General features: G+C 47.5%; 56 protein-coding genes (2 of these 56 running past the window's edge). 14 read left to right on the top strand and 42 right to left on the bottom strand.

The features are described 5' to 3' along the window. From AB9P05_RS19000 to AB9P05_RS18960, 9 genes are all read right to left on the bottom strand, one after another. A protein-coding gene (locus AB9P05_RS19000; protein ID WP_371910419.1) for an ExbD/TolR family protein crosses the window boundary here: on the bottom strand, window positions 1–29 show its beginning. The gene continues 364 nt to the left of window position 1, outside the view; the window shows 29 of its 393 coding nt (coding positions 1–29); the start codon lies at window positions 27–29; its stop codon lies off the left edge, out of view. Window position 30: 1 nt separating this feature from the next. After that, window positions 31–714, bottom strand: coding sequence for a MotA/TolQ/ExbB proton channel family protein (locus tag AB9P05_RS18995; protein ID WP_371910418.1), 684 nt, complete (start codon window positions 712–714; stop codon window positions 31–33). 2 nt (window positions 715–716) lie between these two features. Further along, window positions 717–1394: an SPOR domain-containing protein gene (locus tag AB9P05_RS18990; RefSeq protein WP_371910417.1), complete on the bottom strand. Its 678-nt coding sequence runs from the start codon at window positions 1392–1394 to the stop codon at window positions 717–719. Window positions 1395–1588: 194 nt separating this feature from the next. Next, window positions 1589–3259: a TonB-dependent receptor gene (locus tag AB9P05_RS18985; protein ID WP_371910416.1), complete on the bottom strand. Its 1671-nt coding sequence runs from the start codon at window positions 3257–3259 to the stop codon at window positions 1589–1591. Window positions 3260–3266: 7 nt separating this feature from the next. After that, window positions 3267–6329: a tetratricopeptide repeat protein gene (locus tag AB9P05_RS18980; protein WP_371910415.1), complete on the bottom strand. Its 3063-nt coding sequence runs from the start codon at window positions 6327–6329 to the stop codon at window positions 3267–3269. A 214-nt stretch (window positions 6330–6543) separates the two neighbouring features. Beyond that, window positions 6544–6990 carry an IS200/IS605 family transposase gene (gene tnpA, locus AB9P05_RS18975; RefSeq protein ID WP_371906921.1) on the bottom strand — a complete coding sequence of 149 codons (447 nt, stop codon included), beginning with the start codon at window positions 6988–6990 and terminating at the stop codon, window positions 6544–6546. A 393-nt stretch (window positions 6991–7383) separates the two neighbouring features. After that, window positions 7384–10206 (bottom strand): PA14 domain-containing protein, encoded by a 2823-nt coding sequence (locus tag AB9P05_RS18970; protein ID WP_371910414.1) that lies wholly within the window; start codon window positions 10204–10206, stop codon window positions 7384–7386. Window positions 10207–11074: 868 nt separating this feature from the next. Next, window positions 11075–12097 (bottom strand): DNA polymerase III subunit delta, encoded by a 1023-nt coding sequence (holA, locus tag AB9P05_RS18965; protein ID WP_371910413.1) that lies wholly within the window; start codon window positions 12095–12097, stop codon window positions 11075–11077. Between the two features lie 161 nt (window positions 12098–12258). Continuing rightward, on the bottom strand, window positions 12259–13932 hold the full coding sequence (locus AB9P05_RS18960; protein ID WP_371910412.1) for an OmpA family protein: 1674 nt from the start codon (window positions 13930–13932) through the stop codon (window positions 12259–12261). A 332-nt stretch (window positions 13933–14264) separates the two neighbouring features. Between AB9P05_RS18960 and AB9P05_RS18955 the strand changes: the two genes are divergently transcribed. Both AB9P05_RS18955 and AB9P05_RS18950 read left to right on the top strand, forming a co-directional pair. Beyond that, window positions 14265–15110 (top strand): AAA family ATPase, encoded by an 846-nt coding sequence (locus AB9P05_RS18955; protein ID WP_371910411.1) that lies wholly within the window; start codon window positions 14265–14267, stop codon window positions 15108–15110. A gap of 48 nt (window positions 15111–15158) precedes the next feature. Then, on the top strand, window positions 15159–16355 hold the full coding sequence (locus AB9P05_RS18950; RefSeq protein ID WP_371910410.1) for a VWA domain-containing protein: 1197 nt from the start codon (window positions 15159–15161) through the stop codon (window positions 16353–16355). A gap of 170 nt (window positions 16356–16525) precedes the next feature. Here the strand turns inward: AB9P05_RS18950 and AB9P05_RS18945 are convergent, their stop codons facing one another. From AB9P05_RS18945 to AB9P05_RS18935, 3 genes are read right to left on the bottom strand one after another with little or no spacing between them, the layout of a single operon-like run. Then, window positions 16526–17368, bottom strand: a complete 843-nt coding sequence (locus AB9P05_RS18945; RefSeq protein ID WP_371910409.1) for a universal stress protein — start codon at window positions 17366–17368, stop codon at window positions 16526–16528. Between the two features lie 52 nt (window positions 17369–17420). Next, complete coding sequence (locus tag AB9P05_RS18940) at window positions 17421–18350, bottom strand: 2-hydroxyacid dehydrogenase (protein ID WP_371910408.1); 930 nt, start codon at window positions 18348–18350, stop codon at window positions 17421–17423. Continuing rightward, the gene (locus AB9P05_RS18935; RefSeq protein WP_371910407.1) at window positions 18347–18955 is read right to left on the bottom strand and encodes a DNA-3-methyladenine glycosylase; all 609 of its coding nucleotides are present in this window, start codon (window positions 18953–18955) and stop codon (window positions 18347–18349) included. Before AB9P05_RS18935 ends, AB9P05_RS18940 begins: the two co-directional genes overlap by 4 nt. A 212-nt stretch (window positions 18956–19167) precedes the next feature. Here AB9P05_RS18935 and AB9P05_RS18930 point away from each other — a divergent pair, with 212 nt between their 5' ends. Next, complete coding sequence (locus AB9P05_RS18930; RefSeq protein ID WP_371910406.1) at window positions 19168–20028, top strand: DUF2911 domain-containing protein; 861 nt, start codon at window positions 19168–19170, stop codon at window positions 20026–20028. 82 nt (window positions 20029–20110) lie between these two features. Here AB9P05_RS18930 and AB9P05_RS18925 read toward each other — a convergent pair whose 3' ends face one another. Beyond that, a complete protein-coding gene (locus AB9P05_RS18925) occupies window positions 20111–20644 on the bottom strand; it encodes a DUF2911 domain-containing protein (RefSeq protein ID WP_371910405.1) in 534 nt (177 codons plus the stop codon). 247 nt (window positions 20645–20891) lie between these two features. Here AB9P05_RS18925 and AB9P05_RS18920 point away from each other — a divergent pair, with 247 nt between their 5' ends. After that, window positions 20892–21317, top strand: a complete 426-nt coding sequence (locus AB9P05_RS18920) for a hypothetical protein (RefSeq protein WP_371910404.1) — start codon at window positions 20892–20894, stop codon at window positions 21315–21317. 79 nt (window positions 21318–21396) lie between these two features. On the opposite strand, the gene AB9P05_RS18915 is transcribed toward AB9P05_RS18920, so the two are convergent. The 3 genes from AB9P05_RS18915 to gndA form a co-directional block, all read right to left on the bottom strand. Then, on the bottom strand, window positions 21397–21858 hold the full coding sequence (locus AB9P05_RS18915) for a PA2169 family four-helix-bundle protein (protein ID WP_371910403.1): 462 nt from the start codon (window positions 21856–21858) through the stop codon (window positions 21397–21399). A 273-nt stretch (window positions 21859–22131) separates the two neighbouring features. Continuing rightward, entirely contained in the window at window positions 22132–23304 is a 1173-nt protein-coding gene (locus AB9P05_RS18910) for a hypothetical protein (RefSeq protein WP_371910402.1), read from the bottom strand. A 501-nt stretch (window positions 23305–23805) separates the two neighbouring features. Further along, window positions 23806–25224, bottom strand: a complete 1419-nt coding sequence (gndA, locus tag AB9P05_RS18905; RefSeq protein ID WP_371910401.1) for an NADP-dependent phosphogluconate dehydrogenase — start codon at window positions 25222–25224, stop codon at window positions 23806–23808. 220 nt (window positions 25225–25444) lie between these two features. Between gndA and zwf the strand changes: the two genes are divergently transcribed. Continuing rightward, entirely contained in the window at window positions 25445–26962 is a 1518-nt protein-coding gene (zwf, locus tag AB9P05_RS18900) for a glucose-6-phosphate dehydrogenase (protein ID WP_371910400.1), read from the top strand. A gap of 51 nt (window positions 26963–27013) precedes the next feature. Next, on the top strand, window positions 27014–27721 hold the full coding sequence (pgl, locus tag AB9P05_RS18895; RefSeq protein ID WP_371910399.1) for a 6-phosphogluconolactonase: 708 nt from the start codon (window positions 27014–27016) through the stop codon (window positions 27719–27721). Window positions 27722–27803: 82 nt separating this feature from the next. Here pgl and AB9P05_RS18890 read toward each other — a convergent pair whose 3' ends face one another. The 3 genes from AB9P05_RS18890 to AB9P05_RS18880 all read right to left on the bottom strand — a co-directional run bounded on the left by AB9P05_RS18890 (window position 27804) and on the right by AB9P05_RS18880 (window position 29943). Further along, on the bottom strand, window positions 27804–28031 hold the full coding sequence (locus tag AB9P05_RS18890) for a hypothetical protein (RefSeq protein WP_371910398.1): 228 nt from the start codon (window positions 28029–28031) through the stop codon (window positions 27804–27806). A 65-nt stretch (window positions 28032–28096) separates the two neighbouring features. Then, window positions 28097–29401, bottom strand: a complete 1305-nt coding sequence (locus AB9P05_RS18885; protein WP_371910397.1) for a TRAP transporter large permease subunit — start codon at window positions 29399–29401, stop codon at window positions 28097–28099. Beyond that, window positions 29401–29943: a TRAP transporter small permease subunit gene (locus tag AB9P05_RS18880; protein ID WP_371910396.1), complete on the bottom strand. Its 543-nt coding sequence runs from the start codon at window positions 29941–29943 to the stop codon at window positions 29401–29403. The genes AB9P05_RS18885 and AB9P05_RS18880 overlap by 1 nt, the downstream gene beginning before the upstream one ends. Window positions 29944–30104: 161 nt before the next feature. On the opposite strand from AB9P05_RS18880, the gene AB9P05_RS18875 reads away from it, so the two are divergent. Further along, on the top strand, window positions 30105–30914 hold the full coding sequence (locus AB9P05_RS18875) for a hypothetical protein (RefSeq protein ID WP_371910395.1): 810 nt from the start codon (window positions 30105–30107) through the stop codon (window positions 30912–30914). Between the two features lie 52 nt (window positions 30915–30966). Here AB9P05_RS18875 and AB9P05_RS18870 read toward each other — a convergent pair whose 3' ends face one another. The 3 genes from AB9P05_RS18870 to AB9P05_RS18860 form a co-directional block, all read right to left on the bottom strand. Further along, window positions 30967–32103 (bottom strand): TRAP transporter substrate-binding protein, encoded by a 1137-nt coding sequence (locus tag AB9P05_RS18870; RefSeq protein WP_371910394.1) that lies wholly within the window; start codon window positions 32101–32103, stop codon window positions 30967–30969. 76 nt (window positions 32104–32179) lie between these two features. Next, window positions 32180–32932 carry an MBL fold metallo-hydrolase gene (locus tag AB9P05_RS18865; protein ID WP_371910393.1) on the bottom strand — a complete coding sequence of 251 codons (753 nt, stop codon included), beginning with the start codon at window positions 32930–32932 and terminating at the stop codon, window positions 32180–32182. A 137-nt stretch (window positions 32933–33069) separates the two neighbouring features. Continuing rightward, complete coding sequence (locus AB9P05_RS18860) at window positions 33070–33267, bottom strand: hypothetical protein (RefSeq protein WP_371910392.1); 198 nt, start codon at window positions 33265–33267, stop codon at window positions 33070–33072. A 198-nt stretch (window positions 33268–33465) separates the two neighbouring features. Here AB9P05_RS18860 and AB9P05_RS18855 point away from each other — a divergent pair, with 198 nt between their 5' ends. Further along, complete coding sequence (locus AB9P05_RS18855) at window positions 33466–33669, top strand: hypothetical protein (protein ID WP_371910391.1); 204 nt, start codon at window positions 33466–33468, stop codon at window positions 33667–33669. 10 nt (window positions 33670–33679) lie between these two features. Here the strand turns inward: AB9P05_RS18855 and AB9P05_RS18850 are convergent, their stop codons facing one another. From AB9P05_RS18850 to AB9P05_RS18830, 5 genes are all read right to left on the bottom strand, one after another. Next, the gene (locus AB9P05_RS18850) at window positions 33680–34192 is read right to left on the bottom strand and encodes a GTP cyclohydrolase (protein WP_371910390.1); all 513 of its coding nucleotides are present in this window, start codon (window positions 34190–34192) and stop codon (window positions 33680–33682) included. 7 nt (window positions 34193–34199) lie between these two features. Further along, window positions 34200–34682, bottom strand: a complete 483-nt coding sequence (locus AB9P05_RS18845) for a GNAT family N-acetyltransferase (protein ID WP_371910389.1) — start codon at window positions 34680–34682, stop codon at window positions 34200–34202. Between the two features lie 4 nt (window positions 34683–34686). Continuing rightward, window positions 34687–36084 carry an amidohydrolase family protein gene (locus AB9P05_RS18840; protein ID WP_371910388.1) on the bottom strand — a complete coding sequence of 466 codons (1398 nt, stop codon included), beginning with the start codon at window positions 36082–36084 and terminating at the stop codon, window positions 34687–34689. A 105-nt stretch (window positions 36085–36189) separates the two neighbouring features. Beyond that, a complete protein-coding gene (locus AB9P05_RS18835; RefSeq protein ID WP_371910387.1) occupies window positions 36190–36633 on the bottom strand; it encodes a type II toxin-antitoxin system HigA family antitoxin in 444 nt (147 codons plus the stop codon). Between the two features lies 1 nt (window position 36634). Continuing rightward, the gene (locus tag AB9P05_RS18830; RefSeq protein WP_371910386.1) at window positions 36635–36931 is read right to left on the bottom strand and encodes a type II toxin-antitoxin system HigB family toxin; all 297 of its coding nucleotides are present in this window, start codon (window positions 36929–36931) and stop codon (window positions 36635–36637) included. 29 nt (window positions 36932–36960) lie between these two features. Here AB9P05_RS18830 and AB9P05_RS18825 point away from each other — a divergent pair, with 29 nt between their 5' ends. Next, window positions 36961–37107 (top strand): DUF2197 domain-containing protein, encoded by a 147-nt coding sequence (locus AB9P05_RS18825; RefSeq protein WP_371911368.1) that lies wholly within the window; start codon window positions 36961–36963, stop codon window positions 37105–37107. After that, entirely contained in the window at window positions 37104–38522 is a 1419-nt protein-coding gene (locus AB9P05_RS18820; protein WP_371910385.1) for an RtcB family protein, read from the top strand. The genes AB9P05_RS18825 and AB9P05_RS18820 overlap by 4 nt, the downstream gene beginning before the upstream one ends. A 207-nt stretch (window positions 38523–38729) precedes the next feature. Here AB9P05_RS18820 and AB9P05_RS18815 read toward each other — a convergent pair whose 3' ends face one another. Beyond that, entirely contained in the window at window positions 38730–38894 is a 165-nt protein-coding gene (locus AB9P05_RS18815; RefSeq protein WP_371910384.1) for a pinensin family lanthipeptide, read from the bottom strand. Window positions 38895–38993: 99 nt separating this feature from the next. On the opposite strand from AB9P05_RS18815, the gene AB9P05_RS18810 reads away from it, so the two are divergent. Genes AB9P05_RS18810 through AB9P05_RS18800 form a run of 3 tightly spaced genes read left to right on the top strand, consistent with a single transcriptional unit; the run spans window position 38994 to window position 41552 of the window. Then, window positions 38994–39380 (top strand): VOC family protein, encoded by a 387-nt coding sequence (locus AB9P05_RS18810; protein WP_371910383.1) that lies wholly within the window; start codon window positions 38994–38996, stop codon window positions 39378–39380. A 58-nt stretch (window positions 39381–39438) separates the two neighbouring features. Continuing rightward, a complete protein-coding gene (locus AB9P05_RS18805; protein ID WP_371910382.1) occupies window positions 39439–40089 on the top strand; it encodes a hypothetical protein in 651 nt (216 codons plus the stop codon). A 14-nt stretch (window positions 40090–40103) separates the two neighbouring features. Continuing rightward, window positions 40104–41552, top strand: coding sequence for a DASS family sodium-coupled anion symporter (locus AB9P05_RS18800; protein ID WP_371910381.1), 1449 nt, complete (start codon window positions 40104–40106; stop codon window positions 41550–41552). A gap of 29 nt (window positions 41553–41581) precedes the next feature. Here the strand turns inward: AB9P05_RS18800 and AB9P05_RS18795 are convergent, their stop codons facing one another. Then, window positions 41582–41749 carry a hypothetical protein gene (locus AB9P05_RS18795; protein WP_371910380.1) on the bottom strand — a complete coding sequence of 56 codons (168 nt, stop codon included), beginning with the start codon at window positions 41747–41749 and terminating at the stop codon, window positions 41582–41584. 187 nt (window positions 41750–41936) lie between these two features. On the opposite strand from AB9P05_RS18795, the gene AB9P05_RS18790 reads away from it, so the two are divergent. After that, window positions 41937–43088, top strand: coding sequence for an aminotransferase class V-fold PLP-dependent enzyme (locus tag AB9P05_RS18790; RefSeq protein WP_371910379.1), 1152 nt, complete (start codon window positions 41937–41939; stop codon window positions 43086–43088). A 115-nt stretch (window positions 43089–43203) separates the two neighbouring features. Here AB9P05_RS18790 and AB9P05_RS18785 read toward each other — a convergent pair whose 3' ends face one another. The 13 genes from AB9P05_RS18785 to AB9P05_RS18725 all read right to left on the bottom strand — a co-directional run. After that, window positions 43204–44439, bottom strand: coding sequence for a CHRD domain-containing protein (locus tag AB9P05_RS18785; RefSeq protein ID WP_371910378.1), 1236 nt, complete (start codon window positions 44437–44439; stop codon window positions 43204–43206). Window positions 44440–44553: 114 nt separating this feature from the next. Next, window positions 44554–45402: an anti-sigma factor domain-containing protein gene (locus tag AB9P05_RS18780; protein WP_371910377.1), complete on the bottom strand. Its 849-nt coding sequence runs from the start codon at window positions 45400–45402 to the stop codon at window positions 44554–44556. Then, window positions 45399–45929 carry an RNA polymerase sigma factor gene (locus tag AB9P05_RS18775; RefSeq protein ID WP_371910376.1) on the bottom strand — a complete coding sequence of 177 codons (531 nt, stop codon included), beginning with the start codon at window positions 45927–45929 and terminating at the stop codon, window positions 45399–45401. Before AB9P05_RS18775 ends, AB9P05_RS18780 begins: the two co-directional genes overlap by 4 nt. A 166-nt stretch (window positions 45930–46095) precedes the next feature. Next, complete coding sequence (locus AB9P05_RS18770; protein ID WP_371910375.1) at window positions 46096–47610, bottom strand: hypothetical protein; 1515 nt, start codon at window positions 47608–47610, stop codon at window positions 46096–46098. Window positions 47611–47796: 186 nt separating this feature from the next. After that, complete coding sequence (locus tag AB9P05_RS18765) at window positions 47797–49437, bottom strand: papain-like cysteine protease family protein (protein ID WP_371910374.1); 1641 nt, start codon at window positions 49435–49437, stop codon at window positions 47797–47799. Between the two features lie 12 nt (window positions 49438–49449). Further along, entirely contained in the window at window positions 49450–50937 is a 1488-nt protein-coding gene (locus AB9P05_RS18760; protein ID WP_371910373.1) for a hypothetical protein, read from the bottom strand. Then, the gene (locus AB9P05_RS18755; protein WP_371910372.1) at window positions 50934–51686 is read right to left on the bottom strand and encodes a hypothetical protein; all 753 of its coding nucleotides are present in this window, start codon (window positions 51684–51686) and stop codon (window positions 50934–50936) included. Before AB9P05_RS18755 ends, AB9P05_RS18760 begins: the two co-directional genes overlap by 4 nt. Further along, window positions 51673–51951, bottom strand: a complete 279-nt coding sequence (locus AB9P05_RS18750) for a hypothetical protein (protein ID WP_371910371.1) — start codon at window positions 51949–51951, stop codon at window positions 51673–51675. Before AB9P05_RS18750 ends, AB9P05_RS18755 begins: the two co-directional genes overlap by 14 nt. Further along, entirely contained in the window at window positions 51944–52129 is a 186-nt protein-coding gene (locus AB9P05_RS18745) for a hypothetical protein (protein WP_371910370.1), read from the bottom strand. Before AB9P05_RS18745 ends, AB9P05_RS18750 begins: the two co-directional genes overlap by 8 nt. Beyond that, the gene (locus tag AB9P05_RS18740) at window positions 52126–54126 is read right to left on the bottom strand and encodes a hypothetical protein (RefSeq protein WP_371910369.1); all 2001 of its coding nucleotides are present in this window, start codon (window positions 54124–54126) and stop codon (window positions 52126–52128) included. The genes AB9P05_RS18745 and AB9P05_RS18740 overlap by 4 nt, the downstream gene beginning before the upstream one ends. Window positions 54127–54135: 9 nt before the next feature. Then, window positions 54136–55164, bottom strand: coding sequence for a hypothetical protein (locus tag AB9P05_RS18735; protein WP_371910368.1), 1029 nt, complete (start codon window positions 55162–55164; stop codon window positions 54136–54138). Between the two features lie 11 nt (window positions 55165–55175). Next, window positions 55176–56717 (bottom strand): hypothetical protein, encoded by a 1542-nt coding sequence (locus tag AB9P05_RS18730; protein WP_371910367.1) that lies wholly within the window; start codon window positions 56715–56717, stop codon window positions 55176–55178. Then, a protein-coding gene (locus AB9P05_RS18725; protein ID WP_371910366.1) for a hypothetical protein crosses the window boundary here: on the bottom strand, window positions 56710–57439 show its 3' portion. The gene runs 134 nt beyond the window's last position; the window shows 730 of its 864 coding nt (coding positions 135–864); the start codon falls outside the window, past its right edge — the gene reads right to left on this strand; it ends in the stop codon at window positions 56710–56712. The genes AB9P05_RS18730 and AB9P05_RS18725 overlap by 8 nt, the downstream gene beginning before the upstream one ends.

Raw genomic sequence — 57439 nt, 5'->3', positions numbered from 1 at the left:
TCGACCTTATGTTTTGACTTTAAGGGCATATTACCTTGGTTCCTGTAATAGGTCTATAAACTCAATGGTATTGTACTCCATCTTGTGCACCACCTTGGACACCTGTGATACCAGGTAGTTGTAGCCAAGATAGGCGATAATCCCCACAAAAAGACCTGCAGCGGTGGTGATCATTGCTTCATAAATACCACCGGAAAGTAGCTTAGGGCTTACTGACCCTTCTTCCTGTGCAATGGCAATAAATGCCTGTATCATACCGGTTACGGTACCAAGGAAACCGATCATAGGCGCGGCACCGGAAATAGTAGCCAGAATGTTCAGGTTCTTCTCAAGCTTATACAGCTCGATGCGTCCGACATTTTCTATGGCTACCTCAATGGTTTTAAGTGGGCTACCTATGCGGTTGATTCCTTTTCCAATCATCTTGGCCACGGGGGTATCGGTTTCGTTACAGAGCATTTTTGCTCCCTGTACGTCTCCCTGCACGACAAGGGTACGGATCTTTTCCATAAAGGCCTCGGGATGTCTGCTGGCCTTACGCAGGGTCATAAGTCGCTCCACAAAAATGTAAACGGCTGCGATGGATAGCAGTATAAGGGGGATCATCCAGAATCCGCCCTTAAACAGAATATCGAGTACAGACATTGACTCTTGGGTACCTCCTGCCGCGGTGGAGTCAGCCACGGCAGAAGTAGAGATTTGCAATAAATTCATACTTAGTATCTTACCGCCCAGGTTTCATTTCCGTAGGTCGCTTTGAGTTCCTCTGCCCTATCAACAGCGGCAGCATAGGAATCAAAGTCTTCAACGGCTACCCGGTGGAATTTATTTTTACCGGAAGGAAGTATTATGCTAACATTTATGCCATCATTGGAAAGCTTTTGCGCATAATCCTTGGCCATGTCCCCGTCAAAGAAGCTATTAACGACAACATAATAGCGGCCGGTACGGCTGGAAAGGCTCTGTATCTGTCCTTGTGCAGGCTGGGCGGGCTCTTCTTCAAAAGTTTCTTCTTCCTCATACCCACTGCTAAAGTCTTCTTCGACAGGTTCGGGCTCTGTTGTAGTGGTTTCTTCAGCCACTTCTTTTACAGGTTCGGGTGTTTTCTCTCTGAGGAAAAACCACCATACCCCCCCTCCTACTGCAATGAGTAGCAGAATAAGGACTATAATAAGCGGCGCGGCGGAGCTACTCTTCTCTTCCCTGCGTTCACGGGTGATCTGAGGCCTTTTGGTAGCGGCCACGTAGTGCTCGTCTTCCGTTTGCTCATGGTACTCATCTTCATCCCTTACCTGATCGTACTCTACTTCAGGCAGACCGAAGTCATCGTCTTCGTGTTTGTGCTCACGGCCGTTGTCGAAATCCTCTTCGTTTTCGTGATCTCTGGTACTCATTTTTACCGATTTAGGATTAGGTAAATAGCAGTAATTCGCCTACATGCTCAATGCCTAAAGGTAAGGACAAAATAACATGTGACAAAACAGCGTTTTATGCAGTTGCTGTATGTTTTAGCTCAATAATCGCGCAAAATAGCATAAAATTATTTCACAATTCAAAGAATAATTTGCCAGGGCAATAATTTACCTTATCAGAAGGAATATGAGGCACCGAGCATAACCTGAAAACCTCTTACGGGGTAGTTACGATAGCGCTCATACTCACCGCCTATGATGTTATTGAGTCGGATAAAGGCTGTGGCCTGATCTGAAAAAATATACTCGGTACGAAACGAAAGATCGGCAATAGGGTCAAGCTCCTCCCGTGTTTCATTCGCAAGGTTAAGGGTGTTGATGCCACCAAGCAGATTAAGGTCTGCCTGGAATATGATTTTCTCAAAGAGGTTATACCGGCCAAGCCAGTTAAACCGGTAGGTTGGTCTGTGCCAGGCCTCGCCAAGGTTATCTACGCTGTAGGCATAATAATCACCGCGCAGGGTGGTACGGAAGGTTTCACCAGCACTGTAGGTCACTTCACCAAAGTAATTGAACCGCGTCATATTATCGGTTTCATATACGAGGTCGAAGCGCGTGGAGTCCTCTTCTGAATTTACGAAGAAGCCGGGATTTTTATAGGCTCCGAGTGAAAAGCCGGTATGAAAACCCACCCTGTTAAGGAGCTTGCCTCTTACCCCTGCACTGAGGTCAAAGGTATTGATGGTGTGAAACACAGGAAGGCCTTGCTTTACCCATGGGTTTTCATTGGTGAGGCTACGCAGGGTTCGTTTTTCCACATCTCCGCCAATGCCTGCATAGGCTATGAAATCGGGGGTGAGATAGTATGTGGCCTGCAGGTTTGGAAACAGGTGTAGCTGATCGGCATTTTCGATGGTATCGTTTTCATATACAGCTTTGAAACCGGCATGAACGAAGAGGGCGTCCTGTACTTTGAACTTTACGACGGGGCTTAACCGAAAAAGGTACCGGCTTATATCCCCTACATCTTCTTTATCGCTGAGCCAGAGGTCGCTATCGAGCATGGCATCCACTTCGTCATTTATCTCATATGCGGTGTGCAGGTTGAAGTTGAAGGAGTTCTCGCGTGCATCATACTGGTTATCGAGCATGGAGAAGCCTACACGGCCATTATAGGTAAAGCGACTGTCGGGCTGATTTCTGCCGATTCCGGCTGATACTTCATAGAAATTAAACACCTGCCTGATGCTGTCGCGGTCTTCAATCTCGAGGGCAGGATCATACCCGTAAAAGTAGTGGCGGTCGCGTGAGTAAGCAGCGGTACCATCAAAAACAGCCTCACGGGTAAAAAACTTCCCTTCCAGCCCTACGCCTGAAGAGGCGGTGGCGCTATTGTTCCGGTCTACAGGTCCTCTGCCGCTGGAGAGGTGCCTTACACGGGCTCCTAACTGATAATCCGGGTGGCGCTTGCTGTTAAAGAAGCCTTCAAAATAAGCTGTGGCGTAATTACCAAGCCCGCCCTTAACGTGGTTGCGGTAAGGCTCCACGGGGCTTTCTTCTTTTATCTTTAGTACCCTTACGCGGGGCTCGAGAATCTTGCCCTGGAAGGGGATGCGCTGGACTTCATACTGAAGGTCTTCCACGCCCTCCTGACTTACAGGCTGGGGGGGGATTTTATTAAAGGGCCTGTTTGCCAGGGGTAGCTCAAGCTCTTTCTCTTTTTCAATCACCACTTTGGTGTCTTCCAGCTCGAGGTTTTCTTCCTCCCAGCTTTCATTACCTTGTTTTTGGGCAAAAGTGATGCCGGTGCACAAGACCAGCAACCCGGTTATGGCTAATTTCTTCATGCGTATATTAGTTTTCGATGACCTCATAGCCACCTGTGGTGTCGGTCTGGTTTTGCTGCTGTCTTATGGTTTCTTCCTTTTCCTCTATCAAAGTCAGTTTGGCTTTGGCCTGTTTTACAACGTTTTGGTCAGGGCTGTTCTCTACTATGGAATTGAGGGTGGCCTTGGCCTGGAAGATATTATCGAGGGCCAAAAAGTTGTCGGCAATAAGGAGGAAGGCTTTACCGATCCACTCCTCATAGGCACCAAAGCGCTCACTGAGGTCATAAAGGGTCTGGATACTCTGCTCGTATTTGTTTTGCCGATACTGGATCTCCGCCAGCCTGTATTGTGCCTCTGCACTGTAGGCATCCACAGCGGTATTCATGGTATTGAGGAAATGGTCAGTGGCCTGGTCGTACTTATTTTGTGCCATTGCTGCCTTACCAAGGTAAAGGTATCCGAGGTTCTGGGCATTGGCATCCACATTTCCTTTATCGATGATAAGGCGGGCATAGTAGGAGACGGAATCGTACTTCTGTACAGAATAGTAGGCCCTGACAAGGCCGGACCATGCCGTGTATTTTTCTTTTATATTACGGGCATTATTCGCCAGGCTACGCAGGGCTGGTATGGCCTCTGCATACTGGCCCTCAGCGGAACCGATATCGGCTATGCGGCGTAAGCTGCGGTTTGCAAATGTGCCGCTGGTACGGCTAACCTGCTGGTAATATTTGATGGCTTCACCAGGCCGGCCGGTCTGATAATATGATTCGGCCAGGTAGAACTTTGCCTCAGCGGTATAGGGGCTGGAAGGATATGAGCGCAGATACTCTTTGAGGCTGTTGATGGCCTGATCGTAATTTTTAGAAAAGTAGGTGGTCCTTGCTGCCTCGAACTCGATGGTTTCAAGGGCCTGGTCACCGGGGTTAGCCTTCTTATACATAGCTACATAGCGGTCAGCCTCTCCTCCCCTGCTCTGCCGGTTGAGCACTTCCTGCAAGCCAAGCAGGGCGCTTTGTGCTACCTCATGGCTGGTATAGCTTTCCAGTATTCGCTTATAATCTTCCTCTGTACGCTGGGTGTTACCGAGGTTATTATTACTGAGGCCTCTTCTCAATAAAGCAAAGGGAACATATTCACTCTGGGGAAAGCGACTGATAAGGGTGCTGAAGCCATTAACGGCTGCAGAGTAGTTGCTTTCCTCAAACTGTATCCGTGCTTTCTCGAACATGGCATCATCCGCATAGGGGCTGTTGGGGTATTCTTCAACAGCTCTTGAAAGTGTGGCTACGGCCTGATCGGCCTTTCCCTGCAGGCCGTAAACAACTCCCTGCTGATAGAGTACGTAGCCCCCTTCCTGGCTGCCTGACTTAAGGCTTCTGTTGTAGGCGTCCTGGGCCTGTCCATATTGCTTGGCGATATAATAGGTATCACCAAGGCGCATCAGTGCATCCGCATAGTAGGGACTTCCAGGGTCTGCTTCGGCTACGAACTGCCTGAAATGGGGCATGGCGCGGTCATACTGCTTGGTATTGTAATATGCGTAGCCTATGCCGTACCGGCTTCTTAGAAAGGCTTCGGTATTCGGATCCGCATTGCGGAACACGGCACCATATGCGTTTATGGCCTCGGGGTATTTACGTCCTATGGAGAAGGCTTCACCCTGCCAGAACCGGGCTCTTCCTAGGAGGTTCTTATCTTCCGGGTAATTGGCTGACTTATCCCACATGGCCACGGCATTGGCAAACTTACCTGCATTAAAAAGCTCGGAGGCTTTGAGGTATGTTACTTTCTGATAGGCTTTTCGAAGCCTGGGTGAATTAAGATCGAGGGACTCAAGGTAGGCTATGGCCTGATCATAATTATTAGTATAAAGATAAGCCTCGCCTAATAATTCTGCCGCCTCTGTTCTATGTCTGCCCTGAGGGTAACGGCTGGTATAGGCTTGCAGTCTGTCAATAGCTGTACTATAGCGGGCTAGGTCAAGCAGGACCTTAGCTTCCTGAAAGAGGGCCTCCTGGGAGATACGGGCATCGTGAGCAGCGGCATGAGCCTTTTGAAAAGCGGTAACGGCATACTCTTTATTGCCTTGCTCAAGGTATAGGTCGCCGAGGTAGTAGCTTGCATACTGACCAAGGGAATCGTCTTTGAGGGCAACTACTTCAAAGTTTTTAATGGCTTTATCATTCTGGCCGGTGGCATACTGAGTAAAGGCCATTCTGTAAAGGACATTATCGGCCGGTCTGCCACTTATGCCGGAGCGGTACTCATCAAAATAGGTAGAGGCTTTTTCATACTGCTCTTTCATAAAGTATGCCTCTGCTGTAAGCAGAAGAATATCCGAACGGTTCTTGAGGTTCTGTGACTGCAGCATGGGCTCAGTGTAGGCAATGAGTTCGTCATACCTGCGCTGACTGTAGTAGACATTGGCAATCATGTAGGGTACGACGGTCTGGTAGGCTGGGTCCTGTCCGGCCCGGGTGAGGTCTGCCAGTGCTTTATCGTAATTTCCGTTGCGGTAATGAATATAGCCTGCATAGTAGCTTGCAGCACTTTTATATGCCCCATCCTGGGTCTTAAGACGATCAAATTGCTGTAAGGCAGTATCGAAGTCGCGACGGGCGAAACTGGCATAGCCCAGCATAAACCTGGCTTCGTATCGCTTATCTCTGGGTAGGGCATCTACATCGGTTTTTGACAAAGCCTCTGCAGCCTTAACGAATTCATTGTTTTTATAATAGTAGTTACCCAGATCGTAATAGGCTGTTATAACACGGGGATGGTCAGGATACTCGTCCAGAAAACGCTCCAGCAGAACTTCACCATCATTGTGCCCAAGGACGATACTGGTGTAGGCAATATAGTACTGGGCTTCTGCTTTTTTAAGCCGGTTATCGGCGTTTTGAATGTATTTTTCGAATGCCTGCCTGGCGGCGCCAAACTGATCTTTGTCGAGGAGGTCGAGCCCCATCTCATAGTACCTGTCTTCCTCGGTCTGGCTTACCGGGTTTTGGGCTAGGGCCCCATGCATGGTACTACACAGAAAAAGGGCTGTAGACACCATGCAAACTAAAAAATATCGGGTCATAGGCTTGATACCTTCATTTTGAGGATTAACTGATGCAGAGGCCGGATTATTGCCCGTTTTACAGGATTATCCTGCACGGCCACTACCTGTACATAAAATTCAAAATTATAAAAGGAAAGGCAGCTTGCAAGTATCTAGCGGAGATGGATGATAAATAAATTACCCCCACCAAAGGAGGGGGTTTTCAATGGTTATTACCCCCAAAGGGGGATAGTCAGTTATCGAATAGCGGGATATCTATATCCCCATCCTCTTTCTTATCTTCCTTCTCCTGATACTTAACATACCGCTTTATCTTTTCTTCATCTATGCCTACCGTACTTACAAAATAGCCTCGTGACCAAAAATGATTGCCCCAATAGGGTTTTCTGCGAAGACTCTTGAAGTTCTTAAACATCATGATCGCTGTCTTACCCTTGAGAATACCCATGAAGTCTGATACACTAAGTTTCGGAGGTATACTACATACCAAATGAACGTGATCTGGCTGAATGTTCAACTCTTCTACCTTGACCTCCTTCCATTCACATATCGTCTTTATCTTATTCTCCAACGTATCTGCAACAATATCACGAAGTATACGGTGGCGGTACTTCGGGGTCCATACTACATGATAGACACAATAGTAAAAGCTATGCGATAGCTTACGATACTTGCTCATTCCACAATATACCCCTACTGGCATAGCCCTCAAACATGACCACCGTCTAAGACGGTGGTTTTAATTCGATTAATAAAGTTTGCAAGCTGTCTATTGCATCGCACTTACCTAAGTGCTGCCGTATATTACTGACGGAAAAGCCCTGAATAGTGCAATAATGGTAAGCAGAGGATATCCACAGTCTGACTATAGGATGACTATGGGATCACTATAGGATCTCTATAGGATATATATCAGCAGGATTAGGGGAAAAATACAATAAGCAGGAGGTGCATTATGAGGTAGAAACAGGTTGGTCTTACAGGTATAGTAGCTGATTTAACCTGAGGGTAAGCCATAAAAAAAGCCCGGTAGCTTGGTGCTCCCGGGCTTTACGTTTATCAGTGCCTGAGATTATTCTTTAATAATTCTCATGGTTTCTTTGTATCCGGCCTGATCGCTTACGGTAAGCAGATAGGTACCGGCAGCAAATGTATTTCCGCTAAGATCGAGCCTGGCAGTGGAACCGTCAAATATGCGGCTCATAACCTGGCGACCGTTAAGGTCTGTCACAGTGGCAGTTACTGAACCACTTGCCTGGGAAACCTCTACCGTAACATATTCTGTGAAAGGGTTAGGGTAGGCAGTAAGTTCGGCGCCGAAGGCCTTGGAGTAAGCTCCTTCGCTCTCCAGGTCTGAAGCGATCTCGTAAGCGCTGCTTATAGTAGAGCTAAGCTCTTCAATGATCATGGCGTTAAGGTAGCCATAGCTGGCTCCGCTTTGTTTGGTCACGGTAACCTTTACATTGCCATACTGATCGGGCTTCACAGATGAGATGTTTACTGTCTCGCTGCTATTGTAAGAGGCATCCAGTGAAACTGTGGTTCCGCTTATGGCGTAATCTGTCGTTCTGTTGCCTGATCCGTTGCGGCTTCCGAAGAAGGTGAAGTCATATACTTTATCAGGATCAAGTCCTTTTACCGTTACTATGTGAGCATTATTATCGCTCACCCAGAATGAGGTCTTCATTACATCATCAGGAAGCACGCCGCTATCATCACCGGTTACCATACCGAATTCGTTAGCACCACCCCACGCATCGGCAAGGGTTACAGAAACGTTGCTGGAGGCACCGTCATTCCAATCGAATCCACTGTAATTGGTGGTAGAACGAGGATCACCAGAAAGGCTGTTCCAACCTTCACCTGAAGCAGGCTGATAGTGATTGAAATTGAGCATCAGCTTTTTACCTGATGAGGTGTATCCGGGATCAGGATCTGAAGGAGCAGGTGCGGAAGAACCTGAACCATCACCGAGAACACTGTTAGGTATAACCTGCTTGCTGATACCGGGGCCTGCCCATTTTACTTTCAGCACTTCGCCACCATACTGCTCGAAGTAACTTACACGTATGGTGTGTGTTCCCTTGGCAAGGTAAACGGACCCGTTCTTTTCCTGCTCAGCATGAAGGCCATCGTTGTTTACAACCTGTGAGCCATTGATGTAGAGCTTAGAGCCATCATCAGAAGCAGTATAGAAGGTGTAGGTTCCTGCTGCGGGTACTGTAATGCTACCTGTGAAATCTATTCCGAAGTTCGTATCCAGTCCTGCAACGCTGATGTTGAAGTTGGACGTGTTTCCGGTTTTAGTAGGGCTAAGGGCTCCGAAGTTGGGCATCCACTCCCAGTTACCTTTATATACTTTATAGTCAACACCGGTTCCGGTAGGAGCTGGAGCTGGAGTTGGATCGGAAGGCTCAGGATCTGATGAGCTGCTGCCACCGAAGGCAGAGTCCGGGATCAGTTGTTTGCTGATACCAGGCCCTTTCCAGCGAGCCTCAAGGATTTCGCTGCCATAGTGCTCATAGTAGTGCAGTGAAAAGTCATGTGCTCCGGCAGAAAGGTAAACCTGTCCGCTTCTTTCCTGTGGTGAATGCAGCCCGTCATTGTCCACCACTCTTTTGCCATCAATGTAAAGGTTAGAGGCATCATCAGAATTCACAAAGAAGGTATAAGTGCCTGCTGTAGGAATGTTAATGGCCCCGTCGAAGGTAAGCAGGAATGCATTATCCCGGTTACGCATAGCCATGGTGATGTTAGCGACTTCACCTGTCTTCTTAGGGGTAAGCCCTGAGGTGTTGGGGATGAAATCCCATAGACCTTCATAATATTTATAGGCCAGCCCGCTTCCTGAAGAAGGAGGAGTATATGTAGGCTCGTCGGCTACATTGACATTAACTTTATCTGATGCTTTGGCACCGTCATCATCTGTAGCAGTAAGCTGGAAAGTGTAGGTACCTGCCTGCAGGTTAGAGAGGGAAAGGTTCTTAGAACCGGCACCTGACATTGTTGCCGATGGGCCGCTTACTTTTGTCCACTGATAAGAAGCTACATACCCATCATTATCATTGCCGTTACCATATAGTGTAACACTGTTACTGGGAAGGGTCATAGACTTATCTGCTCCTGCATTCACAGTTGGCGGATAGTTCACAGGCTGTGTAGTAGCTCCTCTGGAATGCTGCATGAGCCAGCTATACACATCGTGTCCCGCACTCTTATCATAAGTTCTGGTCCAGGAATTGTGCCCTACACCGGGGTAGATGGTGAATTTGGCATTACCACCACAGTTGTTGATGGCGTTGACCATGGCCTGGCCTCTGTCTATATTAATCGTCCAGTCCTTATCTCCATGAAAGGCCCAGGTAGGGATGTCTTTCATATTACAGGCATTGTGAGTGGGGCCCCACGCAGCCACTGGAACTGCAGCAGCCACCTTTTCAGGAAAACTGGAAGCATATATATAGGTACCATTACCACCCAGGCTAAGGCCGGTTACGTATAGGCGTGAGCGATCGACGGGGTAGTGAGCATATACATAGTTCACAACCTCGTCGGTAATGCCGCCCCACCATCCACCTTGTGAACCGGGTAACTGAGGTGAAATAATGATAAAAGGGAAATCCCAACCTTTTTGTGCAAGGTTCGGAGGTCCGTTATAGGTTACTTTACTTAGTTCTGTGGTACCGTTACCTCTTTCACCAAGTCCGTGAAGGAAGATCATTACCGGGTACTTCTTACCACTATTAGGGTCGTAATCAGCTGGAAGGTATTCGTAGAACCCGTAGTTCAACGAGGTGGTCCCTTTGGGTACTGCGCGCTGTCCGCCTGCCGTCTGCGCAAAGGCCATCCCATATCCCAGGAACAACAACGCAACTACACAAATCAACTTTTTCATATCCCGTTATTCGTTATTAACTCTTAACTCAACTGGAAACCATTCGAACACACCTGGTTTCCTTTCTGATATCAACAAAATTGAACTGAAATAATTTATCGTAAAAGGGCAGAAACAGGGTTTTACTTACTCCCACCATAAAAAAATCAAAGCTTGACATCTTCTGGATAGGTTTTCGCTATTCCTCATTTTGAAAGTATTGGAAATATACCTTTAGATTTTTTTTGCACTATTTCAACATTCACTTTAAGTCAAAATACGCTTTCGCCAGTAAGCAGGGAGTAACATCCAAGCTCAAACAGAATAATATTTCAATAACTAACAGATGAAAATTTCATCATTCGTTTGCAACCTTCATATATCGAAATATTATTTCGGTTTTAGGCATGTGAATTTATTAAGTTACGCTTTGGCCTGTCTGTCTGGCAGTTGACCTTCTCAAAACAGGAAAATCGGGGTGGATTTTTGATAATTTTTATCGTTGTAACAGGGATTTTGGCATGGGGTAAATTCTCATGTAATGTTTTTGCCTTTTTTTAAATAAAAAAATAAAGAACGAAATATGAGAATTGAATAAAAACGTTATTGAAAGGCCAAAATTAGGGCAAACAGACCATATAAATATAACTTTATCTATGACTAGTTTGACTCAACTAATGTTACACCATGTGATGGATTGGTAATAAATGTGGAAATGGGATCGAGTTTCCTGAAAAAAGTCTCTCAATTTGAGTGAATCGTTTTCAAAATGAGTAAATAACACATCCTCAGAAGTTTAAAGTAGAGGGATGAATTGATAAAAAAATTACCCGCCCGGAACAAATCCTACATGAAAGACTGAAAAAAAGATAAAAAAGAAAACGAACTCTCAGTGGGTCAGGCGGAAAACGAGCTCCTTCAAAAGCTCGCCGTCAGAGTAGGCACCTCCCTCCACGCCCTTGGCCCGCAAGTCTGCCTGTCTGATATGGCCTACGTTCTCTATGACCTTCCCTACAGGGTAGTTGCGGCTGGCTGCAAGGTATTCTTTTACGAAATAGGGGTTTATCTTTAGTATACTGGCAAGATTACGGTCGCTTTTGTCTTTTGCATGATGGACCAGAAGCAGCTTGCTGAAAAATGCGAAAAGAAGTGCTATGACAGGGATAGCGGGATTGTCTTTTGGATTAGCCGAAAAGTAGTTCACTATGCGGTTGGCCTTAAGCGTATCTCTGACGGCAATGGCCTTTTGGAGCTCGAAAGCATTGTAGTCCTTACTGATGCCTACATACTTCTGCACCAGTTCATCAGTGATCTCTGATTTTTCCTTAAAGTTCAGCAGAATCTTTTCTATCTCTCCGCTGAGGCGCTCCAGGTTATTGCCGATAAACTCGCTAAGCATATGTGCGGCCTTTTCGGTTATGGTATGGCCTTTTTCCTTCACAAACTTTTTTACCCAGTCGGGCACCTGGTTGTCATACATTTTTTTGGTGGAGACCACCACCGCAAATTTTTCCAGTGCTTTGGACAGGGACTTTCGCTTGTCCAGGCTTTTGTACTTGTAGCTTAGTACGAGAATGGTGGATGGCAAGGGGTTTTTTACGTAGGCTTCGAGAAGTTTCTGGCCGCCTTCTCTATTAATGTCAGTGATATTCTGAGCTTCTTTGACGATCACTACCTGGCGTTCGGCCATCATGGGAAACCGCCGGGCGTGTGTGAGAATGGTATTTACGTCAGCGTCTTTACCATATACTACTACCTGGTTAAAGCCTTTTTCGTGTTCTGCCAGTGCATTTTTCTCAATGTACTGGGCTATCTGATCAATGTAGAAGGGCTCATCACCCTGCAAAAAGTAGATAGGGGCGTATTTCCCGGCTTTCAGATCTTTTAAAACACTCTCAGGGGTAGCGGCCATTGTGGGACAGGTTTATTTATCGCTTCAAAGTTATAAATCTGAATGAAATAGCCATCCTCAGTCCTATGTAATTCGCCGGGCATATAGATGATGTCAAAAAAGGAAAAGGGCCGGATGCTTAGCACCCGGCCCTTTGGCGTTATTATCAAATGAGGTCTTTTCTACTTTCCAGTGATGGTAAACTCTACCCTGCGGTTAAGCCGGCGTGTCTCTTCTGTTGCGTTAGAGGCGATGGGGCGCGTGCCGCCATAGCCTACGCCTTCAATACGTTTTTTATCTATCCCTTGCTCCACCAGATAAGCTTTTACGGCTTCTACTCTTGCCTGGCTCAGCTTAATATTCAGGCGACCGCTACCGCGGTTGTCTGTATGGCCGGCGAGTTCTATGTGTAGACCCGGGTTTTCATTCAGTACCTCCAGTACCTGCTTCAGGTCTTTTTCACTACCTGCCAGCATTTCAGATGTACCCTGGCGAAAGAGTATATTATCGAGTTGTACGGTAGTTCCTATTTCCAGGGGCACGAGTTCTATTACGATGGGGCCTTCTTCACCTGTGCCGGTGGCTTCTATCTCTATCTCATTAGGAAGATAGCCCTTGGCGGAAGCTTTAATAGTATAGGTCTCACCGGGGGTAAGGCTAAACCGGAAAGCACCTTCTGTGCCAGAACTAACGGTAAGGGTATCGTTACTCATCGAATTGACAGCCCTGATAGAAGCTACCACTCCCTGGCCTGACCGCTGATCATTAACCCGGCCACTAAAGGTATACTCTGCTGGCATTGCGGGCTCATCTTCCACAAGCACAGGTTCATCCTGCCGGGGTTGGGAGATGCTGTCAATAATGGAGGTATTTACTTCCACTTCTTCGACTGCAAGCACGGGCTCTGTTGCTACTGTATCCACCTCTACTACGGGTTCGGAGGCTACTTCCGGCCTTGTTGACTCGGGGCTAAGTCTGATACGGCGCAGATCACCGTACCCATCACTGTTTTGTGTGGTGGTAAAATATGCGTACTCGCTGTTAGCAGGAACGAAGTAGGACAATTCAACTCCGGGGCTATTGATAGAGGAGCCCAGGTTTTTCGGTTCAGACCAGTTCTTCCAGGTATCATCCAGACGGGTACTTACAAATATGTCGCGGCTGCCGAGTCCTCCGTGGCCATTACTCGCGAAGTAGAGGGTTTTATTGTCGGCAGCGAGGTGGGGGGTCATCTCCTGATACCGGGTATTGATGGTACGTCCCAGGTTAATAGGTTCGCTCCACTTACCTCCCGGCCTTTGCAGACTAACATATATATCCTCGGCGCCATAACTAAACCGGGCCTCCACTGCCATGAGCATAACGGTACCATCAGGCGAGAGGCTCATACTTTGGTGGGGGGCTCTGTTATAGAAATAAGGGATATCTACGGGGCGTGGGTCACTCCATCCGTTTCCGCTGCGGGTGGCTATAGATACACCCTGACGCCCGCCACGACCGTTTTCATAAAGGTTTTGAAGAAAAAGTGTATTGCCATTGCGGCCGAAGCCCACTACGGCATTGTATCCGCTGGTGTTCAGTTGTTTGCCAGCATGTACAGGAGTGGACCAGATGCCGTCTGCCTGAAGCTGGCTATACCAGATATCTCCCTTATCTTTTACGCCTCCTATATTTTGGGGATGATTACTGCGGGTGAAATAAACAGACTTTCCATCTGGTGTAAATACGGGTGCCTGCTCGTCATACACGCTATTAATGCTATCCCCGTAGGCAGTAGCCAGACCTTCGTACTGACGGGCCATAGCGGAAAAAGCCAATGACGTAAACACCACAAAAAATCCAATCAGTTTTCTCATAATGATCTCAATACAATTTTTACCCCTCAATAGTTTAATTTAGAGGTAGTTGCTCTTCCGTGAGCTTAAAAGCGGGCAAATTAGAAAAAATTATGTGTGTTGTCTCAATAAATAGAAATAATACAAATTTTCATCTTTAGCATCTGATTTGGATTATTGACTGATAATCACTATCTTAATATGACTCTAAAGACAATATTTTTTTGGCTCCTTTATTCTAGCATCTAAATTTTTTGCAGGCCCCGCCATCCGGGGCCTTTGCGTTTTCGATAGTTTTCAAACGATTACCTTTCATATTTCGCATGTCCGGCACCTTTCCTTAATTTCGCATTATGAAATTTCAGGGAACAGACAGATATATAGCTTCAGAAGATCTGAAAGTAGCGGTAAATGCTGCCATAACTCTCAAAAAACCTTTATTGATTAAAGGAGAGCCTGGTACAGGTAAGACGTTACTTGCTTTTGAAATAGCCCGTGCATTGGAAATGCCGCTCTTTACGTGGCATGTAAAAAGTACGACAAGCGCACAGCAGGGCCTTTATGAATATGATGCGGTGAGCCGCCTGCGAGACTCTCAACTCGGCACAGAGGGTGTGGAGGATATCGCCCGGTATATAAAAAAGGGGAAGGTATGGGAGGCATTTGCCAGTGAGGAACAGGCTGTGTTGCTGATCGATGAGATAGACAAAGCGGATATCGAGTTTCCTAATGACCTGCTGCAGGAGCTGGACCGGATGGAGTTCTATTGCTATGAGACAAAAGAAACCATATGCGCGAAACACCGTCCGGTGGTAATCATCACAAGTAATAACGAAAAGGAACTTCCTGACGCTTTTCTGAGGCGTTGCTTCTTTCACTACATCCGCTTTCCTGATGAGGCTACGCTGCGCGAAATAATTGATGTGCACTACCCGGACCTGGAGGAGAAACTGATAGGCGAAAGCATGCGGGTGTTTTATGAACTGAGAGAAGTTCAGGGGCTAAAGAAAAAGCCCAGCACAAGTGAGCTGCTGGATTGGATGAGGCTATTGATGGCTGGAGCTGTGACTACCGATGAACTGGAAAAGGTGGCTGCAGGCTCGGACCTCCCTCCTTATGCAGGGGCACTGCTAAAAAATGAAAAGGATCACGAACTACTGGTGCACCTGAGCACGGGCCGGGGGCGACGCTTTATGTAACCGCTTCCCAAACACCTTATTACTAACTGACAATCAAATACAAAGTAATTGTTTCTAACATTTTTTCTTTATCTGAAAAGGGAGGGGCTTCCGGTGACGCTACGGGAGTACCTGGATTTGCTGGAGGCACTGGATAAGGGCATCATTGCACGTGATACGGAGGCTTTTTACTACCTGTGCCGTACGGTCATGGTAAAGCATGAAGAGCATCTGGATCGGTTTGATGTGCTTTTCGGCCAGTTCTTCGGGGGTGTTGAGATAAAGGAAGAAGAAAGGGAAATACCACCGGAGTGGCTGGAAAAGCGGTTTGAGCGGTTTCTGGGTGAGGAGGAGAAAAAGCTTATCAGCAGTATGGGTGGCCTGGAGGCGTTGATGAAGCGAATGCAGGAACTGCTGGAAGAACAGAAGGAACGGCACCAGGGGGGCAGCAAATGGATAGGCACCGGCGGTACGTCTCCTTTCGGAGCTTATGGGTATAATCCGGAGGGTGTACGAATAGGCCAGCATGAAAGCCGCCACCGCCGGGCGGTAAAGGTGTGGGACAAACGGGAGTTTCGCAACCTGGACGATACAGTAGAGATGGACACGCGACATCTGAAGATGGCTCTTCGCCGCCTTCGTTTACTTACAAGAGAGGGAAAGCCGGAAGAGCTGGACGTCAAAGGGACAATACGGAAAACCTCGGAAGACGGGGGCCTGCTTAACCTCCAAATGGTGCCTGCCAAAAAGAACAATATCAAAATACTGCTGCTCCTGGATATAGGTGGCAGTATGGATGATCATATTTTAGCATGTGAAAGGCTATTCTCTGCCGCTAGACATGAGTTTAAGCACCTGGAGCACTATTACTTTCATAATTGCCTGTACGAATCTGTATGGAAGGATAATAGCCGGCGGTGGGACGAGAAAATTCCGACACAGGAGCTTTTTAACCGGTTTAACAGCGACTACCGGGTAATAATGGTAGGGGATGCGAGTATGTCCCCTTTCGAACTGTTATCGCCGGGGGGTAGCGTGGAACATTATAATCGTGAAACGGGGCTGGCCTGGCTTAAAAGACTGCGGGAGCATTATCCTCATACGGTATGGCTGAACCCTGAGGACAAGGGGTACTGGCCGTACACTGAATCTATTGGTATCGTACAAAAGTCGATGAACGGACGTATGTTTCCCCTTACGCTCCAAGGGCTTGGTGAAGCGGTGGCCGCACTGAAAAAACCAGCTACGGCCCCGGTCGACAACTAAAAGGCATATACCGGCCAGGAAAAGTACCATGGCTTCAATATATACCCTGCAAAAGCCTGATTGCTATTTGCTTCTTCCCACCAAATCATTGCCTTGCTCTTCACGACACACTTATAGGCAGACACAGTACTAGTACTGTATGGCGCGAAGGGCGTCCGCCTCTCTCCTGCCTATAACTTCATGATAAGTAAGGGGTAATCTGTAAAGTAGCTCATGCGTTTGGTGATGCTCTTGGTAAACAGCCGGGTAAAGAAACTCTGGTGTTTACGGAGCAACATGAGAAGGTCTCCATCATGTTTGAGCATGAAGTTGTTAATGGCCACTTCTGTATCTTCTTCCAATACCTCCAGGTGGTATCTGATAGAGGGATAATCGAGAAAGGCATTCATTTCTTCCTTGAAGTCTGAATACTCAGCTTTTTCTATCAGGTTGTCTTCATCTGTGACATGTACTACGTGTACTTCGGCATTAAAAGGCTGGGCAAAAGCTATAAGGAAGTTAATCGCAATCTTATCTTCTTCGCTATAGTCGGAAGCATATACTACTTTTTTAATAGTTATCTTGTCTATACCCTGAGGGACACAGATAACGGGGCATTCCACCTCTTCAATGACTCGCTCGGTATTGGAACCTACGTATTGCTCCACGACATCACTAACGCCGGTGGTACCCATGATGACGAGGTTCTGCTTTTCTTCTTTTACATAATCAGCTATGCCCCCTATCAGGTCGCCTGTCCTGAGTACGGACTCAATACCTGCCAGCCCGTTAGCTCTTTCAGATTTGCGGGACTCTTCTGCCAGCGTAGCCAGCTTTCTCTCTATTAAAGCTTTGGTCTCATCAAAACGCTGTGAAATATCCTGATCCTGATATAGCAGACGGTTGTACTCATATTCTGTAAAAATATGCAGAAGGGTAATAACACTCTTTTGGCGATTTGCTACTTCTATGGCAAATTCGAGGGCATTCAGACTGGCCTCGGAAAAATCCACTGGGACGAGTATTCTTTTCATATGTGTGCGTGTAATGGCTTGGTATAATATACGAATTTACTAAGATGAGGTGTCAGTATCCTTCGCTTCTGTTGACCTTATGGCGAAGGGGCTCTCCTTTCATAGCCCTGAGCCAGTTATTGGCAATCTGGGGTATGGCAGCATCCGGATTGGTGATGCTGGCAATATGAGGGGTGATAAAAATATCCTTCCTGTCCCAAAAAGCATGATCTGATGGCAGGGGCTCTTGTTGAAACACATCCAGGAAGGCCTGCTCTACTTTACCATTATCCAATGCGCTGATAAGGTCTTCTTCCACCAGGTGCCCTCCCCTGGCAGCATTGATCAGACACACAGGGCGAGGCAGCCTATTGAAAAACGTAGCATCAAGTATACCTTGGGTGGATTTGGTAAGGGGTAGCAGGTTTATGATCAGGTTTACCTCATTAAGGAAGCTCTGTAGCTCTTCCTCACCGGCAAAGCTGGTGACACCATCAATTTCCTTTTTGCTGCGGCTATAACCATATACTTCAAATCCGAGGCGAACGAGGTTTTCGGCGATATCACGTCCCAGTACGCCCATGCCCATGATGCCTATTTGCAGGTTCCGTTCAGGATTTGCCTTCTGGTTCCAAGTGTGAGTGGCCTGTTCCTGCCGGTAAATATCAAACCGGCGATGCCAGGATAGCACCAGTCCGAGCAGGTATCGGCTCATGGTGTAGGTAAGGGCTTGATCGACAATGCGGGTAACAGGAACGCCCACGGGCAGGTCGGGGTCGCTAAGGACATGGTCGACCCCTGCCCCGAGACTGCTGATGAGTTTGAGGTTTTTAAAGTCCTTCAAACTGCCGTGAGGGTGATTCCAGCAGGCTACTCCTGATACCGTATCCGGGTCTTCTACCTCAGGCCAGATGGTTATGGTGTGATCCGGAAGGTGTTTCTGCAGTCCATCTTTCCACTGACTTGTATCCCTGTTAGGGGCAACTATTACAAATGTGCTCATTTTGCTTTGCTGGTCCATTTATTTCCTTTGATCCTGAATCTCCATGGCAGCAGGGCATCTTCTTCGGCATAGTCGATACCCACGCGGGGGCTGGCGATTATTTTACTATCAGGTACTGAGACGCCTTTGTCTTCTACCCAGATGGGGCCCTTCTCAGTGAGGTGCTGCCCATAGTGGCTGGTGGTAATGCCCAGCGCTTTGCTCATGCTTCCCGGCCCGGCAGTGAGATTTGATTTCAGGGTGGACATCCCTCTTCTCAACAGCATTTCTTCCAGCCCTTCTTCAGGCTGAACGGCCCGAATAAGGACAGCATCGGGCCTATCCTTTACGTTGGTTATGATATTAAAAAGGTGGTGAATGCCATAGCAAAGATAGACGTAAGCGACCCCTCCTTCATGAAACATGATTTCGGTGCGGTTAGTCCTGCGGTTAAGGTGAGCATGACATGCTTTATCAGTGGCGCCGTTGTATGCCTCAGTTTCCACGATCATTCCGGAGGTGCGCACACCGTCTATTTGTGTGACAAGATACTTGCCCAGCAACTCGCGGCTAATGCTGATCACATCATCTCTTGTATAAAAAGACGGGGGTAGTACTACTGCCATGTTTCAATTTTAGTGCGAGTCCGGGAATATAAAAAGTCTGAGAGGCTGAATGTTTGTTAATCTCCGGCTAATAGGATCAGGAATGGTCGCTAAAGGGTATGTAAAGGTAAAATATTAAGATTTTGGCGTGGTGGCGACCTTTTAGAGTGTGATTTTACATCAAAAAGCCTTTAATTTCCGTACACATAACGGTATTAAACAACTCACAAACCATGATGCGAAATCTTACTTTATTTTTAGCTACTATCTGTTGTGCACTATTTTTTGCACAAGGCAGTGTGGCTCAGCAACTTGACATGCCTGCACCAAGCCCTGCCTCTACCATTATGCAAAAGGTAGGCCTTGTGGATGCGAAGGTGGTTTACTCACGCCCAAGCATGAAGGGCCGTACAATATTCGGTGATCTTGTACCCTATGGCGAAGTGTGGAGAACGGGAGCTAATGCCTCCACCAAGGTGCACTTTTCTGACGATGTCATGATTGACGGACAAAAGCTTGAAGGGGGTGAATACGCACTTTATACTATCCCCGGTGAAGATGAGTGGACGGTTATCTTTAGTAAAAATACAGGCCTGTGGGGCTCTGGTGGTTATGAGCAGAGCGATGACGCCTTGCGTGTAACTGTAGATCCTATGAGTATGGATAAGGCTGTAGAGACCTTCACCATGAACTTTGCTAACCTGACCGATGAGGGCGCAGACCTTATGCTGATGTGGGACAAAACGGGTGTGGCGATACCTATTACGGTAAATACTGACGAGCAGGTGATGGCTCAGATAGACCGTGCCATGAAAAACCCTGAGGCAAGCCTGGCCAACATGTATTTCCAGTCTGCAAACTACTACTACTCACACGATAAGGACATGGACAAAGCGCTGGAGTGGGTTAATAAAGCGGTGGACATGCGCCAGGATGCCTTCTGGATGATGCACCTTAAAGCCAAAATACAGGCTGAAATGGGCAAGAAAAAGGAGGCAATCGCTACTGCTAAAAAATCCATGGAGGTAGCCAAGCAGGCAAACAACATGGACTACGTCCGCCTTAACGAAAAGCTTATCGAAAGCATGAACTGATAGCTTCTTTTGAACCTATTAAAACAATAAAAAAGCCCCCAGCGTGAATGGCTGGGGGCTTTTTTGTTGCTTTACCTACTAACTACCTGGTCCTGATCTCTATAGGCAACATCAGGTTATCCCAGTACATTTTAACTTTGCCTTCGTTATCACCGGCTTCATCTATCTCAAACTTCAGTCGTTCGTTAAAATCAGCTTTTGCAGGGCTCGCCATAATTCTCATGGCATCTTCGCTCTGATCATAATCGAATGCTCCCCATTGCTTTTCTACTTTGTTAAAAATGACGACCCAGTCACTATTCTCTTTTGGAATAGTGAACAGAGAATATTTTCCGGCAGGCAAGGTTTGTCCTTGTATCATCACATCGCTACCAACTTCTATGGTAGTAGCCTCATTAGCGCCAGTACGCCATAATTGATTGTATGGGACCACTTCCCCCCATACGGTTCTGTCTTTAACACCGGGTGACCCATAGACGACTTTTACATCAGTATTTCCTATAGAACCGGAAACTTCGCGTGTAGGGCTGGGCCTTTCCTGGGCGTAATTAAATCCAAAAATTCCAAAGGAAATAAGCAAAGAAAGAGGGATAAGAAAAAAATGCTTTCGTTTCATAACATTAAAAAATTTGATGCCAGGCATTAAAGTAACCCTATGGATCCTGTTTAGTTATTGCCTGGCTTTCAGCAACCTTAGGCTGAATCCTTACTATGGGTGTAATGCCCTTAAACAAAGTTTATTCAAATTATACCTTTTCAAGCCACCTGTGTAATATCTGGTAAGTATTGGGTAGGTAAAGCCTCAGAGAAATAATCAAATTTGTATTACTGCGGATTAAACTGATAACTAAAAAACACTAAACATGACACTAGTTTACAATGAGCGCCACGCCCGTGTGGTGTATCTGCCTGAGTCAAGCACGCTTTACTGTACTTGGCTAAAAGGCACTACGCCAGAACAGTATCGGGATGTATTTAATCACATCCTGAAGGGCTTTCAGGATTATGGTGCCAAGACTTATCTTAGTGATATTCAAAAACAGGGAATTGTAGGTACGGAAAGCAGAAAGTGGCTGGAGTCAACGATTATTCCTGAGGCACTAAAGGCGGGTATGCGCAATATATTTGTGATCACATCAGAAGATGCGTTCAAGAAGTTTTACCTTGATCGTGTGAAAAATGAGGTGGAGAAACAGAGCACGATAATTAATACTCAGTACTTTCCCTCTGAGGAATCTGCTCTGAAGGCTTGTAAAGCTGAGGTAGAGAAAATGAGTTCCGTAGCGTGAGGCCTTGACAGATAACCCAATACAAAACATAAAAAAAAGCTCCTGTTTGGGAGCTTTTTTTGTTATAGCTTACTAGATTTTATTTCGTGTAAGTTACTTCCATATCCTGGATTTCTCTCAGGTCACGCTGGATGCTATCACGCTGTCTTTCAATTACTGATTTTGTAGTCATGGGTACACCATTATTTAACAAATCATTATAATCTTTGAGCGCTGCCTTCTCGCCTCTTTCGCACTCTTCGAGAATGGCTTTTTCATCGTGCGAAGCAATGCTTTCGCGAAGATCCATCCATGCTCTGTGCATGTCACCTTTTATACTGGTACCCTTGTCCGGGCTACCACCCAAATTACGGATTTCGTCCTTTATAGTATGGCCGAAATCGTACCGCTCTTTTGCTTTAGTGTGAAAAAAGGTTTTCAGACGCGTATCATCTACTTCATCGGCTGCCTGCTGATATCCTTTCTCCGCATCATAATTGCGGGTCAAGAGATCATTCAACATACTAACAGCTTTATTATTATCAATTCCAGAGTTATTCATATCAGGTAAAAAAATTTTAAGTAATTAAAAAATCCAATTACACTTATATAACTAGCTGATTTTCAAATTGTTTTCAAGAACTGAATGTAATCTTTCATTTATGGGGCTGCATGGGTAAAATTACCTTATATATGCACCGCCCAGTTAAGAATATGAACCGGGTGGAAACCTAATAGTTTACTTAATGTAAAGAGGGCGGTCGGCTCCTAAAAATACAAAAGCCACCGGCTATGCTGCCGGTGGCTTTTTCGGTTACTATGAGGAATCTACTAATTATCTTATCTGGTACTGAAGCAGCCAGTTAAAAATGTCGTGCCCTTCGCTGCCGTCGTAGGTCATGCGCCAGCTATTATGGTATACGCCAGGATAAATGGTGAGCTTGGCCGATACATAGGGACGGGGTTCACAGGCATTAATCGCTTCTACCATTTGGATACTCTTCTGAGGAACCACGATGTTATCTTTATCTCCGTGAAAGGCCCAAACGGCCATATCAGTTAACTCGCAGGCCTTATAAGTATTTCCACCGCCTGCAATAGGTACGATAGCGGCTAACTTATGCGGATATTGTACCGCATAGTTGAAGGTGCCGAAGCCTCCCCCACTGATACCGGTCATGTATATCCGTGATTCATCTACATTGTAGCGTCTTTTTGCCTCTTCAATCACTTCATCTATCAATTGCGGACTCCAGTTATTCTGGGTGTGCTGTGGACTAACCACTATAAAGGGCAGGTCCATGCCTTGCTCAATATACAGGGGCAGGGTATGGTTACGGAGCAGATTAAACTTACCCTGCTGGGCTACTTCGCCATTTCCTCCAAGGAAAATAAGCAGGGGGTGGCTATCATTGGTTTTACGGGCTGACTCGGGCAAATAGGCCAGAAAACCTACCTGTTTGTCTTCCTCACTGCTTCTAAACCATTCTTCTGTTTGTCTTTTACCCAGCTTAATTTCTTTATAAACTGCATTTTGCTGCATGATAGCGGTATCCTGGTCGGCGTACTCAGCCACCATATAAGCATAGTATGTTGCCTCCTCGTTGAGGTTTTTCAGTTCTACCGCCATTTCTTCATTAATCCTTCCACTGGTGACATCTATTGTGCCTCCGGTAATAAGGTTTTGGGCATCACGAGAACCTGCTACTCTTTTAACGTCCTCAGGTGAAGGGAACCCGGGCTCTGAACTGTAGACTGTATAGTAAATGCGGCCGGGGCCATTAATGGCCATGTGCAGGTCCAGGCTGGTGGCACCGCTTACAGCGTCAGGATAGCCTTCCCTCCACTGGGGAGCTGCTACCTGGCCGGGTTCCTGTCCGCCGCCACTTCCCGGAGCAGGGCTGGTCACTGGCTGAGGTGATTCACTATCTTCAGAACAAGATACCAGTACGGCCGGGGCCAGGGCCAAACAAAGTACAATTGCATTACGGAATTTTCTGGCAAACATAAGCAGCTATTTTTAAGTGATGCTTGAGCAAATGCTTTTGCAAATTATAGAACATTTAGGCCCTAAAACCCAATAGGACAACCCTAAAGTGGTATTCTAAAATGTACTATACCGGGTCATAAAACTGACTATTTTTCTTACTGAAAGACGTAGGGGGTATTTTCATTACATTGAATAATGCAAAAATAGTACAATACGACCCCTTTCCAGTGCTAAATAGGAGACCTTTCGGTAGGTATGCCTTCAAAATTCTTTCCAAAAATGAAATTTCCTTTCACGGACCGCCTATTTTGAAAAATGGATCCCCCTGTCATTCAGCAGGTTTTGGAGTATTTTAGCGAGTAATGAATAGTTTAATTAGAATATAAAATAAGTACCAGAATGAAACATTCTGACCGAAATGAGGCGATCAAAACATAACTTATTGACAATCAAATAAATAGAAAAGGCTGCCCCATTAGAGTCAGCCTTTGATCACTATTCGTTATTTCCTGGTCCGGATCAATACCACTCGGCATGAAAGGTACCGCTGCGGTCGGTACGCTCGAAGGTGTGGGCTCCGAAATAGTCACGCTGTGCCTGGACCAGACTCATGGGGAGTCTGCTGGTATGAAATGCATCAAAATACCACATAGCAGAGGTGAGCCCGGCCAGGGGTATGCCGCGGCGTGTACCAAACATGATCATTTCACGGGCAGCGGAGGCGCAGCGTTCCATCTCATTACTCAGGTGCGGGTCCATCATAAGGTTAGAAAGCCCCGGGTCTTTGCGGTAGGCCTTCATGATATCTTCCAGCATGGCTGCACGAATGATACAGCCGCCGCGCCATATTTTGGCTACTACTTCCAGGTTCATGCCCAGGTTCATTTCTGATCCTGCTGCCTGAAGTAAGGCCATGCCCTGGCTATAGCTGGCAATGAAACCGAAAAACAATGCATCTTCCACTGCATTGATCATGATGGCCTTGTCGGCTCTGGTCTCTTCCAGTTTAGGTCGGTCGGCAAGATCTGCTGCCATCTCCCTGTCTTCTCTCAAAGCTGAAAGCTGGCGCATGGTTACGGCTGCATCTATGGTAGGGATAGGGATACCCAGATCCAGGGCGTGCTGGCTGGTCCACTTTCCTGTGCCCTTTTGTTTTCCCTTATCCAGTATTCTGTCTATAAGATAAATCTCCTCGTCCAGGTCATCTTTTTTAGTGAAGATGCTGGCCGTTATCTCTACCAGGAAGCTCTTAAGCTTTCTTTCATTATATCCTTTAAATACAGCGGCAAGCTCGTCTACACTAAGGCCGGCACCACGGTGCAGCAGATCATAGGCTTCGGAAATAAGCTGCATCATGGCGTACTCGATGCCATTATGTACCATCTTCACGTAATGTCCGGAGGCCTTAGGGCCGAGGTAGCTTACGCAGGGCTCTCCGTCTACCTTTGCAGCCACTGCTTCCAGGATGGATTTAACACGCGGGTAGGCATCCCGGGAACCACCAGGCATGATACTTGGGCCTCTCCTGGCGCCCTCGGCACCGCCGCTGACGCCTATGCCAAGAAAATGGAGGCCTTTCTCGCGCAGGCTCTTTTCGCGCCGTTCCGTATCAGAAAAATGACTGTTTCCTCCATCTATAATAAGGTCGCCTTTATCCAGGTAGGGAATGAGACCCTCTATTACGTCGTCTACAATCTTACCGGCGGGTACAAGCAGCATTATTGTACGGGGTGTTTCCAGCAGGCGGACAAACACTTCAGAAGAGGTAACGCCTTTGATCCGGTGGCCTGAAGAGGCCTCCTGTTCCAGTGCATTTGCTTTCTCCGGGTCATTATCCAGCCCGATAGCCGAAAAATCATTGTCGGCTATATTTAGCAAAAAATTACGGCCCATGACCCCCAGGCCTACCATACCAAACCGGTAAGTGTTTTCTCCCATAACGAAAAGTATCTCTTTGGTGCAAAAAAGGGACTGCAGTTAAATAATCCAAATGGCAAAGTGGTCTAACCGTGGAAAGAACATCAGATGACCATTGTCCTTATTTACGCATTAGCTATTTAACTGTTTTATGCATTTGGAGTTAACCCTAAAAGGTGCAAAATTCACCGCTTGTAATCAGATACTGCTAAACTGCCTTTACATCCGTATTTTCTTTATCATGAGCAAATCAGATAATCTGGCCCTGGTCATAGTGGGGGCCTCCGGCGACCTAACCGCCCGTAAGCTTATCCCGGCACTTTATAATCTTCACATCAAAAACCTGCTTCCCTCAGGCTTCATTGTTTTTGGAGTAGGGCGTAGCGAATATTCCGACGATTCTTTCCGCCATAGGGTGGTTTTTGAAAATGAAAACCTTAAGGATAAGGAAGGTGATGTGCAGTCTTTCGCAGACCGTATCTTTTACGAGTCGATAGAAGACTATGAAAAGGACTCCTTTGGTACAGTGAAGGATAAGCTCATGAGCCTGAACGAGGCACATGAGCTGCATGAAAACTTTATCTTTTACCTGAGCACCCCTCCCAGCCTGTACATGACGGTGCCTGAGCACCTGGCTGCCCATGGTCTGAATGATGAAAGTAATGGCTGGAAACGGCTGGTTATAGAAAAGCCATTCGGTTACGACCTGGAAAGCGGCAGGAAACTAAATGAGCAACTTCTGAAAAACTATAAGGAAGAACAGCTTTACCGGATCGATCACTACCTGGGTAAAGAGACGGTACAGAATGTATTGGTGACCCGGTTCAGTAACGGGATATTTGAGCCTATCTGGAACCGCAACTATATCAATCATGTGGAAATCACAGCTTCTGAATCTATAGGAGTGGAAGACCGCGGGGGGTACTATGATAACAGCGGGGCACTGAGAGATATGGTGCAGAACCATTTGCTGCAACTGGTGGCACTGACTGCTATGGAGCCTCCCATATCTGCAGATGCAGACAGCATTCGCAATGAAAAGGTGAAACTATTCAAGAGCCTGCGTCCTATAAAGCCTGAGCAGGTGGCAGAGCAGGTAATACGCGGGCAATACCTGGAAGCAACTATTAAAGGAGAAAAAGCAAAGAGCTACCGTGAGGAAAAGGGGGTGGATAGAGAGAGTCGTACGGAGACGTATTTAGCCCTTAAGTTCTTTATAGATAACTGGCGATGGGCCGGAGTACCGTTTTATATCCGTACGGGCAAACGGCTGCCCACAAGGGTTACGGAGATCGTCCTTTACTTTAAACCTACGCCCCACCACTTGTTCAGTAAATTGAATGAGGTAAGCAGTGAAGCCAACCAATTGGTTATCCGTATTCAGCCAAATGAAGGAATACTGCTGAAGTTTGGCATGAAGGTACCCGGAGCGGGCTTTAATGTAAAATATGTTAACATGGACTTCCACTACGCGGATCTTGAAGGCGAAGAGGTACCCGATGCATATGAAAGACTACTTTTAGATTGTATAAATGGGGACCCTACTTTGTATAGCCGTGGCGATGCGGTGAATGCCGCGTGGGAATTTGTTTCCCCCATTCTCAAAGCATGGGAAAATGACAAAGATTTACCACTTTACGGGTACCCCTCAGGCACATGGGGCCCAGAGGTGGCCGATGACCTGATAGAAGGAAAAGACCTTACCTGGAGATATCCTTGTAAAAATCTGACTAACGACGGAGGCTTCTGCGAACTTTGAGCGAATAAACCGACAGGTGAGGACTATTAGATTATATTAAACCAGAGATTAATGAACACACATATATTTTCCACTCAAAACGATGTAGCAAAAGCCCTGGCCGAAGAACTGGCAAACGAGACTGCAAAAAAGGATAAACTGTATGTAGCTTTAAGCGGAGGCAGCACGCCCAAGGTTTTGTTTCGACTGCTGTCAAACCTGTATCAGGACAGGATTGACTGGAGTAAAATTCATTTTTTCTGGGGAGATGAACGATGTGTGCCACCGGATGCTGAGGATAGTAACTTTGGCATGACTAAGACACTGCTTTTTGATAAAGTGGAAATTCCTGAAGCAAATATACATCGTGTAAAGGGTGAACTGAGCCCGGAAGAAGCCAATACGGATTATATCCGGGAAATCAAGGAGCATGTTCCGGTAGCGAATGGGCTGCCGTGCTTTGACCTCAATATTCTGGGAATGGGCGAGGACGGCCATACGGCCTCGATATTCCCGGACCAGCTTACCCTTCTGGATCAGGAGGGCCCTACGGCTATCGCTTCACATCCTAAAACAGGTCAAAAGAGAGTTACGCTCACAGGTAAGGTGATCAATAACTCGAGGAGGGTGATATTTTTAGTTACCGGCGCAGGCAAAGCTCAAAGAATCAAAGAAATATCTCACAGTACAGGAGCCGGATATCCGGCATCCTACATAAAGTCTGCCGGAGGGAAGGCTGAGTGGTATTTGGATGAAGAAGCAGCCTCATTAATCAAATAGAAGGTTTGAAAAAAATGAAAGGACTACGTTGAAAGTAGTCCTTTTTTGATAATGCCGGCGAAAATAGCCACCTGACAAGGGTCTACGATTGCTGGCCTTTATCTGTATTACGATTCGGATTTTCAGTTCTGACATTATCAGCCAGATTCCCTTTTCCGTCCGTATATTTATCTCTCATGCGGTATTCACGCTCTTTTTCAGACAGGTCACTGTTGCCCTGTGTCTTGATACTAGCTTTACTTTGCCCGGTATCTCCAGGCTCTCCTTTATTCGTCGCCTGAGAAGGCGTACTTCCTTCTTTCTCTGCCATATCTATCTCTTTTAGGGTTATTATTTTTAATAACTATCTGATTTACATAATGTTAAAGCAAACCCTTAAAATATGGCAAGTACCTGGGGAAAAAGCACGACAATGAGTATAAAGACTAATTGGATAAGTACAAAGGGAATGATACCCTTATACAGGTGCGAGGTTTTTACCTGTGGGGGTGCCACCCCTTTAAGGTAGAACAGACTGAAACCGAATGGCGGTGAAAGAAAACTGGTCTGCAGATTGAGGGCTAACAGTACTCCTATCCAGATGAGGTCCATTTCCAGTTGCACAAATATGGGGGCCACCACCGGGACGATTATAAAGATGATCTCTATAAAGTCAATAAAGAAGCCAGCAATAAATACTACCAGCATGACGATGAAAAGGAAGGTGTAAGGGCTAAGGTTACTCTGTTCGATAGCATTAATAAGAAATGCGTCGCCGTCCATCCTCCGAAATACGAGCGTAAAGGCTGTAGCTCCGATCAGAATAAGAAATACCATACAGGTAAGGTGAGTGGTCTCGCGGGTTACCTGTTTTAATATCTTCAAAGATAACCTTCCTGAAATGAGGGTAAGTACGGTAGCTCCGAATGCCCCGAGAGCCGCCGCCTCGGTAGGCGAGGCGATGCCGGCAAAAATACTTCCCAGTACAGCACCTATCAGGAAAAACGGCAGTAAAAAGGCTTTGACAATTCTTTTCCACATACCCTTACTGCGAAACTCTCTTATCTCCTCTGCAGGCATGGCCGGAAGACTGCCCGGTCTGATGGCAGCCATAACCAGTATGTAAGCCAGGTAGCACCCTACAAGAAGGAGACCGGGAGCCAAGGCGGCAGCAAACAGATCGCCTACGGAGACATTGAGCACACTTCCTAACAATACAAGGACAATACTGGGAGGGATAATTTGACCCAGGGTACCCGAAGCGGCTATGGTGCCGGTGGACAGGGGTATGCTGTAGCCGCGCTTGAGCATTACAGGAAGGCTGATGAGCCCCATGGTTATGACAGTAGCTCCGACTATACCGGTACTGGCGGCCAGCATGGCTCCTACTACCACTACAGATATGGCGAGACCACCCCGCATGCGGCCAAATAGCATAGACATGGTTTCCAGTAGGCTCTCGGCAAGGCCGCTTTTTTCCAGCATTATCCCCATGAAGATAAATAGCGGTACGGCAATGAGCACATAATTAGTCATGGTGCCATAGACCCGTAGCGGAAGTAGCAGAAAGAAATCCGGCCCGAAATGGACAAGGCCAAACAGCACACTGATCCCGCCGAGGGTAAATGCCACCGGGTAACCCCACAGAATCATGGCAAAAATAGAGGCAAACAGGATAATAGGGAGGAGCTCGAGAAACATTAGCGGTCGGAAGGTTTATGGATGGTGCCTGAAGACTTACGGGTAATAATAAGCAGGTTACGCAGCAGCTCCCCGATGGCCTGTATTAAAAGCAGACTAAAGCCGATAACGATGGCTCCCTTGATGACAAAGCGGCCTGGCAATCCGCCCGGATCGGGTGATGTCTCAGAAATAGAATAGCTGTTTTGCACAAAGGGCAAAGCGGCATAAATTACAATAGCGCAAAATGGTATAAGAAACAGCAGACTGCCTGTCAGGTTTATCATGGCCTTCTTCTTCTCACTGAAACGGGTGTAAAAAACATCTACCCGAACGTGCCGGTCGTGTTTTAGCGCGTATCCGGCTCCGAGCAGGAAAATAAGGCTGAACAAGTGCCATTCCAGTTCGATAGTAGCAACGGTGGTGTAATTAAAGAAGTAACGGGTGACGACATCATAAAACACGACAAGTACCAGCAGCACCGTAACCCAGCTTACAAGCTTACCGGCAAACTCGGTAAAGTGGTCTATCCCCATTACTATTTTTTGCAAAACAGATATCATGGCGGCGAATATGCTTAATTTCTACGGAATAGAGCAATTTATTATGAAACAACTTTGAGTGAAAATCTGCCATTATTTATAAATTTGGACTCCTTTCATTACAACCAGCCCGGCGCATCTTGTGTCTGGCATAAGAATCAACGCCTGAATTATCAATAAACATGAAAAATGTATTATGCCTGAGCAGGATAGCTCTTTGCCTGATCATACTACCAGTATTATTCAGTAGCTGCAGAAATGTATATGGTCCTGCACGCCTTGGCATGAGCACCCAGGTGCTCTCAAAGCCTTTTGTTACGGGGCAGGAGAAGCCAGATACAGCCTCAACCTATATCTCCGGGGACTATACGCGGTCTTCCTACTTATCTGATGAGAGCGAAGTTCCTGCAAATGACATCGTTAATGCGTATACAGGCAGGATTTATCGTAGTTATGTAAAAAACAGGTTTGCTTATACTTTTGGCGGTGCTTTTAGCCTCGGTAACCGGACTTTTCCTATTGAGGGCACCCCGTTGGCTCAGCCTGACTTTAGGTTTTATGCAGCCTCTGTTTATGGAGAAATAGGGTTTCCGCTGGTCAGAACCAGATCGATAAACATGTATCCCCTAAAAGCAGGTGTATTTTATACTTATGAATACGGTGAATCAATGGACTTTCTGGAGGACCTGAGAAACACCGGAGAGACTTATGTGTACTCAAACAGGCATATGCCGGCGTTAGTAGTGTCTCATGAGCTTATGGTGGATACACACGAGAGCTTTTTGATAGGCGTGGACCTTGCGCAAGTATTCAACCTGAATGCAGGCCATACTACTTTCTCACCGGAGGATGATGTATCGCGGACTTTTTACTCCCTGCGTGCCTCCCTGTTACTAGCATTTGACCAGTTCAGGATTACCCTGGGGGCCACTACGGGGCTACATGCAGGAATCAATGCGGGATTTTCAGCCAGGCTGGGTGCAAAAAAATGAACGAAGGCTATTCCGTACCCCGAAATAGCCTGCCCTTATCACTTCTTCATAATCACTGCTGGATTTTATTATAATAGATTTGCTCAGTGATGCCCGACCAGTCAGCTACTTTATCCTGAAAAGCCTGGTAACTTTCATAGACCTTGCGGCTCATTGCATCCGAAGCGGTGATGTCCGATAATACATCCCCTGTATACTCACGGAAGGCATTTAATACTTCGTCCGGGAACTGCCTGAGATCCACACCTTCTTCATTTACAAGTTTATCCAGGTATATAGCATTCTGGGCGTCAAATTCCGCTAGTGTCCAGCTATTTTGCCAGGCAAGGGCCACTTCCAGGATTGCCTGCAGGTCGGAAGGGAGTTCTTCCCACTTGGATTTATTTACGAACGATTCAAACGCTGTACCTGTCTCATGCCAGCCGGGGTAGTAATAGTATTTCGCAATTTTATGAAAGCCCATTTTGTAGTCATGGTAGGGGCCTATCCACTCTGTGGCGTCAATCACGCCACGCTCAAGATTGGTATAGATCTCACCACCGGCAGAGAGCACCGCTGTACCACCGGCAGCGGTAATAACCTTTCCGCCCAGGCCGGGAATACGCATCTTCAGGCCCTGCACATCAGCCAGGCTGTTGATTTCCTTATTGAACCACCCTCCCATCTGAACGCCGGTATTACCCACGAGAAAGGGGATTAGGTTAAAGTTAGCATAAAGCTCGCGCCATAGCTCAAGTCCGCCGCCGCTTTGGATCCATGCTCCCAATTGCTGAGCATTCATTCCAAAAGGCACAGAGGCAAAAAACTGCGAGGCCGGAGCCTTTCCAGCCCAGTAATAGCTGGCTGCGTTTCCCATTTCGGCAATTCCGCTACTTACTGCTTCAAAGGCTTCTAGAGCTGGCACCAGCTCACCACCTCCGTAGACTCTTATTTTCAGCCGGCCATTAGACATTTTTCCTACCCAATCGGCCATCATCTGGCAACCTTCTCCCAATACCGGAAAATTGGGTGGCCAGGTAGTTACCATTTTCCATTCAAAGGTTTTATTATAATTAACATTGGAGGCCCCCTGGCTTGCCTTTTCACCGGACCCACCGCCACAGGACGTGGTGATTAACGGCAGGGTAGTGGTTAGTGCAGCCGCTTTACCGGCCTTAACTATAAAGCCTCTTCTGTCTAATCTTTTCATGTATGCTTACGTGGTTTATGCTGTCAAATAGTCTATATGCGCTAATTACGTAATTTACATGCAATTCAACCGTTTATTAAAAGACTATTTCCTCGTCATCTTCTGCCACAGGTATTTCCACCTTATCCAGGTTTGACAGCATTTCTTCTCCCAAATGATTGAGAATAATCCGTTTGCATCGAAGTTGACCAAGGTTTTCCTGAAGGGTATGATAATCAATATGCTGGGGTGTAACGGTGTTGAAGTTATTACACTCACACACAAACAAGTCACTTCCCTCAGCTATTTCGGGTAAAGTATCTGTCCACGTTGTATCTCCGGAAAAGCCCAGTATATTTTCACCTATCTGCAGCCTGAATCCGTGAGGTAAGCTCTCAGGAGAATGAATTACAGGAAAGGTATGTAGCTGCACGTTAGCCTCAGGTTCCAACCTGTCTTCTCCATTATATTCCAGAAAATTCAGGTCGAGCTTACCAAAAATCTTTTCATGTGTACCGGGATAAAGGCTTTCGAGAAGGGCAGTGATTCTCGCTTGCCCTCCTGGTGGCGAGATAATGGTAAGGGGTTTTTGTCTGTTTTGGTATAATGCCGCATCCAGCAGGATATAAGGCACACCTCCATAATGATCACCGTGAAAATGGGTAAGGGCAATAATATCAAGCTCATTAGTCGTTAGGCCGGCAGCTTTTAGTTGTACCAGCGTGGTGGCACCACAGTCCACCATAAAGCCTAAAGAAGAGGTATGTAGAAAAAAGCTGGATTGGGCTCTGCCACCACTCCCGAATGCGTCTCCACATCCTAAAAAGCGCAGGGTAATAGTTGGGTTCATTTTTTAATTTAGATAGTTATTACCTTATTTCAAATAATGAACCGGGATGTATCTGCTGCCCCGGCCTATAGAGTGTCCTGAAAGACAAAAAAACCACCTGAAGGAAATCAGGTGGTTGTGTAGTGGGCAAGAATGTCCTACTTTATTGGAGGACAACAGTTAGAGGCCTCTTCAGTTCCTTCACAAACATTACATAGGCTCTCGAGCGAGCAGTCATATCCGGTGCACAAACCTCCGGCATACCCGCTTGCTCCACCTTTAAGTTTTGAAGGTTTAAATTCAGTGCTAAAGCTTTTCACGTTCAGGTTTTCCAAAGAAATTTTCTTCTTATTCATAAAAGTTTAATTTTTAGTTAAAAAAGGGTTACGTATAATATACTCTGATTTTGTTGAATCATCAATTTATACGTCATCTTTCCAATCTATCTGCACTGGTTATAACTGCCTCCTGTCCCCTCCCCCTTTACCAGGATTGAATAACAATACGCCCTGTAAACTCTTAATAAAGCATACGCGAATGAAAACTATTGAACTATGAAAACTGTAGGCATCATTTTAACCATTCTTGGCGCCATCTTAATTGTATTGTTCTTTGTGTTCGGATTTGCAGATAATCCCCAGCGGGGCAACGAATTATTCTGGGCTAACACATGGTCTCCAATATTCGGATCATTCTTATTCTTTGCCGGTGTGGCAGTCCTGATGTCATTCAGGAAAAAGCCCCGCAACCCTCAGTAGTGGAGAAAGTCTATTTACCGGTCGATATTATTCCGTTTACAGACACACCATGATCTTCAAGGGTATTGGTTTTAGCCGGATTATCAGTAATCAACTTCACAGATAGCACGTGGAGAGCTTTTAGCACCTTGGCGGCACAGCGGAAGTCTCTATTGTCCCGGCTAAACCCGGCCTTTTCGTAGGCACCGGCCTGCTTCGAGCCCTCGTTTTTATAGAGAGTACTTTTCATAAGAGCGAAGTGCCCGTTACCCTTTCCCTCCTGATCCAGCAGAATAATAACGCCCTTACCTGCTGTCTGAATGAGTTTCTGTGCAGCTTTCATCTGCTCCCGGCAGTCACATTCAGAACTGCTAAAGTAATGGCCATAGATACAGGCGGAGTGTACACGACATAATACATCTTTATGACCAGCCACATCACCCAGTATCATCACGATGGTTTCTTTTTGGCCATCATAGAATAATACTTCTCTATAGCGGCCGTATGGGGTATTTAAGACCCCTTCGCCAAGTTTTACAATCATATCTTACTCAATTCCGTATTTGGTCATATACACCCATTTTCATCAGATAAAGATGATAACCCTTTGCCCAGTAATCATCCACCTTTTGCACCAGATCAAATCCTTGCTTTTCATAAAATTTCCATGCAAACTGAGAGGTACGAACGACAATCTGTTGTACGCTATTGTGCTCCCGTATGTATTGAATGCGCTGCTGCACAATGGCTCCTCCCACTCCCTTTCCCTGCCAGTAGGGGTGTACAAGGTCCCATGAAAGCCATGCTGCCTTCTCCTCATTTTTAAAGTTAATGCCTCCACCGGCTATAACGGTGTCTTCTGCAATGGCTACAAAATACTTTTCCCTTTCATTCTCCAGGTAGTCCTTATAGTCTTGTGCTTCTTCGGGAGCAAAATAGGCAGGAGTATTGAGTCTGATCAAACGCAAAAGCCCTTCCTCATCTTCAGAGCGGAACATTCTGATACTGTATTCATTTGGATTTTGTACTCCCATACCATTAAGGAAGGTTATTTTTCAGTTTCATTGCCTTTACCAAGAGCTTGTCAGCATCATATGGCCGGCCATTCTTATAAACAGCTTCCACTGCATAAATCACTTCAGGGTTTTCCGTAAGGTCACCATCCAGTAATACAAGATCGGCTTTCATGCCCTTGGCTATATGACCTATATCATTTCTGTGCAATGCCCTGGCACCGTTTTGGGTCATTACCTGAATAGCTTCGGCAGGCAGAAAGCCCCCCTCTGTCACCATTAATTCATAATTTCGCTGATCTCCAAATCCCGGAAGTACATGCCTCCCGGCATCTACCCCAGCAACTAAGTGCCCTCCCATATCAAAAAACCGTTTTTCGAACCCGAGAATGCGCTGTAGTCGGGCCTCTCTCCTATCGGACTGCACCTGTGCCTCACTACTATCCTGCCGTATGCGGGCTCTGCGTTCATCATAGGCCTGCTTAACACTTTGCGGCATAAGTGCTACAGATTCTTCTCTCGCATGCGCTCGCATAGGTATACTAGCCTCATAAATGGCCACTGTACTGGTAAGAAATACATTCTGCTCGATAAGCTTCCGAAGTACAGAGCCTACTTCCTGCGAATTCACATCAATATGATCGATAAACTCCCTGCTGGCATCACATGTACCGGGGTTTTTGCTCAGGCTGAAGTCCGTCGCGCTATTCAGGCCGTGCTCTATGCCGTCTATACCCATTTCCGTGGCTTCTTTAAAAGTGATGGAACAGAGGTGTCCGGTAACTTTTCCTCCATGCCGATGAACCTCATTGATTATCACCTGAAGGTCTTCCGGCCTGGTGTGGCGATAAACCTTAAACCACCTCACACCCTTTTCAGCCCAATAAGCTACTGTATCTCTAATCTGGGTGTCATTCTCTGGTATGATCATAGCTGTACTTCCACCCGGGCCGGTAAAGTAGGGGGCGCTGGTAAATATCTCCGGCCCTTCTACCAGGCCGCTATCTATTTGCTCCACCAGGCGAATTTCCTCGACCGGGGAGGCCGACCCGCAGGTTTGCATAGTAGTCACCCCTGCAGCCAGATATAATAAAGCTCCCCACTCTCCAAGAAATTGGATACCAGGCATGTGCATATGGTTATGCATACCTACCAGGCCGGGCATAAGGGTCTTGCCGGTACCATCTACTACTTTTGTACCACGCGGGAGCCTTATCGTACCTGTTTCACCTACGGCCTTTATTAATCCATCTTCAATGAGTACGCTTTGGTTCTGCCCTGGATTGCCCCCAGTACCATCTATCAGGGTGACGTTTTGTATAGCAAAAGCCCGGTGTGTATATCGATTATACTGTAGTATTTCACGCTGAAAATCATCATTTTCCTTTTTAAGAGAGCCTGCGTTACAAGCATGTAAGCCCATACTTAATAGGATAAAAGCAACTGATAAGCTGAAAAAGCGGCTATTCATCAGTAAATATGAAAGGTATTAATGAGGTAGAGTAAGTAGGAATGGCTAACAGTGATATTATTTCTGTTTTTTGGGCGACTTCTGATAGGGATTTTCTTCTTCGGCTGCAACATTCAGTGGGGAGTTGGACTCATAGGGTCTGAGCGGGTAATCCTGCACCAATAATGAAGCCGATATATTGAGTTTTTCTTCAAGCATCCGTATCATTTCCACCGTTAGTTTTTTCTTCCGGTTTAAAATTTCAGACACCCGGCTTTTTCCTCCTATCACGCCTATCAGGTCCTTTTGCCGCAGCCCCATTTCTTCCATACGGATCCTGATGGCCTCTACCGGATCCGGGGCTTCAATAGTGTAATGCTCGTCCTCATAATTCTCTATAAGCAGAGATAATATTTCTGCCTCATCCCCTTCCGGTGAATCAGGGGCTGCATCAAAGATTTCATCAAGACGCTCAAGGGCCTTTTCGTAATCTTCTTCTGATTTTATAGGTTTGATTTTCATTTCAGATGGTATTTGCATCTATCCTGTCATATTCGGCATGTGTCCCTACAAACCGAATAAAGGCCCATTGCCTGTCAAAATTGAATTTTACGATAAGCCGGTAGCTATTCCCTTGAATGTTAAATACCACCCTGCTGTCTTTCAGAATACTGGCATTAGCATAACTTTGCTTTATATCAGCAGGTGAGTACCAGGATGCTCCCCGGGCAGTTTCGTACCATACTTTAAGGTAAGTTTCCGCATCGGGGTGTTTCTCCCAAAACTCCCGCAGCGCCTTCCTGGCCAAAATTCTTTTCATAAAAGTACAAGTTCTCTAAAAAAGAACAAATCGTTTTTTTTAAATTTTTACCAAACCTAAAAATATCATGCTCCCTTTGCCGGAAGAAAGATTATTTTAAAAAAATGATCATCTACGCAAAAAGACTGCGCAGCAAGCCAATTGGTTTGTATCATACTCAAATCAATACCGTATGAAAGAGCCCTTAATCACCCGCAAAACACTCATTGATCTTGGTTTTCCAAAGTGCAAGGCCGTAAGTGTAGCCCTGAAGATCATCGAGACCTCCATGGAGGATACGCCCCGGGAAACCCTCATGGATACGATGAGATCCCTTGCTCAGAACCCGGAGCCCTACCGTACCCATGAAGAGCTGGGGGTAGTGGCCAATGAGATCATTTCCCACCGTCAAAAGCAACCTACCCCCCTGCTGGACACCGCTATGCCCTATGAAGTATTTGGTAGTGAAGGCATTGATCCAGGTGCAATTCTCCAGATGGAGACTGCCATGCGCCTGCCAGTGACCAGGGCCGGGGCCCTGATGCCAGATGCACATATAGGTTATGGCCTGCCTATTGGCGGTGTACTGGCTACTGAAAACGCCGTTATTCCTTATGCAGTAGGAGTAGATATTGGGTGCCGTATGTGCCTGAGCCTGTTCGATCTGCCTGTCAGTCTGCTGGCTTCGGATTCACATCGTATGAAAGAGGTGCTCAACCAAAACAGCAGATTTGGTAAGAGCACGTTCAGACACCCACTGGATGATGCGATCATGGAGCGGGAGGAATTTAAAGAAATAGACATTGCGAAACGGATGAAGGACCGTGCCTGGTCTCAGCTTGGCTCGTCCGGCGGAGGCAATCACTTTGTGGAGTTCGGTACCGTCACTATTTCTTCTCAAAATAACCGGCTCGGGGTCGCTCCAGGCGAATACCTTGCCTTATTGAGCCATTCAGGCTCCAGGGGACTCGGAGCTTCTATAGCAAAGCATTACACAGATCTGGCGAAAGAGTTATGTCCTTTACCAAGCCAGGCCAGGCACCTGGCCTGGCTGGATCTCAATTCTGCAGAAGGTACGGAATACTGGGCCGCCATGACCCTGGCCGGGGATTATGCTTCTGCCTGTCACCACCAGGTACATCACCGCTTTGCCACTGCTCTAGGGGCAGAAACCATCCGTATGGTAGAAAACCACCATAATTTTGCATGGAAAGAAACCGATGCTCAGGGCAGAGAGCTTATTGTTCATCGTAAGGGAGCCACCCCTGCCGGTGAAGGTATCCTGGGAATTATCCCCGGATCCATGACCGCTCCGGGTTTTATCGTATCCGGCAAAGGCAAACCTGAATCTATAGACTCTGCCTCTCATGGTGCCGGCAGACAAATGTCCCGAACACAGGCAAAAAACTCACTGCTACAGGCTGAGGTTTCTGCTTATCTTGAACAGCATGGCGTAGAAGTAATAGGCTCCGGTCTTGATGAGGCTCCTATGGCTTATAAGGATATACACCAGGTAATGGATTACCAGCAGGACCTGGTAAATGTAGAAGGGACATTCTCTCCGCGCATCGTAAGAATGTGTGGCGATAAAGGGTATTTTGAGGTAGATTAAAAAGGAGGCACGCTACTCTGTTATGACACCACCTTCGTCAGCATTAAGCACAAAGCCTGCATTAGCCGGATAGTTAATCTTCCAGGGGTTAGGCACGCAACCCACCTATCGGTAGCTGATGAATCAGGAAACCCCGCTCCGAAACGGAGCGAAAAAAAGCCGTCTGCTAGTAGGCAGACGGCTTAATATAATGCTTACAGGGAGAGATTACCCTTCTACATCGAAGGAATCCTCACGCGTAGTATAATCGGTAGGGCAATCCCATTCTTTTGAAAGTCTGGGATCAGTTACTCCACCTTTAATTGTGTCAAAATTTCCGGTAGTGACAAAGCTGGCCACTTTCAGGTCGTTTAGTGAAATCTTCTTTTTCATCTTGAAATAAATTTGGTATTCAAACTTTTAAATAAGTGAAAAATTTTTTCTAACTAAAATTAACCAAACGATTAATTCACCTAAAACCCCTTAATCAAAATGGAACAGAATATCGCAGGATGGTTTGAGATACCCGTTACCGATATGGTCCGGGCCATAGCCTTTTACGAAAAAATACTGGATGTGTCTATGGAAAGGCATCAAATGGGCGAACTGGATATGGCCTGGTTTCCCTATGCACCATATGGCAAACCCGGGGCGGCAGGTTCCTTAGTGAAGCACCCGGCATTTTACAAACCTTCTCACGATGGCACCCTAATCTATCTCTCTGCACCGTCAGGAAACCTGGCTACAGAACTGGCCAGAGTACCCGATGCAGGGGGTAAAATTGTAGAGGAAAAGAAACTTATAGCTGATGATATAGGATACATGGGGATTTTTATAGACTCAGAAGGAAACCGCGTAGCCCTTCACTCTAACGGATAAGAATCTTTGTTCTTTTGATTTTTCCTATATTTGAGGCTATAATTTACAACTTGAATACATGAAAAAGCTACTCATCATATTACTACTGGCAGGTTTATTTGCCTGTCAGGAAACCCCTGAAAAGTCCTCAGAAGCCCCAGTCCTGAAAGATGCCGCAACTACACCTACACCAGCAGAAGACACACTTGCCTACAGGGAAGTTGCTATCCCCTTTTCGCAGGCCAGCATAAATATGCCTGCTCACTATACGCATATCACCCTGGACGAAATAGCAGAAATAATTAATGCCAGTGACCTGGATGAGGAAGAAAAACTAATAAAGCAGGGCGGCTTACAGGAAATAAGAAGCCTGGGAAACAAGATGATATATGCTGATACAGCCAACATATTTAACTTCGTGATCTTTGTTGAAACAGAGTACATTTACATATCCAGAAGTATGGGAAGAAGGTATCTGGGTATGGTGGAGCAAAGTCTGGAAAGAGAATGGAGCGATACTGGAGATAAATTCGAAAAACTAGACAGTAAATACCTTCACAGTAAAAAGAAGGAAATCATAAAGGCAAAATATAAATTAATCACAAACGGCGAATCAGATTATTACACCCAGTACATTGTATCAGGAAAGGATAATTCACTGATTATGATTGCAATAAATGACGATAACATGGACCTGGAGCCTCAGATCAAAACGTTAGAGATACTCTAGTTCTGCCTTCTGTTATGCAGTTACCCTCAATCAGGCAAACGGGCTTTGTAATGGGCCCTCTATCGTTTTTCATCATACTTTTTGCGGCAGGGTCCGGCCAGAATAATCTTACTGATGTATTTCCGGTGCTCGCCCTGGCCGCCTGGATGGTAGTCTGGTGGATTACTGAAGCTGCGCCAATACCGGTCACTGCCCTGCTACCTATCATTATCCTTCCTTTGCTCCAGGTCTCCCCGGTTGTAGAGGCGGCCGCTCCATATGCCAGTCCTATCATATTTCTGTTTATGGGCGGTTTTATGATCGCTCTCGCACTTGAAAAGCATAACCTGCATAAACGTGTGGCCCTGAATCTGCTCAGGCTAACAGGCACCAGTGGAAACGGAATCATCCTCGGGTTCATGATCTCTACTGCTATCCTGAGCATGTGGATAAGCAATACGGCTACTGCCGTGATGATGCTCCCCATAGCTCTCTCTGTAGTAGGCCTTGTGGTAGGTGAAAATACTCCACTAAATAAAAGCCAGCAAAACTTTGCCCTGGCACTCATGCTCAGCATTGCCTATTCGGCAAATATCGGGGGTACCATGACCCTTATAGGTACCCCACCCAATGTAGTGATGGCCGGGTACCTCCGTACCCTTACCCAGCATGAGCTTGGATTCGGCGAATACCTCGCAGTGGGCATACCGGTGGGGGTGCTGCTGCTCACCATTACTTATTTATTGATGGCCAGGGTACTATTTCCCAACAAACTGACCGCTGTGCCTGGCAGCGGGAAGCTGGTAAGCAAGCAATTAGCTGAACTGGGATCTATTTCCCGTGAAGAATACCTGGTGATCGGTATATTTCTACTAACAGCCACAGGCTGGATATTTAAGCAACAGTTAAATGCCCTTTTCGGTCAGGACCTGCTTACAGACCACGTAACCGCTATGATTGGTGGCAGCCTCATGTTCATCGTTCCCTCTCAACTCAAAAGCTTTGACAGGTTACTGGACTGGGAGGATACCCAGCGCCTACCCTGGGGAATACTGATACTTTTTGGCGGTGGTATGAGCCTGGCTAAGGCAATGGAGAAGACAGGATTAATAGAGTTGGTGGGTGATTTTGTTGCTCAGCAGGGGAATACTTCCCTTCTGCTGCTCGTTCCGCTCATGACGGTCCTGGTATTATTCCTGACAGAAGTAATGAGCAACGTGGCCCTGATTACGATATTTGTTCCGGTAGCGATCGGTATATGCCGTGGGTTAGGCATTGACCCTTTACTTATTGTGGTACCTGCCACGCTGGCCTCCAGTTGTGCCTTCATGATGCCCATCAGTACACCACCAAATGCGATCGTTTTTGCCAGCGGACATATCAGAATGAAGGATATGATAAAGACCGGCATCTGGCTGAATCTGCTTGCAGCAGGTGTGCTTTCCTTAGCCGGCCTTACAATAGTTCGTTGGTTTCTGGTATAAAAAAAGCGGCTTTTACAGCCGCTCTCCCCCTATGATGCTTTTCCATAGTAAGCTTTATCCGATAGGCTTACTACTTTTCTTTTCCTTCTTTCATTGATTAATGAGGTCACTTTCAGGTAGAGCCTTACGGTAACAATACTAAGGGTTGTGACCAACATCAGGGGAATAATTCCCCAGGGGCTTAATAATACATCCATGCTTAATCATTTATTAGGTTCATTATTAATATAGTCATATCAAATCAATATATAAACCTAGTTCTGACAAGCGGAGCCGGGAGCGTTTTATCGGTAGCGCCGAAAAATATACTCACAAATACTCCCTTGCTTAGTTTGGAAAAGAGATAGATGTAAATTGATCACTTAAAACAATATCCCAGACCACATGACCCAAAGCTCCCAATCACCCCTACCCTCCCAAAAGTCACTTTTTGATATAGCCGATGACATTACCTATCTCAATATGTCTGCCATGTCCCCCAATCTGAATTCGGTGGCTGAAGCAGGACATGACGAAATAGACAGAAAGCGGCACCCCTGGCTATATACTCAGGACGACTGGTTTACCGGGGTTGAAGCATTGCGTGATCAGGCAGCCAGCCTCTTTGAAACACCGGCTGATAACCTGGCCCTGATACCAAGCGTAAGCTATGGCCTGGCAGTGGCAGCTAAGAACATACCCCTCAAGGCGGTGCAGAACATAGTGGTGCTGGACGGACAGTTTCCTTCAAACGTATATGTATGGAGGGAACTCACAAAAGCCATTGGCTTAAAGATAGTAACTGTGCGGGCGGAGGAAGGAGAGAACTGGACGGAGGCTTTGCTCCGGCATATTGATGCCTTCACCGGCCTCGTAAGCGTACCTTTTTGTCACTGGACTGATGGAGCCCTTATAGACCTGGAGGCCATAGGTGAAAAGGCCAGGAAGGTAGGTGCAGCCCTCGTAGTGGATGCCAGTCAGAGCCTGGGGGCACATCCTATACCCCTGGACCGTATCAAGCCTGATTTTATGGTAGCGGTAGGATATAAATGGTTACTGGGACCTTATGGGCTTGGTTATATGTACGCTGATCCTAAATACCATGAAGAAGGACAGCCAATAGAATATAACTGGCTTATGCGCAAAGGCAGTGACGACTTTACCAAGCTTACAGACTATCAGGACGACTATAAACAGGGTGCACGCCGGTTTGATTTCGGGGAGAACAGTAGTTTTATTCATGTAGCTATGGCCCGAAAGGCACTGGAACAGATACAGCAATGGGGTATACCGAATATTCAGGGTACGCTTAGGCATCTGACCGATGAGGTGGTCGAATGGGCTGAAAAAAATGGCTTTCATGTGCCATCACGGAGAGTAGGACACATGATTGGCGTTCAATTGCCAGAGGAGGTCATGGCCCGGGCCAAAGCAACCCTTCAGGATCAAGCTATTTATGTTAGCTACAGAAAAGATAAAATAAGGGTATCTCCTTATTTATACAGTTCACAAGAGGATATAAGAAAGTTAACTGAGGCGCTCGATAGTATATTATAAGGAATAAAACCCGGCCGCATAGCGACCGGGTTTTTAAATTCCGGACTCATTGACCGGAATTATGTGTCAGTCCTAACATGTGTTAGGTAGGTTTAAGAGTTAAACACTTAAGAGATTAATTTATCGGGTTGGCATTGCTGCCTATATTTCCCTGGGCCACCAAAGTGGCAAGGTCTTCTGCACTCAGGTGCACATTTACATAGCCATCATAGCCACTAACATCACTGTATACAAATGCATCGCCACCGTCGGTCATAGAAATGTTGGTCATACTCACGCCACTGGCGCCATCTACAGGAGTAAAGGTTACGACGATGCCCCCGCCCTCTTCAGCTGAGTTCATGTGAATGTGAGCAGGGTGCGTACCGTTACTGGTACCGTCAAGCATGATCGTCGCCAGGATAGTTCCATCCATCCTTTCAGCAAAGGTCACCATGCCGCTAACGCCGGCTACGTCACGTTCGCCAAGGGCGTAAGCGATTGTCTCACCCGTCAAGGTATTGCTGCCAATATCACCCTGGGCTACTATTGTTCCCAGGTCACTGGCACTAAGGTGAACATTCACATAGCCGTCATACATGATGATATCATTGTAGGTAAGGGCATTTCCGCCATCAGTCATTTCAATGTTGGTCATACTCATACCTGACGCACCATCAACAGGAGTAAACGTAACCGCAATGTCGCCTCCCTCCAGGGCAGAATTCATATGAATATGTGCAGGGTGCATTCCGTCAGCAGGGGTATTCATCAGCTCAATGGTAGCCAGCGTGTATCCATTTGCTCTTTCTGCAAAAGTGACCATACCGCTAATGCCCTCCACGTCTCTTTCTTCAAGCGTGTACGTCCTCATTTCGCCGGTAAGAGCATTTTCACCGATATCCCCCTGGGCTACCAGGGTAGACAAGTCACTGGCACTAAGGTGAACGTTTATATAACCATCAAATGATACGAGCTCATCGTAGCTAATAGAGGTTCCGTTGTCCAGCATCGTCACCACTGTCTCACTCATACCGGTATTTCCATTTACGCTATTAAGCGATACGGCAATGTCACCGCCTTCGGCAGCTGTATTAAAGTGAATGTGTGAAGGATGCATATCACCATTAGAAGTACCATTCAGATCGATAGTTACTGTAGTAGAATTGTCGTCATTCTCAGTGAAGGTAACCATGCCACTGATGCCAGGGTCGGAAACTGAGTTAAGAACAAACATTTCGGTATCGCCGGTAGGCTGAGGCCCTACAGGGGCGTCATCATCATCGCTACAGGCAGTAGTGATTAATAGCACGCAACACATCATTGCGAGCGGATTTAGTAGTTTGTTAATGTGGTTTTTAAAAAGTCTCATAAGTCCGTCAAATTTTGTTAGTGCCGGAAACTTTCTGGTATTCTTTCCGGCGATGTAACAGACTTACGAAGGGAGGTAGAAGGTTGGATTTAGGAAGATGAAGATTTTTTAAATTTAAACTTCACCCAGCACATACATTGCCTCCAGCGTAGGCTTCTCGCTGCCTCCTTCCGGCTCCAGAGTAATGGCAAAAGCAGAGGCATCGTCAATTTGTTGCATCACATTAACCCCATTGAGATCACTTACCATTCCGGCGCTTCGGGGCTCGCCATCTACTATAGCCCATAGCTGGTACTGCTTACCTTTTTGAGGTTGTGGCAAGCCGCCCGGGGCCAGATATACTTCTTCAGATCCCGGGTTCCAATATACTGTAGCGTAGGTTGAGGGAAAAGCTTCTGTCCCATTCAAAGGGATTCGACTAAACGCCGGATCTGCATATACATTCTGAAGCTCTCTCAGTTGTTCATAATTACTGCGAAGCACCTGGTAGTCCTGCCTAACAAGTTGATTTTCGACAATATAATCTTCAAGCCGCTCCTCAGCATCTCTCCAAAGGCCGCGATAATTTGCTGCGAAAACGGAGGCAATGATAAAAAGCACAACGCTTGCTGCGAGTGCAAACTTCCACGGGGCAGAATCTGACCTGCGGCGTGAAATAGAATGGACAGGAGTTTCACGGGACTTTTCCGTGGGAGTAACGGTACCCGCAGTTGCGGAGCCGGACGTATCCGTGGATGGCTTTTCAGGAATAGCCTCCAATATGCTATGCCGAAGCTCCTTGCGGGGAGTTACAGCCGTTTTACGGGCAAGCTGTTCGAAGGTCTGGCCGGCAGCCTTAATCTCGTCCCTTACTTCAGGGTGGCGCTCGGCCATAGCTTCTACCTCACGGGCCTCTTCGACACTCAGGTCTCCAAGAACGTAGGCTTCGATTATGCCGCTATTTATCCATTCCTGAACATTCATGGGATTATTACTTTTTTTAGCCTGACCATTGCCGCTCTCAAGCGCGTTTTTACCGTACCCAGCGGAATATCGTATTCCTTTGCAACTTCGGATTGGGTATATCCTCTGAAGTAGAGTTTGTCAATGACGAAGCGCTGATCATCAGTTAATTCTTTCAACGCTGAATCAAGACCAATTGCATCGGTGCTGGTTTCGGTATAATTTTCCTTATCTAACTGATATACGTTATCAGATAAAGAATCGGATTTACTCCGCAGCTTCATTCCTTTCGCTCGCAACTTATCAAGGGCCAGATTGCGCGCGATAGCCATCATCCATGTAAATAGTGTGCCTTTCCCTTTTTCATATTGACCAATACGGTCCCAGAATCTCATAAAAGCATCCTGCAGAACTTCTTCAGCAAGGTCTTCTTCCCTGGTGATACGGAGTATGACCCCATACAATGCATCTGCATAGTGATCATACAGATACGCCAGGGCTTTTTTGTCCTTATCTTTCAGGCCGGATATAAGTGAGTGTTCGTCCAAAGGGCCACTTATTGTCTTTGCTGTAAGAATACTAAAAATCTGAAGGTTAAGAAACTTTCGACTGGTAAAAAGAGACAGACCACCCTACTCTACCTGGAGTATACTTTTCTCCAATAGACAATTCGTTAAAAGAAATGATCCTGTATAGGAACAGTATTTGGCCCTTTTATCTGAAAAAGAAGCCCAAACGGATATGAAAGTCCGAACCATACGGGCTTTTATAATCGTGCAGCAGGTTATAAAGGATTACGCCCCGCATCTGAAACTTACTGCCTAGATCGAATTTTTTCCTGATACCCACAGGCAATCCCGGTACCCACCTCCGTTCGGGTGAGGGTGGCTCACCGGTCAGTGACGGGTATACAACCAGGCTGTTTATATACTCAAGCTCTGCATGAAAGGCAAGTATATCGGCTATTTCGTATGAAGAATACGCACGGAAGCCATATACTTTTGCATCCTCGGCAAACTTATAGTCGTCAGGCACATCAAAAAGTATGCGGTAGGTACCCCCTATGCCTGCCTCCCATTTGGGATAAATACGGTAGCCGATAACCGGATTAATATCACCTCCCCAGGGATCTTTCAATAGCTGCAGGTAGGCACCGACCACTATGCGCTTCACGAATGGAGTGTCCGCCAGAGGATTGCGATTCAGGGGCACATCCTTGATGCTGTTCAGGCTGTGATACTTCTTTTTGTATTTGCCCAGCAAGGCCTGGGCTTCCCTGATCTTATCTTCCTTTCCCGCAAAGTAGTTCTTAGCCTGGCTGACTACCTGCTGCTTTCCCTGCTCCCTGAGGCCTTCCTCTGTAGGAATCACATCTATATTCTGCCCGGCCTGTTCTTCAAGGGCCTTATAGTATTGGGTATCCTTCAGTTTCTCCTCACCATACTCAGCCGCTTTTTCTACCGACATGCTATCCACAGCCGATTGTATCTGCTGAGCTTCGTCACTCACTTCAGCTATTTTTTGCTGAGTTTCGCCAAGCTGATCGAGGGCTTCCGGTTTTTCGGTCAGGCCAAGGTCACCACCTGCCGCTCCGGTTGAGGGTATGTCGGCACCGGAAATTTCCACTCCGGGAACTTCCGTTCCGGGAATCTCCATTCCGGGAATCTCCATTCCGGGCACCTCTAGCCCGGACACTTCCGTATTGGGCAGATCAGGCGTGCCGGGTAGTTGACCACCGTCTATACCGGCCGCATCCACACCCTGAGACATAGCACCCTGTGCCTTTTGCTGCACCCCTCCTACATTCTCCCGGGCACCTTCCAGCTTTCCATTCACCGCTTCGGTGGTATTATCCACCACTTGCTGCGCTTCCTCTCTGGCCCGATCGACTGCTCCTTGTACAGTCTGATGGCTTTCGGCAATCTCACGATTAGCATCGTCTACCGGCTTGGTTAGGGACTGCGTATCTGGCAGGCTGTCAGTCAGTGCGCCCAAGGCATTCTGCAAACTATCTACCCTTGCCTTTCCTTCTGCAATATCTGCCCGGATGATACTATCCGCCTCCACCAACGAATGCTGCTGTACACTGTCCTGCAAGGCTACAGTCCGGGTAGTATCCGCCGGATTTGTTTCTTCGGCATGGGCAGCACTTTCAGCCTGGCCGAAGGCTGAGAATTGTACAGAAGTGAATATAAACAGGAAGAGGAGAAAGCCGGAAATGCGCACCAATAATGATAATGTTTGAAGGACAAATGTAATTATATATTTTCAATAACGCATATTAATGAAGCACCTGTATACTGTCACTCTATGCCCATATGAATTCACCAATCCATCCTTGGCAGGCATAAAATAAGGCCGCCACAACTATGCGGCAGCCTTTCATAAACTGTCAATCAAGATGGAAAGCCCTTTCTATTTCACTTGTATCGTTAGTGATGCGGTAGGTATGCGCACAGTGTACTGCCGTGAAACAGATTCTCCCCGGGTGCGTGTCTCTTCGGTAGTGACCTCACCACCCGCGGAGAATACCTGGAACTCGACTCCTATGCTACCTGTGGCTCCGGCCATTCGGGCCGCTTCGGTGCTGCTGGTTGCCGTAACTGTTACGTCACGGTAGGCCTGATCGGCTTCAAGCCTAAGCTGGTCACCACTCCCCATATTGTAGTGGATCACGCCGGAGGGTACCTCTCCGGGCTGCCCGGTACTCACCGCCATGATTCTTAGCGTGCCGGAAGGTTTTAGCCAGATGTCGTTAAATATGGCCGCTCCCCCTCTTACATCCTGGGCGTACGCCTGGGGTTCTACGCCCGGTGACTTTGCTTCAGCAAAAATACGGTGGCCGAGCAGCGGCTCTCCTTTAAAATTTCTGACCACTATGCTGAGGTCGGCCTTTTTCCAGCCGGCCCTGAGCAGTATCTGGTCCCGGCGCTCCGAAGGGATAGACACTTCCAGGGGCTCCATTTCAATTACACCATCCTGATGCGCCCTGCTGTACCTGACCCGGCTGAAGCTTCTACTTCTGTAGCTGCTCGCGCCGGATAGCCCGTTACCACTTGCATTGGGTGGCCAGTGCACGACCTGGATGCGAAGCGGCCGGTTTTTAGTACGCGCCTCAGACTCATACTTTTCTATGAAGGCCGTGATGCTTTCGGTCACCACCCGACCATTTGCCGGATCGACAAAACGCATCTGAGTACCATCGGATGTACCGTCTCCCTGTATGCCGAAAAGTACCCGGGCGTGAATAGCAAATTTATCACTCGGATCCTCATCCGTAGTCACCCAGACGGGTCCGTAATTTCTGAGTAATTGCTCCCAGCCTTCAATACTAAAACTCTGGGGGTATTCGAATTCCAGCCCGGCGTCATTCAGGAACTGCTCCTTCATGCTGCCAGGTAACCCCTGGCCGTTTTGGAACATTTGCAAATATGGCTGCCCTATGGTACCGAGTACATGGTCTATGCTATGACCGGCATTCATTTTCCAATTGTATAATATGGTGGTTACCGTGGCCCAGCAAGCCATGCTATTAGGTTGCCTGAGCGGTGAGACCGTGCCAGCCACCTGGTAGTTTATGGCGTTGAATGAGCGGCCTTTGAACCTGGACATGCTTACCCCGGCACGTGCCAACTCAAATTCTGACCTGCGACTTGCCGCCACGGTTGCCCGCACACTTTCATATACCCCCGTCCGGGAACTGTCCACAAACAGTGCCCGCACGACCTGTTTCAAGGCCCAGGTAACAGTAGGCCTTGCGGTGGGCCGGGGCACCCTGTCCATTTGCCGTGAGGCGGTCAGTGCATCGTGTATCATTACGGCTGCTAGTCCTCGAAGCGCATCGTTAAGTTCAGCGAGCTGCAATGTGCTATCGGGATAGAAGAATTTTATGGCATCGTACAGGTATTCATCATTAGTCCGTGGTGTGGGCGGAGGGGTTTGCTGGTACATTCGTGACATGCGGCCGCCGTAGTTCACGGAAAAACCCATAGACCTCCCTGAAGGCTGCCGCCGGGTATTTACTTCCTGTTGAAGAGCTAATATTCTGTTTCTCATGGTACCGTTGGTTTAGTGGCCCGGGTATACCAGGTGGCCGATGTAGCGTAGCTGCTCTGGCCATTGTGCACCTAGGGGCGTATTGATGGATTCGAATGTCTTAAGTATGGTTTGGGAAAAGATGGCTACAGAAACGGGACTATCGGTGGCAAAGTCCACCGGTCCGCGGTAAACCCGGCAGGCATCTTGATCACGGGAGAGTCTGTTGCAAACAGACACATGAATGCCCACCCTGGCGATACTCAATGTAGCCGGTTCACCCCCAGAGGTAACTGCAACTGCGCTCTGCAAATCGGTGGCCGGCGTAAAATCCCCGTGCCGTACTACAGCAACGGCATGAGTAGATAGCTCCTCGAGAGTGGAAGGCATACTATCGCCAAGGGGCAATAAGCTGCTGCCGCCGGTAAATACAGAGGCATTGGCATGCATGGCAGATGAATCGCTCACACTCAGCAGAATATCTCCATTCTGCAGGTCATTCCTGGTGATCATTCTGCCTAAGCCTCCGGGTCTGAGGGTAGCCGATTCACCATCCTGTTTTACCAGTTCGTTAACATCAGCAAGTGCGTCTTCATCAGATATGCCGTTATCTGCCTCCTGCTGTTCTTCCTCATCCAGATCAGCATCGAACGCCCTAAAGCGTTTTTCCATACTGATCTCGCCCAGGTCTATTGTCTTGGCACTGGCAAAACGGTTTCGCAGGTCATCAAATACAGCATGGCTTTTACCTGAGGGATTGCCATCCGCTTTATCCCCCATTTGACCTGAGGTTTGTGAAGGTGACGACTGCTTTAATTCCCTGGGATCCACTACCTTCTTTTGTAATGGGTCATATTGTTTTTGTCCGGAGAGAATATCCTTTAGATCCTGGGCAAAGTCGTCATCATCTTCCTCCTCTTCATGGTAAGACGGCTGCGCTTCCTGGCCGGACTTTGGTATGGTTCTTTCTTCACCGGCATTCGGTGTCGCTACATGGCCGTTTGTAGCAGGGGTAGCAGCAGGCTGACCGGTATGGCTTCCGGCTGGTAGTGCACGTGTATGCTGGTCACTTTCTAATGTGACATCAGTAGGCCGGACTGCTTCATCTCCTGGCTCAGTTTCAGAAGTGGCTCCGGCCTCAGCAGGCGGAGGCGGGGGTGGTTTCGGGGTCACAATGGTTTCAGCAGAGGTAGCATCCGGTTCTGTACCGGAAAAAGACTCGACCCTGTGGGGTATTCCGGTTTCCATTATTTCTGCCACAGGAGTGGCGGTATGGGCGCTATATGAACCGGCATAGGATGCATGCCTGCCACCTGCTGTCTCTACATAAATACCGTTATGCATGCTCATTTCTATCGGTTCCAGGTAATCGAAGCATATACTCATTGCTCCCGGGCCTCCGGCACTTACAGGCTTAAACCCTTTTGAGCGGGATTTTTTCCGTGGCCGGGTGTCTTCCGTTCTGCGTTCCCGGTACTCAGCAGCAAGACCGAGTATGCCTTTTTGATAGTTATTTGTCATGACAGATCGCTTTTCAGGTTAAAACGGATCACGGTATCGCGATCGAGCATCACTTCCATAGCCAGCGCCTCGGCCGGCTTCAGTTTTCTCCCCAAGGCTAGTACTACGCGCTTATTTCCTGCTTCACGCACACTTACAGGCCTTCCATCTACCATTGCCTGGGCTTCAAAATCTTCGTTAAGGATGAGATTTTCACCCTCCAGGTAAATGACATCGTCTTTTTTACCCTGCATCATACTCACTTTGTGCACCAGCGGTTTGTATTTAGACCGGCGGCTCTTCTCGATGATATCAGCCAGCTTATTATATTTCAGCTTACTGTCAGAGGCTTTTTGTATGTCCACGTTACGTTTTTGGAGTTTTTCAATGTCTTTAATGGATTTTACCCCCAGCCTTTTCAGAGTGGCACGCGATTCAGTGTCCAGCTCTTCCACCTCCTCTATGGTAATATCATCTTTCGAGATAGGTGCCGGAGCCGATTCCCTGATCTGCCGGTCGGTGATGCTGCCGAGCTGAATGGATACTTTGGATGCCCCCTGCTCTCCCGGTTTAGCGGTGACAAAGCGCACCTGCTCACCATCGTAAGAGGGAAAAAGCTGCAACTCCAGGGCGAGGTCCTTGACCGAATAGGTAAGCGGCCGGTTCACCGCCTTGATGGCAAGCGTTTCCCGGGCCTTATCCAGTTCCAGGATAAGGGAATCGAGAAAAGACTCAAGGTTCCAGGGCCGGTTCACATCAGGACGCGTCATCTTTTGTTCTGGCGATGGTTAAAGTTAGTTTGTGAAAAACAGGCATATCGGTTACCTCTATGCTATACACCGGAGGTGCAGAGCCAAGCACGACCCCATCGCCGGTGTGGTAAACATCCAATTCGATTGGCGTGCTCACCTTTACCCGGTCTATGTTCATGGCAAGGATATCTTCCCTTTCCAGATCGGCCTGAAAAGCCGTCAGGGATTTCATAATGTCGGCTACCGCAGATAGCGCAGGGTCGATAAGCTCCTCCTTATTCATAGCGTTGGCGGTTTCGCCGGTAGTCGGCAGGAATTTCCTCCAGCTCTACCGGCATGAGGGCCACTTTATGGTCGAATTCTACCTTGGCACCATTTATCTCGATAGGCTGATCACCGCTCAATGCCGAAGGCAAATTGCTTATATCCGGAAGGGCTGTTTGGCTTCTGTAATATTTCATACGGACTGGGATATGGTTCCTACAAAATGCATGGCTACTGGTACCGGAAAGTCGATAACCTCCTCGGCAAAGCTGGTAACCTGACCATTGACATCACTTTCAAGTGGTTTCTTAAGCACTATTTCATGCATGGCCAGTACAGGATAGGCCCATAGGGTAACCGTCTCGCCAGGGTCACCTCTGAATGCTGCCTCTGCCCTAGCAGCCTTTCGGAAATGACGGGCTACCTCGGGGCTTCGGATAGCCTCCAGTAACTCCGGAGGTAAAGAGGCCTGGCCGGTTAGCCGGGGAATAAGGGCATTGAGCCGGTACATGCTGAAGAGCATGCCGCTTTTGAATTTATAATAAGCCCGGTGGCCGCGATTTTTATCTTCCTCGCTTTTCAGTTTGGTATCCATTATGGCATCCTGCTCTTCCTGGTGGTCGGGCAGGGTGTAATACTTACCTTCCAGGTAGTAGCGCCTTACTTTATCTTTCATGTCGGCCTCCCATACCTTATGCCAGTACTCCCTGTATTCCACTACATCGTTTAGGGGCAGTTCACCACCATTACTTTGCTGTACCCGGTCAAAGAGGTATTCGGGGCTGATCCTGAACCGGTGAATCTTGCGGCTGGTCCGTACCTTTCCCCCCTCCTCACGCATCTTGAGTGTCAGGTCGAGCATCAGGTCCTCGTCTCGTGGCAGGTCGGCTGTTTCCTCTGCCGTCAGCTTTAGTTCGTACACCGTCTCACCGGGGGTCAGATCACGGATACGAATCCGCTTTTCCAGCACAGGCGTATTGCTTTCGGTGGTCACGATGCGAATCTGGCCGATTGCTTTGGGGAAATAGGTAATACCGTCAATCACAAAAGGAAAGCGTATCTCGCCACCGGGTACATAGATGATGCGTGGTCTGCCAAGCAGGGTCACAGGCTTACCTTCTGTGAATTCAATCTTTATGGCTTTACGGCCATTACTACCTGTGGAGGATGCGACAGCCCTACCGGTCAGGTATTGCTGAATTATAGGGTTCGCCTGCCTGAAAAACTGAAGGCGGTTCGCCCGGTTACGGTCCATGCTTTCCTGCCTAACCCGGTCAGCCTCCAGGAAACTATCCATGAGGTGGTTCATGAGTTGGTTGAGCTGGGCAGGATCTCCCAACGCCTGAATAGTTTCCGGTGATAGCACCTGCTGCAAAACCGGGGCGGCTGTTTGCAGAAGCTGAGGTAGGTTCTGCAGAATGGCAGGCGCTACCGACGCCAGCAGGGGTCCGGATATGGCTCCCATATCCATCTGGCCGGCAAAGCCTTTGTATGAGGCAGATTGAGCAGGTGCCGCAGGCGGGCTTACCTGCTGCCCGGCCTGTTGAAGCGCAGCAATCAGCGCCTGGATCATCTCCGGCGTGATGGCCGTATGTGGCCCAGCCGGTGGCACAACAGGTGATGCCGGAGCAGAAGGCCGGGAAGTAGATGAGTTTATTCCACCCGCTACCCCGGTGACAAGACCCGAAACGGCCTGCACGATGGGGGTGGCACTTTCCAGCAGGCCGGGCACAACTTCCAGCAATTGCATCCAGTCCACACTCATTTGCCCGGAGGTTACCTCCCGGTACCGGAATGGGACACGGCGCCTCTCCTGCTTCTGTGGATGTATGGGGGCATTCATGGTAAATTCATATTTATCGATATCTGAAATCATCGGTATCGCAGTTACGATATCCGATATGGCCGGGCCTGTTTTATCCCTCGTCCGGAAACTGAGCAATTGAACCCGGTTGTTTTCTCTGCTCAGCAGGTGTGAGGGCACCTCTATGGGAAACCCTCTGAAGTTCTGCGGGGTCTGCTGAAGGGAAGACACATGAGCGGCATTTTGTAATACATGTATGCCTTCTCTGTTTACTACATCTTCCTCACTCCCGATCAGGTACTGGTACCAGCGGTTATCTCCGGTGTCGGCATGAAACCGGTATCCTCCCGGCCCTTCATCTCCCAGAAATTCGAGGTACGCCAGTCCCATAGCTCAGGATCAGGCTCGTGGTAAAGCCGGCTGAGCTTGGCCTCCGGGTTGTCCCTGTTGTCCCATGGCAGCAGGGCCGTACATCTGGGCAAAATTGTCCAGCTTGAAGTAATCAGTGGCAAACTCGATTTCCACCTCACCCATAAGTTTCGCCTTCAGCTCATCCTCTGCATTACTGTCTACCGTAGAGACCGAAATATTGGATGAGGTATGGGTGAAGCCGCCATTTACCTTATAAGGACTAAAGAACCCGCCCAGGCTGAACTCTCCGTCCACACTCGTATTGGATTCCCTGGTATTCATAGCGCTGGTGGTGAGGTCGCGCTTGGAGTTCATATTGAACTGTACCCCTGCCTTGACTTTACCCTTTTTGACTACCAGTCGCGTCACACCCATCAAAATGACCTCTCTCAAAGCGGTACGGTGCTCCTGGGCCATCTTGATCTTGGCATCCATAATGGATTTTTTCACCTCATTGTCATCCACATCCATGTTTTCACCTTCCGGATCGGTCAGTACCATTTCGCGGCGGTCCCCGTCACGCTCCATTCGGATTCCGTATTTATTAGGCTGATTTTCAGCCAGGTAGGCAAATGTGGTAGTATCATCTACTTTATTAATGAACTGTGCCAGATCCGTAGTAGCCGCTTTGAGTAGTTTTATATACTCCTCGGTCTGGGTTTTCATCACGTCCATATTAGCGTCAAACACAGCACGGAGCAGATCTGAAACGAACTGAGGGAAATCCACGCTTTGAACGAGATCCTCAAAGCCGTCTATGGCCGCATCGAAGTTCGGATCAAAGTCCCGGTCTGCCCGTGTTGGGCCATCCTCCTCTTCCATAGCACGGGCCCTGACCGATGCCTGGCTTGGCTTACCGACCAGCTTATTGTATTCTGACCTGACCACATCTTTATACATGGCCTTCTGCTCGTCTTCATTCAGTGAACGAAACGTATCGGAAGCAGCCAGCATGGTTTTGGCACTGGCCCTTGCCATAGACTTGTAGTCGGTTCCGGTTTTATATCTATTTGGCATAAGTCAGCGTGTTAGAAGTTCCATTCATCATTTTCTTCCACGGAGGGCATCAGGTTTTCCTCCTCCTGTTCTGGATACCGGTTGCCGTACCCCCCGCCTTCTAACTGGCTCTGGGCGATGATAAAGGCCTCGACCGAACGGATGAACTGATCGAAGGATATCTCGTAGCCATCCGAACCGTCGAACTCGGCAAAGTATCGGAACATCTTATGTCCCTCTACCGCAATGGTGCGCATGGCAGAAACATTGGGCACATTACCGTCCTGCTGGCCCATAACTCTCTCTATCACAGACCAAGGGCTCTTACGGTAGCCATAGCCGAGCTGGTCCACGATCACTTTATCCTGAAGGATGTCCATCGCGCTCTCAAACTGGGCGTTTATTTCAGGGATGATAGAAAGTACCAGGCCGGAGCAGGCATGGGTGAGGTTGTACTGAATATCCCGGATAATCTGGAAGATAGGTTCGCGGGAAATGGTATCAGTTGAAAGTTCTTTCTCTTCGCTCTTCCGGATATACTCCACTACCTGCTGCATAAGGGCTTCGGAGAGGTTCGTGAAAGTGGTATTTACATACATATTTTCCATCATACTGGCCTCACCGAGATTAAGTACCTGCTTGCTGAACATCCTGAATTCATCCAGGGAAGTGCGGTACTCACGCAGCTTGAAATAGTCATACAGCTTGCCGGTAATGGGCTCGCCGGGTGGCAGGTAAAGCTTCTGGCTGCGCATAGAGCCGGAGCTGTTGAGCAGGATAGCATCTACCGTATGGAATACACCGAGCTGCTCGCCCATAGTGTTGAGGTAGAACAGAGCGCCTGCGGCCAGGATATTTTCACGGATGATCCCCTGGGCCTCGGAGTCTTCGTAGTAGTTCACATTATAGTCGAAGCTGCCGTGTCCGCCGCCGAATATCCCTTTGATGGGATCGTTGGCAGAACCGCCTGCACTGCGCATGGCCTGGCTGTAGGCATAGAACAGCTTGTCATCCTGGTCTCCCTGATCCGGCCGCGATGGATCAAAATTGATCTCCACCAGCTTATCCACCATGGTTTTGGCTACTCTTTTCCGCTTAGAGGGGTTGAAGTACACCTCAGGAAAATTCTTAAGGTACTCATCCACGATCTGCGGCAGAGCACCTACTTTGAGCACCTCCTTCAGTTCATCCAGTATGTGGTCCGAAGCCGTATCCAGAGGAGGATTTTTACCGACTATACGCCGTAGCAACTGGCTTTTGTAGTCATCGTCTATGGCCAGCTTTTTCTCATTTATTACCTCTTCTATCACCAGCTCGTACAAGTCAGTACGGAGTGATTCGGCATTATTCAATATCCGGTTGAGTATGCCTTCCTCATCTTCCACCCCTTCGCTTTGTATTACCTGGTAAAGGAGGTAAACATATACCGGCTCCTGTGACAGCAGGTAACGGGTCGTACTGTCCAGCCGTATACGGTTTATCTTTTCAGAAACCTGCTGGATGGTCTTAGCATGTCCACCCTGGAGTAATTTTTGCCTCCAGGCCGCCAGGTTAGGGAAACTGTTTTCAATCATGGCTTTTGAGGTAACGTTTAAATTCTGACGCAGCCTTATCGGCATAATCGTGTGAGGTGTGGGTGTAGTACATATCTCTGAGCTTATCGCGCTCCGGCTTCAGTTGCTTTCTGGCTTCCGGAATGGCCTCATTCCTATAGAATTCGGAGAAGTCTTTCTCCATCTGCTCTTCCAGTTCCGTCTCCTTCTTCCGGGCTCTTTCTTCCCTTATTGCCATGCGGTATTCTTCGGCTTCTTCCTCACCATTTTTACGCAGTTTTTCATACTCCTCACGCTCCTTTTCGGAGAGGTACTCAGGGAAACTACTGTCAAACTCTTCCAGCCAGTCCCGCAGCTCATGCTCCACACCGGCCGCCCCACGGACTTTCTCTTTTTCAGCCAGTTGATCAGCCAGTTCGTTAAGCTGATCTTTCAGCTCTTCATTAAGCCGGGCGGGTAGCTCCTTGCGTTTATAATCGGCGAGATGGTTATCAAATTCCTCCACCAGATTCTCTATACGATCATTTACTTCTCTTTCCGCATCGTCCTGGCTGCCATCATTTGCTTCCTTATCCAGGTTGCTCATGATGTTTCGCATGCTTTTCTCCACATTGATCTTATAGCCAAGTCCGGCAGGTGGCTTTATGTAGAATTCATTTCTACCCGGCAGGCGTGTCATAGGGCTATTAAAAGAGCGCTCCAGTTCCAGCCCTTTTTTATGCAGCGCGTATATGCTCTTCAAC

Source organism: Roseivirga sp. BDSF3-8 (assembly GCF_041449215.1).
Taxonomy (GTDB): Bacteria; Bacteroidota; Bacteroidia; order Cytophagales; family Cyclobacteriaceae; genus JBGNFV01.
The sequence above is the reverse complement of the archived record's forward strand: the minus strand, read 5'-3'. Positions and strand labels throughout refer to the sequence as shown.

Excerpts from the sequence above, each read along its gene's own strand:
- AB9P05_RS18995 (WP_371910418.1), bottom strand. The coding sequence starts at position 714 with ATGAATTTATTGCAAATCTCTACTTCTGCCGTGGCTGACTCCACCGCG.
- AB9P05_RS18990 (WP_371910417.1), bottom strand. The coding sequence starts at position 1,394 with ATGAGTACCAGAGATCACGAAAACGAAGAGGATTTCGACAACGGCCGT.
- AB9P05_RS18985 (WP_371910416.1), bottom strand. The coding sequence starts at position 3,259 with ATGAAGAAATTAGCCATAACCGGGTTGCTGGTCTTGTGCACCGGCATC.
- AB9P05_RS18980 (WP_371910415.1), bottom strand. The coding sequence starts at position 6,329 with ATGACCCGATATTTTTTAGTTTGCATGGTGTCTACAGCCCTTTTTCTG.
- tnpA (WP_371906921.1), bottom strand. The coding sequence starts at position 6,990 with ATGAGCAAGTATCGTAAGCTATCGCATAGCTTTTACTATTGTGTCTAT.
- AB9P05_RS18970 (WP_371910414.1), bottom strand. The coding sequence starts at position 10,206 with ATGAAAAAGTTGATTTGTGTAGTTGCGTTGTTGTTCCTGGGATATGGG.
- holA (WP_371910413.1), bottom strand. The coding sequence starts at position 12,097 with ATGGCCGCTACCCCTGAGAGTGTTTTAAAAGATCTGAAAGCCGGGAAA.
- AB9P05_RS18960 (WP_371910412.1), bottom strand. The coding sequence starts at position 13,932 with ATGAGAAAACTGATTGGATTTTTTGTGGTGTTTACGTCATTGGCTTTT.
- AB9P05_RS18955 (WP_371910411.1), top strand. The coding sequence starts at position 14,265 with ATGAAATTTCAGGGAACAGACAGATATATAGCTTCAGAAGATCTGAAA.
- AB9P05_RS18945 (WP_371910409.1), bottom strand. The coding sequence starts at position 17,368 with ATGAAAAGAATACTCGTCCCAGTGGATTTTTCCGAGGCCAGTCTGAAT.
- AB9P05_RS18940 (WP_371910408.1), bottom strand. The coding sequence starts at position 18,350 with ATGAGCACATTTGTAATAGTTGCCCCTAACAGGGATACAAGTCAGTGG.
- AB9P05_RS18935 (WP_371910407.1), bottom strand. The coding sequence starts at position 18,955 with ATGGCAGTAGTACTACCCCCGTCTTTTTATACAAGAGATGATGTGATC.
- AB9P05_RS18930 (WP_371910406.1), top strand. The coding sequence starts at position 19,168 with ATGATGCGAAATCTTACTTTATTTTTAGCTACTATCTGTTGTGCACTA.
- AB9P05_RS18925 (WP_371910405.1), bottom strand. The coding sequence starts at position 20,644 with ATGAAACGAAAGCATTTTTTTCTTATCCCTCTTTCTTTGCTTATTTCC.
- AB9P05_RS18920 (WP_371910404.1), top strand. The coding sequence starts at position 20,892 with ATGACACTAGTTTACAATGAGCGCCACGCCCGTGTGGTGTATCTGCCT.
- AB9P05_RS18915 (WP_371910403.1), bottom strand. The coding sequence starts at position 21,858 with ATGAATAACTCTGGAATTGATAATAATAAAGCTGTTAGTATGTTGAAT.
- AB9P05_RS18910 (WP_371910402.1), bottom strand. The coding sequence starts at position 23,304 with ATGTTTGCCAGAAAATTCCGTAATGCAATTGTACTTTGTTTGGCCCTG.
- gndA (WP_371910401.1), bottom strand. The coding sequence starts at position 25,224 with ATGGGAGAAAACACTTACCGGTTTGGTATGGTAGGCCTGGGGGTCATG.
- zwf (WP_371910400.1), top strand. The coding sequence starts at position 25,445 with ATGAGCAAATCAGATAATCTGGCCCTGGTCATAGTGGGGGCCTCCGGC.
- pgl (WP_371910399.1), top strand. The coding sequence starts at position 27,014 with ATGAACACACATATATTTTCCACTCAAAACGATGTAGCAAAAGCCCTG.
- AB9P05_RS18890 (WP_371910398.1), bottom strand. The coding sequence starts at position 28,031 with ATGGCAGAGAAAGAAGGAAGTACGCCTTCTCAGGCGACGAATAAAGGA.
- AB9P05_RS18885 (WP_371910397.1), bottom strand. The coding sequence starts at position 29,401 with ATGTTTCTCGAGCTCCTCCCTATTATCCTGTTTGCCTCTATTTTTGCC.
- AB9P05_RS18880 (WP_371910396.1), bottom strand. The coding sequence starts at position 29,943 with ATGATATCTGTTTTGCAAAAAATAGTAATGGGGATAGACCACTTTACC.
- AB9P05_RS18875 (WP_371910395.1), top strand. The coding sequence starts at position 30,105 with ATGAAAAATGTATTATGCCTGAGCAGGATAGCTCTTTGCCTGATCATA.
- AB9P05_RS18870 (WP_371910394.1), bottom strand. The coding sequence starts at position 32,103 with ATGAAAAGATTAGACAGAAGAGGCTTTATAGTTAAGGCCGGTAAAGCG.
- AB9P05_RS18865 (WP_371910393.1), bottom strand. The coding sequence starts at position 32,932 with ATGAACCCAACTATTACCCTGCGCTTTTTAGGATGTGGAGACGCATTC.
- AB9P05_RS18860 (WP_371910392.1), bottom strand. The coding sequence starts at position 33,267 with ATGAATAAGAAGAAAATTTCTTTGGAAAACCTGAACGTGAAAAGCTTT.
- AB9P05_RS18855 (WP_371910391.1), top strand. The coding sequence starts at position 33,466 with ATGAAAACTGTAGGCATCATTTTAACCATTCTTGGCGCCATCTTAATT.
- AB9P05_RS18850 (WP_371910390.1), bottom strand. The coding sequence starts at position 34,192 with ATGATTGTAAAACTTGGCGAAGGGGTCTTAAATACCCCATACGGCCGC.
- AB9P05_RS18845 (WP_371910389.1), bottom strand. The coding sequence starts at position 34,682 with ATGGGAGTACAAAATCCAAATGAATACAGTATCAGAATGTTCCGCTCT.
- AB9P05_RS18840 (WP_371910388.1), bottom strand. The coding sequence starts at position 36,084 with ATGGGCTTACATGCTTGTAACGCAGGCTCTCTTAAAAAGGAAAATGAT.
- AB9P05_RS18835 (WP_371910387.1), bottom strand. The coding sequence starts at position 36,633 with ATGAAAATCAAACCTATAAAATCAGAAGAAGATTACGAAAAGGCCCTT.
- AB9P05_RS18830 (WP_371910386.1), bottom strand. The coding sequence starts at position 36,931 with ATGAAAAGAATTTTGGCCAGGAAGGCGCTGCGGGAGTTTTGGGAGAAA.
- AB9P05_RS18820 (WP_371910385.1), top strand. The coding sequence starts at position 37,104 with ATGAAAGAGCCCTTAATCACCCGCAAAACACTCATTGATCTTGGTTTT.
- AB9P05_RS18815 (WP_371910384.1), bottom strand. The coding sequence starts at position 38,894 with ATGAAAAAGAAGATTTCACTAAACGACCTGAAAGTGGCCAGCTTTGTC.
- AB9P05_RS18810 (WP_371910383.1), top strand. The coding sequence starts at position 38,994 with ATGGAACAGAATATCGCAGGATGGTTTGAGATACCCGTTACCGATATG.
- AB9P05_RS18805 (WP_371910382.1), top strand. The coding sequence starts at position 39,439 with ATGAAAAAGCTACTCATCATATTACTACTGGCAGGTTTATTTGCCTGT.
- AB9P05_RS18800 (WP_371910381.1), top strand. The coding sequence starts at position 40,104 with ATGCAGTTACCCTCAATCAGGCAAACGGGCTTTGTAATGGGCCCTCTA.
- AB9P05_RS18795 (WP_371910380.1), bottom strand. The coding sequence starts at position 41,749 with ATGGATGTATTATTAAGCCCCTGGGGAATTATTCCCCTGATGTTGGTC.
- AB9P05_RS18790 (WP_371910379.1), top strand. The coding sequence starts at position 41,937 with ATGACCCAAAGCTCCCAATCACCCCTACCCTCCCAAAAGTCACTTTTT.
- AB9P05_RS18785 (WP_371910378.1), bottom strand. The coding sequence starts at position 44,439 with ATGAGACTTTTTAAAAACCACATTAACAAACTACTAAATCCGCTCGCA.
- AB9P05_RS18780 (WP_371910377.1), bottom strand. The coding sequence starts at position 45,402 with ATGAATGTTCAGGAATGGATAAATAGCGGCATAATCGAAGCCTACGTT.
- AB9P05_RS18765 (WP_371910374.1), bottom strand. The coding sequence starts at position 49,437 with ATGAGAAACAGAATATTAGCTCTTCAACAGGAAGTAAATACCCGGCGG.
- AB9P05_RS18760 (WP_371910373.1), bottom strand. The coding sequence starts at position 50,937 with ATGACAAATAACTATCAAAAAGGCATACTCGGTCTTGCTGCTGAGTAC.
- AB9P05_RS18755 (WP_371910372.1), bottom strand. The coding sequence starts at position 51,686 with ATGACGCGTCCTGATGTGAACCGGCCCTGGAACCTTGAGTCTTTTCTC.
- AB9P05_RS18750 (WP_371910371.1), bottom strand. The coding sequence starts at position 51,951 with ATGAATAAGGAGGAGCTTATCGACCCTGCGCTATCTGCGGTAGCCGAC.
- AB9P05_RS18745 (WP_371910370.1), bottom strand. The coding sequence starts at position 52,129 with ATGAAATATTACAGAAGCCAAACAGCCCTTCCGGATATAAGCAATTTG.
- AB9P05_RS18740 (WP_371910369.1), bottom strand. The coding sequence starts at position 54,126 with ATGGGACTGGCGTACCTCGAATTTCTGGGAGATGAAGGGCCGGGAGGA.
- AB9P05_RS18735 (WP_371910368.1), bottom strand. The coding sequence starts at position 55,164 with ATGCCAAATAGATATAAAACCGGAACCGACTACAAGTCTATGGCAAGG.
- AB9P05_RS18730 (WP_371910367.1), bottom strand. The coding sequence starts at position 56,717 with ATGATTGAAAACAGTTTCCCTAACCTGGCGGCCTGGAGGCAAAAATTA.